The following is a 57,671-nucleotide window of genomic DNA, read 5'->3' as shown; positions in this document are numbered from 1 at the left end:
GGCGACGAAGGCACGCAAACCATCTCTGGCGTCGTCTACAACTTCATCCTGCCGCTCGGGCTAGCGGCGATCTTCGTCTACGGCCTTGTCGCCTATCTGGGCTGGTGGAAGCCGGTCATGCGCGACGACCGGCCGGTGCAACGCGGAATGATCGTGGTGCCCATCGTCCTTCTCGTCGGCATCCTGCTGGCGATCGACTACGGCGCACTCGCCGAGAAGGGACTGGGCTTCACGCTGCTCCTGCTCCTGGCCACCCAACTGGTCGGCTGGGGCGAGGAAGGCATGTTCCGAGGCATCGGCATCACCGTTCTCCGGAAGCGAGGCCTGACCGAAGGCCGGGTAGCGCTCTGGTCCAGCCTCATCTTCGGTGCGGTACACCTGTCCAACGCCGTCGGACAGGGACTGCAGGCGGTGCCGCAGGCCGTTGTGGTCGCCTTCGCCGGGTACTTCTTCTATCTCGTCCGGCGACGCACCGGCAGCAACGCGGTCAACTCGGTACTGCACGGACTCTTTGACTTCTCGCTGCTCACGGCCACCGCGCTGGACGACACCCCCTACCTGGGCATGACGGCCGGCATTCTCGTCTATCTCGTGCTCGCCGTTTTCCTTCTGGCCCGCAGGCGACACATCGAGCCGAAGCCGATCGCCGCAGCATGAGACAAGCCTAGGGCCGCGGTGCGGCCGGCCGCGGTTGCGCCGGGACGGTCCGCAGGCCTTCGGACGCGCGGCGCGACGCCGTACTGAGCCGGCAGACCACCGGCCCATCTCAGCGGCAGGAGGGCAGACTTTCGAAGGTGTAACCACGGTCGGTGAGGGTGCGAAGGACGGTGCCGAGCGCCTGCACCGTCTGTGTGCGATTACCGCCACCGTCGTGCATCAGCGACACCGCGCCCGGGTGAGCGTTCTCGAGCACGTTCCGGACGATCGCGTCCACACCGGGGCGGCTCCAGTCCTGCGGATCGATGTCCCACAGCTGGGTTCGCATGCCGTGCTCGGCGATGGCGGCGCGGACCGTCGCGTTCACCGCGCCGTAGGGCGGCCGCAGGCAGCGGACGTCATGGCCGAGGGCGTCGCGCAGAGCGTCCGAGGTACGCGTGATCTCGGCGTTGAGGCTGCTGGCGCTGAGCGTGCGCATGTCCGGGTGGTCCCAGGTGTGGTTGCCGACGGCGTGCCCCCGGTTCGCGATCTCCCGCGTCAGTTCGGGGTGCGCCGCCACGTTCTCACCGATCTCGAAGAACGTCGCTTTCGCCTGGTATTGGTCGAGCAGGTCGAGGATCTGCTTCGTGTACGTCGCAGACGGTCCATCGTCGAAGGTGAGGTAAAAGACTTTGCGGCCGGAGCTCGTAGAGCCCGGCGGGTCGTCGGTGCCGTCGTCGCCGGGCTGCACCGGCTGCGGGTCCGTCTCGGTTCCATCCGGATCGCGGAGCGCCTGCTGCGTGCTCGGCCCCACCACCCCGTCGGGACGCAAGCCGTGGGTGGACTGAAACTCCCGCACCGCCTCGCGGGTGTCGTCGTCGTAAGTACCGCCCGCCTGCAGCGGGTAGCCGAGTCCGCGGAGTGCCACCTGGAGGTCACGTACCTCGGGGCCGGTGCTACCGAGCCGCAGCTGGGCGTCGACGGCGCGAACCTGAACGGCCAGCTCGGGCTCGCCGCCCGGCGCGCCGCGCGGTGCCCCGCCAGTACGGGGAAGGCCTTTGTCGGCGAGGTCGCTCAGGGCGCGTAACCCGCGGCGCTCGGCGATCTCTTCGGTGGTGACGAAAACGTTCTGACTGGTGGCGGGCGCCGCGGCGGCGGGGCTGACGCCGATCAGGCGCAGGTACTCGGTGAGCCGACGGACGGTGGGTTCCAGGGCCGTGGACGCTTCCTTGGCACCTCCGTTGAGGTACTCCAGCAGTGCGCCCACGTACTCCGGGGCCAGGTCCACGTCGCCGTTGGCGAGGGCGTCCACCAGGACGTCACGCTGGCCGTCCAGGTCGTGGACCTCGACGCGGTACCCGCGATCGGACAGGTAACCGGCCAGCACGCGGCCGAGAACGCGGCTCTCGAGGAAGTCGACCGTCCCGATCTTCAGTGCGGGTCCGTCGACGGCGGTGACGTCACGCGGAGCCGGCGCGGTACGGGCGAGCCACGCCTGCGCGGCGTCTTCCGGGTTGTCTCCGTCGGTCATCGCCTGGTCCAGCGACCGCAGGGCCGCGGGGGTAATCAGCCCGCTCAGCGTGTTCAACTCCGTGCGCAGCGAGGCGCCGAACACCTCCAGCAGGCTGGTACGGAAGACCGGCACGATGTTCTGGACCGCGTTCATGCCCCGGTCGTCCTCGAGCACGACCAGCTTCTGATCGTGGGCGTAGGGGCTGCTCGAGAACACCACGGCGGCATCGACCTCGCCGTCGCGGAGCGCGGCGACCGAATCGGCGAGCCGATCCTTCGGCACCAGCGCCCCGCTGACGTCGACGCCGTAGACGTCGGCCAGGCCCTGTCCGCAGTAGGCGTTCGTCGCGCAGTCCGGCGGCGCGGCCAGGCGGAAACGCGGGTCGTCCTGTTCGCCGGGGGTGCATGCCGCGGCGAGCAGCACGGCGAGGAGGGCACCGACCATCCGGTGCAGCGGGCGTCTGGCCCGGGCCACGGGGATGCGTAATTCGCGGCTCGGACGCGCGCGACGGCTCATGATTCGTCCTTCAGCGGACGCCGGGGTCACACCGGCGTGGTGGTTCTCTGCCTGTCACGGCAGCAGACGAGGGGCAGCGATGGCCTCGCCGGTTGAGCACGGCCAGACGTTAACTGTGATCGATTCAGTTCGCATATCTAGCGGCGTGCATCACACAGCCGATAACCACAAATCGCCCAAGACCGTCAACCTGTCGCGGACGGCCCCGCACCTCCGTTGAAACGAGCGGGCGAGGGTGCTGGTCACCCCGTGTGACGGGGGTCGCTTGAACATGCGAGCTGAATCGATCGGGGTTAGCGTCTGAGCTGCGCCGAACCAGCGGGGCGCGTGCCGCTGCGACTTGTCTTCAATTCGGGCGGGCCGCAGGCCGGGTCGCCCTGTGGCGTAGGAGGGGCCTCGCGTGAGTGCGAGTGTGCAGGAGTCACCCCAAGGGTGGGTGCCGGTCGAGCACCGGTTCTTAGGACTGGATCGACGGCAGTTCAAGCCGGCGTTGTTCGTGCTGGTCGTCGGTCTGGTGCTCATTTATGGGTTCCAGGGTCTCAACGCGTTGATTCCGTGGGACAACGCGACGAAGGCCGGCGACGTGCTCGACCTCGGTCGAGGGGCAACGGCCGTTCCGCCGGTCGGCTGGCAGTTGGAGGACGGTGCGCGGGTCGGCGAGAGCAAGTCGGGGGTGAGCGCGACCAGCGTGCGCACGGTGCTGGCCAACGGTGGCGCGGTCATTCAGCTGGAGGGAGCGAAATTCACCGGGACCGCGAACGCGTTCCTCGATCAGGTCCTGAGCGTGCGGGACGACGACGCGGACATTGCCGGTGCGCGGGCCTCGTTCACGACCGACGCAGGGCTGGTCGGTGTCGTGCAGAGCGAGAGCGGACCCGGCGGGGAGGACCTGCTGGCCGCGTTCAAGATGGCCACCGGCGACGCCGCGACGGTCGAAGCCGCTCCGGCGTTGATCGTCGAGGTGACCGCGGCTCCGGGCGAGTTCGAGCGGTACCAGCACCAGATCGACGCGTTCCTGCGCAGCATCACCCCGGAGACCACGAAATGACCAGCGTGAGCACGCCGATTTCCAAGGATGCCCAGCTCGCCGCGATCGAGCAGTCCGGCTGGGGGACCCCGTACAAGTTCTTCCAGCCGCACAACCCGGTGTTCTGGGTATACCTGTTCGCGATGGGCGCGGGCGCGGTGTCGATGGTCAAGTACTTCGCCACCGCCATTGGCCCCTACACCGTCGCTTTCACCAGCGGCGTCGTGCTGTTCGCCCTGTATCTCGTGCCGTGGCTGTTGTTCCTGCGCCGGCAGAACCGCTACACCGCCCAGCCGGCCGGACTGCTGGCCACCGGATTCCTCTGGGGCGGCATCGCGGCCACGTTCTGGATCGCGATCTGGGCCAACGGGTCGCTGCTGACCATCTGGTCGAAGGTCCTTGGCCCCGTGGCGGGCAACGACTGGGGCGCCGGGCTCGCCGCGCCGCTCAACGAGGAATGGGGCAAAGCCCTCGGTCTGATCGTGCTGATCGGACTCGCCCCGCGGCTGGTCCGCAGCGCCTACGACGGGTTCATCATCGGCGCGTTCATCGGCCTGGGCTTCCAGGTCTTCGAGGACGTGCTCTACGCCTACAACAACGCGCTCGCCTCGTTCGGCGCCGGCCAGGTGGGATCGACGCTGTTCGTCTTCGCGGTCCGCAGCTTCACCGGCCTCACCTCGCACGCGTTGTTCAGCGCGATCTTCTGCGCCGGCGTGATGTGGATCCTGGGGCGCACCCCGGGTGAGCGCAACGTCGTGCGGGGCCTGCTCGCGTGCTTGTTCGCGATGGGCATGCACTTCGCGTGGGACGACGTCGCCGGGATCAGCGGCGGCAACACGGCCCTGGAGTTCGTGATCCCCTACGTCATCCTGATGCCGCTGGCGGTAGCCGGGCTGTTCTACGTCCGGCGGCTCGCGGCCAGGACCGAACAGGCCTGGACCCGGGACCTGCTCGGCCCCGAGGTCGAGGCAGGCGTCGTGGACCCCGAGTTGCTCACCGCGGTCAGCGGTCGGCGCAAGGACCGGAAGCACTACCGCGAACAGCTGCACAGCCGCGCGAAGGCCCGGCACCTGATCGAGGCCACCGGCGACCTCGCCCACGCGATCGCCGACGCCCGCGGCACCGACACTCCTCGCGTCGAGCACGCCCGCGCCGAGCTCGTACGCCTGCGCAGCACCACCTGACCAAATCTCCGGGGCGGCCAGATCTTCGGGCCGCCCCGGAGAACCGTGTCGTTCTCAGACGCGGGATCGCCGCCGCGGCTGCACGCGCTTGACGCCATGCGCCTCTCTCCAGATCGGACGCAAGATTTACGCAAGACCGACCCAGCAGGCTCAGGCCGCCGCGCGACTGACCCACAGTTCTCGGGCGAGCCACAGTTCAAGGAGTCGGAATGACCATGCGCAAGCGCGTCGCCGTGGCGGCGGCCGTCCTCGCACTGGGAGGCGGCCTCGCCGTGCTTCCCTCGAGCCCGGCGGCCGCGGCCTACACGTGCCGCTACTCGGAGCGGGGCATCTACGCCTACGCCGGCTACTACTCGGGTAACACCGTGCAGCCGTCGTCGACCGGCGTATCCAACGCCGGCATCGAGGCGCAGTGCCTGCTCAAGGCGTACGGATACCCGCCCGGCACGATCGACGGCGTCTTCGGCACCAACTCGCGGTCCGCGGCGAAGGCGTTCCAGAGGCATATGAACCTAGCGTTCGACGCCGGCCTCGTCGAGGACGGCAAGGTCGGCCCGGCGACCTGGCCGTGGCTGCGCGAGATGGTTGCCATCACCACCTCACCCTGACCCCGGGGGCATCCGCTGCCATCCGCGAAGTAGCTTCCTCGCTGACGGTGTCCTCAGTTGGCTCGTCGGGGCAGCGTGCGCCACTCGATGCCGGTCATCGTCACCGCCGCCTCGGCTATCCGGATGGCCGAGGCGGGCCTCGGCGCCGCCTTGCTGCTCTCGATCCACCCTCGCTACAGATCCGGACTGGTCACTGCTGCGGGAAGCGCGCGAGATCACCCAGTCCCCTGGCTGAGACGTCCGCTCACACGGCCCGCGATCGCCTTCGGTGCTCCCACGGCGCGTATCCGCTGATAGATCTAGCCCGCTTTCGCCAGTCCGGTCCGGTCCGGTACGCGACGACGATGGCGCTGACCCGGTCGCGCAGGTCTAGTTTGGCCAGGATCCGACCAACATGGCGATGAGGAGCGCGGCCCGACCAGTACCCACCGGCTCCCCCTTCGGCGCAGCTTCCCGGACGCCGTCTGGACACGTTGGCATCCCCTCACTGCGCCGGTCCCGGGTGCCCTGCGTTCGTCGGTCGCACCGTGCGGGCCAGGTCGATTTCGTCGCGGATCGGAATTCCGAAGTTGCCGGTCGCGGGAATGCTCGGCTTGAGCGCGCGCCGCGCCTCGTCGACAGCGCCCGGGCGGATCCCCACCAGCCGGAATTCCCGCCGCTGATAAAACCGCAGGGCTTCGACGTTGTCGTTCGTCGTCACCAACTCCAGGCGGGTGCAGCCCAGCGCGGCCGCACGCTGCACCACACCCTCGATCAACGCGGTCCCGACCCCACGCAGACGATCGTCGGTGTGCACGGTCAGCAGTTCACATACCGCGCCGTCGACAACGTACGTCACCACGCCGATCAGCCGCCCGGCGTCCACCGCGATCACCGCCGGATGCTCCAGCGGCCGCATTAGCTCGCTCTTCCGCGCCACCACCTCGGCGTGGTAGCGGGCCAGGAATGCGGCGACGGCCTCGACGTCGTCCGGTCGGCGGTGGCGGAGGCGCAGCCCGGAGGTCACTCCGCCACGATAGAGACACTTAGCACGAGCCCGCGCCAGCCGCTACCGGAGCTTCATCCGGCGGGAACATCCTCCCGCGATAGCAGGCCAGCCATGGACGACGCGCCGGCAGCCACGTTACGAAGGCCTTCAACCAAGCGCCAGATCCCCATCAGCGGTCACGAACGTCCTGCGGTCCCGGCCACACCATCTTCTGAGGTCATCAACGACAGGAGCCATGAGTCATACTGGACGGCGGGATCAACAAAGGGTCAAGATCATTCGCTGGATCCGATCGGTTCGCCACGCCAATCGATACCGATATACAGGGAACGATGGCCGTAAAGGGCATAGAAGTCTGGCGGGCTCTCGACCTCAGGGGTCGGTTTGACGACGATGTAGGGCTGCCAACTAGGCCTGCCCGCGGTTGCGGCTGTGGGCAGCCCGATTGCGTCGATTCGCACGCACGGGAAGGGCTCGTCAGGCGTCTTCACGACGACCTCGAATCCCTCGCGGAGATTACGGGACAGGACGCCTGCCAGAATCCGGCGCAACTTGGCCGTGTTTCCGGTAAGGATGCCCTCTACACCCCACGCAAGCTCAACCTGGTTGTAGTGATCCGAAATATCGTCGCTGGAGACGGGCGGCAGCGCCCCCACAGCGGTCACGATCTCGTCGAGAATCGCCGTCAATGCGCTGTGCTCTGCGGACGGGACCTCAGTCTGGGCCGGGACTGCTCGGTCAGCGCCCCGAGGTGCTGGATCCTGGTCTTTCCGGCTGGTCACGGCCTGAACGCTCGCGACCACGCCATTCCTGATGACGATCTGAGTGTCGTGTCCCGGCGGGACGTCCACATAGAGCCAGTACTCCTCCTGGGCAGCGTCCCGGAGGACGTCTGGGTCGACGAAGCTGACGGAATTCGCGTCGGCGTCGGCCTCAGCGAGCACCTCCGGGAGTGTCGTCGACCGAGTGGGCGCGCCAAGTCGCTCGATAACGGCGCCCGCAGCCATTCCAACGACGATGCCCTGGTCGTCAGAAGACCGTTTACGGCCCGATAACCGCCTGAACCAGCCCATTGGCTCAACTCCGTCATCGCCTCAGCCCCGGCGCCAACCCGGGCAATCGATCATCAATCGCATGGGGCCGCACCCCTCTACCTACAGTTCCGGCGCATAGTAGACGGCCTGCGCAAACCGCACCGAAACAGGCGGTGACATCACCCGCAAGTCCCGAGCCGAACGCCGATGGCGTGCACAGCCCGCATTGCGCTCCGCGCGGCGCCACCGGTCGTGAATGACCAGGACGTCGTCGACGTTCTCGAGCAGCCCTTCCGACCCGTAGTCACAGGCGTCGCACCGCAGTCCGGCAGCATGTCGAGGACGGCTCGGCCCATAACCGGGATCGGGTGAACACGATCGTGTACCGCTCCGGATCGTGACCCGCTCGTACTCCTCCTGGAGCGGCTCGTCCCGGTCCGGGGCCGGCCACGACGGCAGGCCGAGCGCGTCGGATCGCTCGGCGACGTCTGTCCGCAGACTCCTCACCCGCTGGGCCTCGCACGCCGCCTAAACCGTTCACCGGCGCTGGCAGGCGACACGCGCGCTCGATCGCTGTCTCGCAGCCTTCGTTCTCGTAAACGCGGCACTCGGCGGCTGGTTAGTGTGTCGCGTGGGTTGTCGAGACCGCCCGATGCGGCGCCGTCATCGGACGAAGTCGATCTGCCTTGCGACCAACTACAGCTGATTGGTCGGGCCGGGGCCAGCCGCGGGAACCTCGCGATGAGCGTGGGCCATCGAGTCAGCCGCGTAGCGCTTGGCTGCCCGCAATTGCCGGTAAGCCACCGTGCCGAGCACCGCCGCCGCGGCCAGGACGATGAGCGCGAGCACGCGGCTCCATGCCGAATCGGCGCTGAGCAGCAGCGGAAGCTGCCCGGCGGCGACGAGTGCTGGCGCGAGCAGAATCATCCATCCCAGCGCGATTGTCCGTCGAGCCTCCCCTAGGGTCAGCTCGCGCAGCCGCGGGTCCTGAGGAGGCTCGTTGCGGCGAAGCGCACGAGCGACCGCTTTCCGGGTGGACGGGTCGGCGCCCCAGAGCGGCGAGAGGTATTCGACCCCGCGCCGCCGGGTCAGCCAGCGGGCAATCCGGAACGCGGCCAACGCGAAAACCCCGACAGCCACGAGTATTCCCACCAGCACTAGGACAAGGACGAGCCAGTCGGGGCCGGTCGGCGACTCCCCGGATGCGAGCAGGCCGGCCACACCACCGCCGACGACTGCGAGCGCCGTCGCCCCGGCCAGCCAAAGCAACAGCCGATACCGCCGATCCATCGTCACTCCCGTCGCCGCCCCCGCCGAACCGCTACCCATGAACAAAGCTGCTCGAACGGTCCACCGCCCGATTATCGCCATCGCCCTGCGGCGGAGCTCGCAGCGGCGCGAGCCTGACCCACGGTGCGGGCGTCAGAAAGAGGCGTCCTACCAAGCTCGGCGGCATTTGCTGGAGCGTTGGTGTCGAGAGGCGCTGGCGCACGCGGAGGAGCTTCGGATACCGCTGACCCGGGAGATGACGGCCACTGGTTGGATCGGCCATCCCCCGGCCGCCGGGTCCGTGCTGGACGGTGCCGAACGGCGGTTGGGGCGGGTGTTGCCGCGGTCCCTGCGTGAATTCGCTTCGGTCACCAATGGATGGCCGGTGCTGTCTATGGACTTCGGCGCCCTACGCCCGGCCGAGGAGCTGGGGTGGGTCGTCGACCTTGAGCCATCGTTCGTCCAGATCTGGAACGAGACGGCCGGTGAGGACTGGGATCCGGACACCGACGACGGGCCGCCGCTGTGGAAGCGGTCTCTGCTGCTGAGTACCGGCACGGATCATTTCCTGCTGGACCCGCGCCGAATCGACAGCAGCGGGGAGTGGGTGTCGTGCGAGTTCACCAGCTCCGGAGCGGGAGCGGGCGGAGCGGCATCGTCGTTCCGCACCGGTATGGAAGGCCACTACGCATCCTTCGTGTGCTTCACCGCGCCGGAGAGCCCAACACGCGCTGAGGTCGCTGAACAGGTGGAGCAGGCCTACCGATCGAGTCTGACCGGAGACACCGGCCGGGAATGGGTCATCCCTGCCGCTCGCTCCTTCGGCGACCTGCGCGCGGACGTGCTCAACGTCCAGTTACGTACCCTGCGCGGCGCATATCGGGCGTACCTAGACGTGGACGCCCTGGACTGGGGGTACCTCGCCGGGGAGCCGACCGCGATCGAGGACCTGCTTCCGCTGTTCGTCACTGCCTGTCTGGACCGGCACGACCCGCAGACCTGGGCGTTGGACCTGCTCCTGCAAGGAGCGTCCCCACCAGTCGCCCAGCGAGTGCGACAACTCGCCGACCGATGCCTCAGCGAAGGCGGGCTCGTTGCCGATTGGTCCTCGTCGCCCGGGTTCGCCGCGGCCGTCGACCGGGCACGTGCGCTCGTGCGCGCCGACCGGGACACCGAGGCATTCGAGGCATTGGTGGCGGGCCTGCCGAACTGGCAGCCCCTGTCCCCGCTGCACCTGGCGCCGATGGGCCGGATCTGGGACCGAGAACTGAACAGGGTAATGACCCCCGATCGACGCCGCCGCCGCCTACTCAGCCAACCCCGAAGCACGGCCGTCCGCCAAGCAGATCAGCCCGGCCAGTCCAAAAATCCCTGAGCCACCGCCGGGGCCGACGCGCTACCTACCGACAGAATGACTCGGTGATCCAGTAGGGACTGAGCCCTCCAGTCGGGTTGCGCCAACGATTAGGACGGTCGGGATCGCATCACTTGGTGCCGACGGTGGGGCATCGGCATCACGAGTCGGACCGGCCGCGGAAGTCGGTGCCGCTCTCCGCGCGCCGGGCACTCTGGTGGAGTGAGTCAGACGGCGGTCCGGCGTCGTCGGCTCACGATCGAGGGGGCGGTCATGAGGAGCGTCAGGAGCGTCACGGCCAGCAGGGGCCAGCGGAACCGCAGCCACCAGGGGCCGCGGTCCGGATCGGTGGTCTCGTCGAAGACGAGGTCGGGGATCAGTGCCCCGGCAGCGTCGGTGATGCCGGTGCGCTCTGGCATCCGCATGACCTGCGCGGCGGTGCCGTCGGTGCCGATCGTGCGGAGACGACCGCCGTAGTCGTAGACCAGGATGGTGGTGGCGTCGCGCCAGCCGAGGAACGTGCCGACGTCGGTCAGCGTAGTGGGCTCGGAGGCGCCGTCGACCGGCGCGAGCTCGACGGTGGGCTCTCCGAAGGTCTGGTAGGCGAGCAGTCGTCCGTCGGGTGACCAGGCGTCGTCCCCGGCGATCAGGCCGCGGGGACGGCCCGGGGTCCGGGTGTCGGTGGCCGGGTCGATCACGACGTTGTCGCTGCGGTCGCCGGTCGTTACGACGATGCGTGTGCCGTCGGGTGAGAACGCCGCTGCCGACGCCCGAACGCCGAGGTTCCGGGACTCGCCGGTGCGAAGGTCGAGCAGGTGCAGGGCGTCGATCTGGACCGGCGCCGTGTGACGGTCGGGAGTCGGGCCGACGAGGGCCGTGTTCCCGTCGGGGGCGATCGCCATCGCCACGGTGTAGCCGTCGGTTCCGATGTCGTACCGGCGGGTACTCCGGTCCGCGAGGTTCAGCCTGGTGAGCGCCCCGTCCTCACCGGCCAGCAGCAGATACCGGCCACGCGGATCGAGCCGGCTGTCGCTCGGCACGGTGCGGTAGGAGTTGTCCGCGCCGACGACGACGTTCTGTCCGCCGCTCATGTCGCCGACGACGGGGAGATCAGGGTAGCCGGCGATTAGTGCGGCCGGGCCGGTGGTGTCGGTGGTCACCGACACGGTGGTGAGCGCCGGCCCGGCGAGTTCGCGAGGTAGCTGCGCAGGGATGCGCCCGGCCCGGTCCGGCCCGGGGGCGAGCAGAAGGACTCCCGCTGCGAGGAGAGCGATGACCGCGCCGATCCGTCGGGTGTGCACGGTAGGGCTCCTTCGGATGGATGCCGTTCGCACGGTACTCGGGGCAGAAATCCGATGATCACCGACATCGCCGTAGGCAGGTGGATCGAGGCGGGCGAGACGCGGGTCAGTGCTGATGAACGGCGGCGGTCTTGGGAAGTGCGAGCATCACGGCTGCGGCCAGGAGGTAGGCGGCGACCTGCCAGGGCAGAACCTGCGCGAGGGCGTGCCCGAACACCACGGCGGTGTCCCCCGCCGTCGAGCTGTCGGTGGGGACGAGGGCGTTGAAGAAGACGGTTCCCAAGACGGCGACGCCGACGGCTCCGCCGATCTGGTTGACGGTGGACAGCACCCCGCCTGCGGCGCCGGCGTGCCGACCGGGGACGCCGGCGAGGACGACGTTGACCAGGATCGGGGCGCCCAGCCCCAGCCCGAGTCCGCCGAGGAACATGACCCCGGCCAGGGACCAGTAGCCTGGTGTGCCGCCGTCGCGGACGAGGAGCCACAGCAGGCCCTGCGATGCGGCCAGTGTGAGGGACCCGGTGACGAGCAGGGCGCGCCCGGCCTTGCCCGCGAGGGCGACTCCGGCCCCGGAGGTGATCATCGACCCGAGCGCATACGGCAGGAGCACCAGGCCGGTGTCCCAGGCCGAACGTCCGGTACCGGCTTGCAGGTAGATCGACAGGACCAGGAAGAACGCGGCCAGTGCCCCGAAGAACAGCACCGACGCCGCGAGGCCGGCGGTGAACGGGCGCACGGCCAGCAGCGCGGGCTCCAGGACCGGTTCCCCGCCGCGCGACGTGACGCGCCGCTCATAGGCCACGAAGACGGCGAGCAGGACCACCCCGGCCGCGAGGAGGGCCCACCCCCACCACGGCCAACCCCAGTCCCGGCCCTGCACCAGCGGCAGCAGGACCAGCACGACCGCGGCTGCGGCGAGGACCGCACCGGTGAAGTCCAGGCGTGCCCGCACCGGTGCGGTGGACTCCGGCAGCACCCGTGCTCCCAGCAGCAGAGCGACGGCGGCGACGGGGACGTTGATCCAGAAGATCGTGCGCCAGCCCAGGCCCCACAGGTCGGCGTCGACGAGCGCGCCGCCGAGCAGTGGCCCGGCGACCGCGGCCAGGCCTTGCACGGCGCCGAACGCGCCGAACGCCTTGGCCATCGCGGCCGGCTCGAACGAGGACCGAATGATCCCGAACACCTGCGGGACCATGAACCCGCCCGCCAGGCCCTGCACCACCCGGACCGCGATCAACGCCTCGGCCGACGGGGCGAGAGCGCACGCCGCGGACGCGACCGCGAAGCACGCCAGGGAGACGAGGAACACCTTGCGGCGGCCGTAGTCGTCCCCGATCCGTCCGCCGGTGATCAGGCCCGATCCCAGGGCCAGGGTGTAGGCGGCGAGCGTCCACTGCAACTGCGCTTGCGTGGCGTGCAGATCGGTGGCGATGTCGGGGGCGGCGACGGTGACGATCGTGACGTCGAGAAGGTCCATGAACGAGGCGAACAGCACAACGAGCAGCGCCAGCGACGCGCGTCGGCCCGCGACCGGCGCGGACTGATCAGACGGAGCTGGAGGTGAGGGATTCTGCGTCATGACCGCACCGTGACATCGATAGCGGCCACGGAATGGCCGCCATTTCTGCGACGGTGGATCTCGTGGCCGACACCTCCGCACGGATCTTGCGTCTGCTGTCCCTACTCGAGGCGCGGGTGGAGTGGCCCGGGGCCGAGCTCGCCGAGCGGCTCGACGTGTCGGCTCGCACCTTGCGGCGCGACGTCGACACGCTGCGGGAGCTCGGCTACCCCGTCGACGCCGTCAAGGGTCCCGGCGGCGGGTACCGGCTCGGGCGTGGAGGAAAGCTCCCCCCGCTCGTCCTCGACGATGACCAGGCCATCGCCATCGCCCTGGCTCTGCAGACCGCGCCGGCGACCGTCACCGGAATCGACGACGCCGTCACCCGCGCGCTGACCACGCTGCGTCAGGTCATGCCCACCCGGCTGCGAGCCGCGAGCGAAGCCTTCGAGGTGACCAGCCTGCGCAACTACTGGGAGTTCTCGGCCCCACCCATCGACATCGCCACCCTGCAGACCGTCGGCGCCGCGATCCGTACCAGCCGCGTCCTACGCTTCGACTACCGCGACCCGACCGGCGCGACCCCCGCGCCCGGTCAGCCCGGCTTCCGCCCACCCCGAGAGGTCGAGCCCCACCACCTGGTCGTCTGGGCCGGCCGTTGGTACCTCATCGCCCGCGACCACCGGCACCGGACCTGGCACACCTACCGCGTCGACCGGATCCACCACCGCTCCCCCGCCGGGGTGGCCTTCACGCCTCACCCCCTCACCGACGACGACCTCACCCGACTCGTCGTGCAGAACCCCGACCGCGGGGACACTCCCGGCCCCTGGCAGTGCGTCGGGTCAGCCACCCTCGAGCTACCCGCCGGCGTCGTCGCCCGCTGGGCACCCGGCGGCTCCGTCGTTCAACCGCTCGACCCCCACCACAGTCGGCTCACCATCTGCGGTTGGTCCTGGACCGGGGTCGCCGGCCTCTTCATCACGTTCGACACGGGCCTGAGCGATGTCGAGCCACCGGAACTCGTGGCCGCGTTGGGGCGGATCGGTCAGCGACTGCGAGCCATAGCCTCCCAGCCGACCAACCCCTCCGGCTGACGAGTGGGAGGACCGGGCGCTTTCCTACCCGTCAGGGATTGTCCGTGTCCATTCGTCGGCTGATCGCCGGCCGGAGCGCCCGCCCGGCCTCGACGCTCGACGCAGGCGGTGCGTCAGCGCCAGCGCACGGACGGGCCGCCGGAGGGAACCGTGGTGACCTCACCGGAAGGACCCACGGCGAACGCCTCGACCCGGGGCGCTGCGCTGCTCAGCCAGCCGCCGTCGGCGTATCTGCAGACGAGGAACGTGCCGTTGCTCGTGCGCGCCGAAGCGACGGTGTTTTGGGGCTCGCAGCCGCGGCAGCCCTCTATCCATCCGGCGACTTGTCGTCCCCGCACTCCTAGAAGATGTCAGTAAGGTGTTCCTGCGTGGCCGCAACGGACCACTCAGGACCGACTGTTCTCGCAGTTCAGCGGGTGGGCCGCCTGGGGATCGAACCCAGAACCCGCGGATTAAAGTCCGTTTTGGACAGTTATTGAATTCCCTAAAGTATTTGTACCACCGTGACACACCTCGCGCTACCACGAATCACCTGGTGACACCGGCTACGCAGCGCTCCTCGCGGGTCGGAGCGGCCGTTTGCCGGCCCTCACGCCACCTCGCATCACCCCGGACCATGCCGCTCCATGACATCGGAGCAACCACCCAGCAACCAGCCAACCGGCAGCGGCGCCATCGCGGGCCGCCGGCTCCGTAGGAACATGCGGTATGCGGCGAAGTCGGCGTCGGTGAGGCCGAGGAGGCCGTCGACGCGGTGCAGTAAGGCCGGCTCATGATGGTGGGTGCGGACCCATCGCCGGTCGGCGATCTCGTCGTCGAGCCAGATGAACGGGCGGCCGCCTGCTTCCGGGGTGAGGACTTCGCCTTCCAATGAAGTCCTCTCGCGGGGCCTTCCTCGTCCGGGAAGTCGACGATAGGTAGCTCCGGCAGTCCGAGCCTGGACGCGACGATTTCGTTCGCGTCAGCCATCCACGTCGTAGCCCAGATCAACTGGCATCCCCAACCCAGCAGTCGGCGCCCGTCCGCTGGGTCGAGGCGGTCCACCAGCGGATTACCCGAAACCTCCGCTGGGTTAATGGCGGCGTTCAAGGCGCGCACGTGCCCGGCAGGTCGGGCAGGTAACGGGATCAACGGTCCATCCACTAGAACATATTCGGGCGGCACACTGCGGCGGTGCCGAGCACCCCGACGGCGGCAAGAGCGAGCGTTGGCCAAGCACTGCCGTGCTGGATCGTCTGAGCGCCCGTAGGTTGCCCGATCTGCCAGTTCAACCTCGGCAGCCTGCTCGCGGCAGGTGCGTGCGTTGCTCGGCGGGCACAGCTACGGAGGCCAACCACCCCGGTTTCAAGGCCCCCACCGGCGGGGCGCAACGAACTCGCGCACCCCGACGCTGTCGGAGGCGGTCAACGAAGGCGTCCACAGCCTCGCCGGCCACACGATCAACCTCTGAGTTCTTCGCCGTCCCCACGGCCCCGTCCAGCAGGGTCCAAGCCCTGGTGTTTTCGCAACAGCGTGGCTCGGAGAACGATCAGCGCGCCGCCAAGCCCACTCAACGTGATGCACGCCAGGCCGACCCGACGCCACCCCGGCGCGTCGAAGTCGATCACGAGCCAGGCGGCGCTCGCGACGACGAGAGCGCCCAGCGCATACGCCGCCAGTCGTTCAATGCGCGGGCTTGATGGCTTCTCCGAAAGTCCTGACCTCTTCCGGAGCCACGGGACGACCATCAGCGCGAGCCCCAATAGCGGAAACCGGACGGCGGCATACACGGCGTCCCCGGTGTTGTGGATGTCGTGCTGAACGCTGTCGGCGACAATCCCAAGCCCAGCACCGAACAGAAGGTAGGACGCCACCCAGATAGGCAGCGTCACTAACTCGCGCCGCGTCAGCGCCATCGCCCGTCCTCTCCAGAGTGTCGTCGGCGAGGTACCCCGGTCGACGCTGTTGTAAGCAGCGGCGCATCGGCCGGTGACCGTTGCTACCCCACCCACGGACCGACGCCACCAGATCACCGGAGTCGCCTCTGTGGGTGGAGCCGGTGGGCTGCAACCTGCAATCCGACGGATCCTTCTGGCGGTCAGTTTTCCTACCCGCACGATTCCGCAGATCAGCGGGGTGGCCGAGTAGCCGACAGCGGTGACACACCGACGGGGTCCATGACGCGATATCCGCGGCAGAAGCGAGTGTTCGGAGGAGAACGTTCCGGCGGTTGTGCGGCCGATCGAGCCGGCCGACGATCTCCGGCCAACAGGGGGGATGCGAGGGGCGACGCTGCTTAGAAGAACGTCCCGTTCGATCACCGTCAACAGCGTCCTGTTCCGCTGGGTGGTAGATGCTGACCGGCCGGGAGGAAACGCCGGCCACGGCCGGGCGGTTGAGGCAGCCGAAGGCATTGCCATTACGTCCAATGTTGACAGTGATCGTCGACATCGAACCGATTCGGAGCGCTACTCAGATCCATACCGTGGGACCAATGAACCGGAAGCCCGCGCACCTGAAACTGGCCGTTCTTCTCGGGTTTCTAGGCCTGGCACGTCCGACTCTCAGCATCGTCGGCGCATACGACTCGGGGTTCCTGGCCAAGCCGGTCGGGCCGCTGCTGCTCACTGCACTGATCTCGGCGGTTTGGATCGCCGCTGCGGTATGGCGACGGGTGCATAGCCCGGTGTTAACGCTGACAGCGGCGGGTGTCGCATACGCACTTTTCGCGATCCTGCTGAATCTGTCGCTGCAACCCTTCCTGGCGTCAGCCGAGCCGATCCCGCCGCCTGGGTACATCGCGATACTGATTTTCAACGCGCTGCAGGGCGCTGTCCTCGGTCTAATTGCTTGGGCAATTCTGCAGGTACGCACTTCCTCACGGGCAAGACAGCAGTGACTCGCCGATCCGTCGGGGGGCCTTTCCCGGTCAGCCGCCGAACGCACTCTCCTCGGCACGGTCGAGCGTCGGCGTTAGCTTCCGGACGCCATGTAGGCGGCGAGGATGAAGTTGGGGCGGCGATCGAGGTTCTTCCGGGCTCGGTCGTAGCGCATCGTCGTCCGTGGGTGGGCGTGCCGGGCGGCGATCTGGGTGTCGTGGAGGCTGACGCCGGCGTCCAGCATCGTGGTCACGAAGGTGTGCCTGAGCATGTGCGGGTGCATGCGGGGCATCCGGATTCCCGCGGTCGCCGCGAGGTGCTTGAGCCGGCGGGTCGCGGCGTGCCGATCCATCCGGGCGCCGCGGCTGTTGCGGAGGATCGGCCCGCCGGTCCGTTCGTCGACAGCCCGGTCGAGCGCACGCCCGACGGGCGGGCGGCAGCGGGACGAGGACCACCTTGCCGCCCTTTCCGCGGACGCGCAGCACGCGGTGGCCGTGTTCCTCGCCGAGGTCCGCGATGTTAGCGCCGGTGGCTTCGAAGATCCGTAACTCGAGCAGGCCGAGCATCACGATGAGCGCGAAGTCGTTGATGTTCGCCGAGAGCCGCGCGGTGGTCAGCAGCGTCCCGAACTGCAGATGCCCGAGTCCGAGGATCGGCGACTCAGGAGGAACGAGTGGACGGCGGACATGCTCGGCCGGGGACCGCGGCCAGCCCGGACGTATAAACGTCCGAGCCGGCCATTCGCGATCGCATATCGCCGATCGGCGCGGCCTGCGCTACGGCGTAGGCGGCAACGCAGCGACCTCGGCGGACAGCCGCGCGGACACCTCGCGCACCGTGGTGGCGAGCCCCTGCAACGCCGTGGCGACGCTGACATCCACCTCCGCATCCGGCCCATCGGTGAGGGCCCAGAATTCGTCGAGCGTGTCGGCCAGCTCGCCGGCTGCGGCCGCCAGCGCCTCCATCTGCAGCCGGGCGGCGATGCCGTGCGCGTGGTCGAGGTGCACCATGGTCAGCAGGTACTGGGTGGTCACCCACTCTGCGGCCTGCATCCGCTCGAACGGGCGGAGCCGGGGCAGCCAGGCACGCAGGAAGCGCGAGGCGTCCTCGGCGTGGTTCTCCAGGAAGTCGTAGTCGAGCTGCTGCTCGACCGCCGAGACGGACATCGTGCTGGCGAGGTCGAGAGCGTCGTGCAGGGCCGAATCACCGGCGGCCACGAGGGCGCGCAGGTCGGTCACCTCGGTACTCGTCCAGTCGATTGGGGCGACGGCACTACCCGATCGAAAGAGTGCTTTGAGCCGATTGCTGACCGTCACCGAGGACGCCACCCACCTCAAACCTGGACCGGTAGAACAGTTTCATTCATCGTCGTTGATCATTTCCCGTTATGGGCAATGCCCTCATTTGACGAAGCCCGGGAGCCGCTCACCGCCGCTTGTCGCCATGAAGACGCCGACGCTTGCACGGTAGCTGCACGAGCCTCGGCGCGGCGTTCGAGGCGGATGCTATCGGCCACCACGCCGCGCGAATCCGAGCGGGCTATCGCACTGAGCGAAGAGGTGAAGGTGCCGTACGCGCCACGCTGACGGCCCACTCGCATGACCAAGCCCTCACGAACCCGGGCCCTACCTCCGCCGCTAGGCCGAGGTAGGTGTTTCGAGGGCGGTGCTCCCATCCGACCGGTCGGGCGTCTCAAGGACGGTGGCTGCGACCTGGACGAGCCGTGCGGCGGGGTTGTTGCGGCGGGCGGCTTTGAGGTACCGCGCCGCGCGGGATCGGTCGCCGTTGGCCGCGGCCGCCAGTGCGGCGATCGCGTAGGCCTCGGCGCGGTGGCCGGGCGGCTGCCTACGGGCGGCGCGACGGCTGTGGGCGATCGCGCGTGGCCAGTCGCCGTCGAGGTAGGCGGTCTGCACGGCCAGTACTTCGGCTAACTCCATCGACCGGGCGAAGTCCGCGTTCCTCGCGGCGCGCTCTCGGATCTCGGCGACGACCGAGGCGTGGTGCTCTGACGCGATCTCGCCGCGCAGCACCGCCCGGAACAGCGCGATCGCCAGGCAGGTGCGCACCAGCGGCGTCATCGCGTCTTCCGGTCCGGTCAGCGCGGTCCGGAGCGTGTGCACGGCGTCGGTGGCGGTGGCCGTCTCCTCGAGCGCGCCGGCGCGTAGGGCCAGGAGATAGCTGTCGGTCCAGTGCCCCGGCACGGCCGGGACGTCCGCAGTCATCCGGACCACCTCCGCGTCCTCCCGACGCTGCACGGCAAGCACGACCGACGTCAGCCGAGCGCGGGACCGGGCTTCGAACTCGGAAAGAGCCGCGGGCAGGGGCGCGACCGGCCTGCGATCGGCGAAGAAGCTCGTGACGCAGATCAACGCGGCAGCGCCCAGGCCGAACAACCATCCCGAGGTCGTAAGCGCGACCGTAGCGAGACCGGCAGCACCGATGGCAGCAGCGAATGCGAGCATGACGCGGAACGGCGTCTGCGGGCGCCGACCGTCTGCGGCTCCGAAACCGCCCAGGTACACCGCGAACGGCAGAGCACGCACCTGGACGAACCGACCGCTCGCGAACTGGTGGTACCACAACCGCAGGCCCACGCCGACCCCTGCTGCATAGACCGAGCCACCCCCTGCCGCCCACACGACAGTGGTCAGCGGTGGAAGAGCCAGAAGCCCGACCAGCAAACCGAGCACAGCCCCGACGCCGTCCAGATCACCGTCGGTGGCCGCAAGCAGGCGAACGAACGCAGCCAGTACCAGGAGAAACGCGACTGTCATCGGCCACGAGCGCAGGTTCACGGCGGCAACTCCCATCGCGGTGTCCGTCTTGTGCGTTTAGAGCAGAGGCGCCGCCGTGCATGGCAGCAAGACGAGCATGACCGGCCGGCCGGTCCTCGAGGCGCACCCACTGGCGAGCCCGCGCCGACGACTCGCCGGGGGTCGTCCTCGACGATGCCGACTACGAGCGGGAAGAACCGCAGCCAATCCCGGCGAGCCGGCTCCACCATCGGACGCGGACAAACTCACCCGGCGGCCAAGCCGGACGAGTCCCGGCCACACCGGGCGAATGTGTACTCGGCGGCAGTCGAGTTAGTCTTCCGGGTCTCAGTTGGCCTCGCGCCGTCGGAGCGCAGAACTGCAGACTCGTGTAGCGCTGATCGTCGAACTCATACGACGTCGGCATCGGTGAGTCGGTGAAGGAGATAGCCGGTTGCAGACCGGTTCGTGATGTCGACGCTCAACCCATCGGGAGCAAGCACCGCGACCGGCCAGGAGTCGGGATCAGCAGCATGAGGGAGCCAGCAGCACACCTCCTCGCGCTCGGTGCGCGCCCACGGAATCAGTCCGCCTGGGGCGGGCCACAGGAGGAAGGCGTGACCGCCGTTGTCTCGTCGCATCCGGGCGACGTCCTGCAAGAGTGCCATCTGAGCGTGCCAGTCATGTTCGGTGGCTTGGTCGCCGGGTACAAGCAATGCCACGTCGGCGATTCGGAGCGTAGGCACCCGGTCGATGAGTCGTCGATAGTCGGCCGGGAAGATCGAGGGCTCGAGGGCGGTCGGGCGGGGCAAGTTTCGGTGTGGCTTCAGACCAGACGCCGCGGCGCCAGATACTTCGAGGAGCGCGTCGACCGCATCGACGGGTTCACGCAATGGCCGGCCGTCGTATGAGACCGGCATGGCCTCGCCAGGAACGTCCGAAACGGGTCCTTTCTCGAAGGGTTCGAAGGCGACGGGGGTTCGTTTGAGCGCGTCATAGTCGGCCAAGACGCTTAGCCGTTCAGCGCCGAAGAGCACCTCGGTCAGAACTTCGGTCATAGGGCGGTCAACCTGCTGCCATCGCGATCCGTCATCCTCGATGATCAACGTCGGCCACTCGTCGGGGTTCTCACTGTTTGCGATCCAGCAGAAATAAGGGCTCACGTTCGCGATTCCCCAGGCGATCAGCCCGCCTGCGCCGACCGTGAGTGGAAACGGCGGATCGTCGAAATCGGCGAACTCCTCGATCATCTCCACGAGCGCACCTGTGTACCGCAGCACGTCCTCACCGGTGTTTTGCGCTGGGTGATAGATGGTGAGGTAGTCCTGGAACAAACCCGGAGGGAAGTGCTCGCAGTACCCCTCGTAGTCTTTCGGCACCCGCACGCCGAGGGCGGACTGGAATGCGGCCCAATCAATCGGTACCGTGGAGTGAGGACCGGAATAGAGATCCTTCAGTCTATTCAACATCTCGCCTCCATGCTTGCGCCGGCACATCGAAGCGCTGATTGATAATTTCCGCTGAATGATAGTACCCAGTGGAGGAGCTGATAGTCATCGAGACAGCGTACGGGATCTTACTCTCTCCGCGATACAGGGGAACAACCCGGTAGAATACGGTCTCTTCATTCGCCACCCGCCGGGCCACATCCTTTTCCCAGCGGTGGAACATTTTCCGGACGTTGGTGTCAGCCTGATAGATCGGAATCAGGTTGTCGTATCGCGTTCCGTCCCCGCCCAACTTGTTGCCGATAAGGTGGCCTCGCGCCAGACCGAAGTGCTTCTTGTAGCCAGCGATGGGTAGCTCAGCCGCTGGGGTTCCCCCGCCAGGCAATGCTCCTTGATAGCAGGCCTCGGCACCCATCGCGCGGTCAACGCCTTCTTTGCCGGAACCGTCCAGGCCCCAGTAGCGGATCGGATCGCCTTCCCACTCGCCCGATAGGCAGCCGCGCTCCTCCTTACGTAGCGGGGAAGTCGCCAGTGATCCCTTCTCCCACGGTCGTTCTTGCGCTGTCGGCTTGTCGTCGAGGACGAGCCCACCCGAACCTATCGACGAAGCCTGCTGCGCGGCCACCACGGTGACATCGGCTTCCGTCGCCCTGACCTGCCGGTCCAGGGTGGCCTGGTCGATTACGGGCCGGTAGGCCGGTCGGGCCGCAGGGGTGCGGGCGACGTTCAGCATGAGTTGCTTGCGGCTGGGTGGCGGCGGCGGTGACGGCGGGCCGTAGCCCCCGCCGATGCGGGTGTAGCCGCCGCTGGAGTAGCGCGGCCCTCCGCCGGAGTAGTGCGGTCCTCCGCCGGCGTTGCGCGATCCTCCACTGGTGCCGGTGGGTGGTTTAGGGAGCTTCGAAAAGTCCAGGTAGCTGCTACAGGAGTTTCCGCAGCGGCTTGTCGTCGCGGTGCCGGGCGCCTGGTTTCCGGAGAAGGCGGGCCGGACCCAACGCGTGCCGATGTACTGACCGGCCTTGTAGGCGAGTTTGGCGGCGTCGTAGACGTTGATGACCAGATTGACGCCCGGGACGGCGCGGCCGATCGTCCGGATCGCGGGTACAGCGGGTTTGACGAAGCGGACGATCGGCGCGGCAGCGCGTGTGATTTCTTTGACCGAGAGATGACCGGTGGGGTCCGTGTGGTTGAGGGGGTCGGCGTTGCCGTAGGTGTAGCGGTTGCCCTGGACCGAGGGGTCGGCCGGCACCGTCATGGTGTCGCGGCTGTTGAACCCGCCGGTCGCTGGCGTGTACCAGCGGGCGTGCATGTTGACCCGTCCGGTGGTGGGGTCGGTGTACTCGCCCTGGTAGCCGAGGCTCGAGCCCGTGCCGGTGGTGCCGGTGACCGCCCCGAAGGGGTCGTAGGCAGCGGCACCGGTCAGAGCCGTGCCAGCGGTGTTGAGCGCGGCGGTCCGATCGCCGTGGGGGTCGGTGACCGTCCAGGACGAGGTGCCGTTCTCGGTGGTAGCGAGGAGATTGCCGGCGGGGTCGCGGCCGTAGCGAGCAGTGGCGGTGCCGTCGCTGTTGAGAACGGCCACGGGGTCGTTGGCGTCGCTTGAGTAGGCCAGCGTGGTGGTCTGCCCGCCGCTGGTGCGTTGGGACAGGCGGCCCAGGCCGTCGTAGGCGTAGGAGACAGGCCCGTCAGCGACCAGCCGATCGAACGCGTCGAACTGGGCCGTGGTGGTGGTTCCACCGCTGCTGGTCGAGGCGAGGGTGCCGCGGGGGCGGTAGGTGTAGGTGTTGCCTGCGCCGCTGGTCAGCCGGTTGCGTTCGTCGTAGGTGTAGGTCGTGGAGCCGACCTTGGTGCGGTTGCCGGCGTCGTCCCAGCCGTAGTCGACGCTGGTGCCGTCGGGCTTGGTCCAGCCGGTCAGCCGCCCGGACCTGTCGTAGGAGTACTGGTGGGTTCCGGCCTGCGGAACGCCTGCGGTGATCTCCTTGGTGCGCTGGTCGTCCTTGTTGTACTCGTAGGTCGCCGACGTCAGGACGGCGTCGGTCGCGGACTTGGTCTGGTCGGTGGTGAGCCGGTCGAGGTCGTCGTAACCGAGGACGCGTTTCGCGCCGGTGGTGCCGTAGGTGATGCCGGTCAGGCGGCCGGCGTCGTCGTAGGCGCGGATGTAGGTCTGGCCGGTGGCCGGGTCGGTGCCGCTGGTGAGCTGGTCGGCGCCGTCCCAGCCGTAGACCGCGGTGCCGGCCTTATCGACCCGCCGGGTCAGGCGGTTGTTGCCGTCGTAGGTGGAGGTGGAGGTGACTCCGCCCGGCGCGGTGGTGGTGATCGGGTTGCCGCGGTCGTCGTAGCCGACCGTGAGGGTGCCGCCGGGTGCGCTGATCGCGGTGGTGCGCCCGGCCAGGTCGTAGCCGTACTCGGTGCCGGTGGTGGCGGTCTCGGCGCCGGTGCCGGTTCGGGCGGTGAGCCGGCCGAGGGCGTCGTAGGTGTAGGCCAGGCGGACGCCGCCGGGCTGCAGCACGCTGGTGGTGTTGCCGGCGGCGTCGTAGCTGGTGGTCCAGGTGCGGTCGGTCAGGTCGGGGTGGGCGGTGGTGGGTGATTCGGTGACGGCCTGGATCAGGCCGAGGGTGTTGTAGCTGGTGACGGTGATATTGCCGCGGCCGTCGACCAGCCGGGTCAGCGCGCCGTTGGCGTCGTAGCCGAACGTGGTGGTGATGGTCTTGCTGTCGGTGACCGGTTCGGTGAGCGAGGTCATCCGCCCGCCGTTGTCGTAAGCCCGGGTGGTGGTGTGGCCTTCGCCGGAGACGGTGGTGACCGGGTTGCTGTCCGCGTCGTAGGTGGTGCGGCGGGTGCGGAGGACCTGTTCGGTCTTGTCGAGATCCTTGACCGCGGTGTTACGACCGGCGAGGTCGTACTCGGCTTCGACAGCCAGGCCGAGCGGGTCGATGACGCGCTGGAGACGCCCGGCCAGGTCGTAGCGGTAGGTCGTGTGCCGGCCCAGATCGTCGACCTCGCCGGAGAGGTCACCTTCAGGGTTGTAGGTGTACTGGCGGACAGCCCCGCTGGGCGCGGTTGTGCGGGTCAGACGACCGGACAGGTCGTAGGTGTGGCGGGTGGTGTAGGCAGCGCCGGTGGGACGGCGTTCGACGAGAGTCTCGGTGACCTGGCGGCCGAGGTCGTCGTAGGTGGCCTCGATCCGGGCGCCGGTGGGGTCGACGATCGCGGTGAGCTCACCGGCCAGGTCGTAGGTCATCGTGGTGACCCCGGACGGGGCGCCGCTGGTCGCGGGCGGATCCGTGATCTTGACCGGGCGGCCGAGCTGGTCGTAGACGGTGGTGCGGGTGGCGCCGCGCGGGTCGGTGACGGAGGTCGGCCGACCGGCGTCGTCGTAGGCGGTGGTGGCGCGCGGGGTGACCGCGGTGGCGGCGCCGGGCGCGGTGTAGGTAGGGAGAGTCACCGAGGTGGCGCGGCTGTCGCGGTCGTAGACCGTGACCGTGGTGCGGCCCTCGGGGTCGGTGACGTGGGTGGTGTCACCGGCGGTGTTGTAGCCGTAGCGGGTGCCCGGACGGTGGTCGTTGATCGCGGCGATGCCGGTGCGGTGCACGGTGATCGGCGGCTGCTTGATCTCGAGCGGGCGGCCGAGCGCGTCGAAGCGGTAGGTGGTGCGGTGGGCGTCGGGGTTGCCGCCGGAGACGTTGCCGCGCGGGGACACCTCGTCGGTGACCAGGCCCCGGTCGTCGCGGGCATACGTGGTGACCAGATCGGTGTCACCGTTCTCGACGGTCTCGCGGGTGACCCGGCTCATCGGGTCGTAGGTGAACTCGACCCGCTCGATGCGGTCGCCGCTACCCGCGGTGCGCTCGGCGGAGAGCACGTTGTCGTCGGCGTCGTAGGTGTAGGCGACGCGGCGGTTACGCCCGAGCGGGTCGAGGGACTCGCGGATCAGCCGGGAGGCGTTGTCGTAGGAGTAGTCGGTGCGGACGGCCCCGCCGCCGGTGATCCGGAAGGTGAGGTTGCCTGCCGGGTCGTAGCCGCGCTGGTCGACGATCTCGTTGACCGGGGTGGTCGAGTCGTTGAGCCGGGCGTTGTTGACGATGGTCATCCCGAGCAGGTCGTCGTCGTAGTAGACGTAGGACTCGGTGCGGCCCATCGCGTCGACGTGGACGGCCAGCCGCCCGGCCGGGTCGTAGGCGTAGGAGTCCAGGGTGACGTCCCGCGCGGACTCGGGCGCCAGTGGGCTGCCGGTGTAGTCGCGGACCACCCGGAGCGCGAGTTCCCCGCGGGGGGTGTAGATGTACCCGTACTGTGTGCCGGTCGCATCCATCAGCAAGGTGCGCGCGCCGGTGGTGTCATAGGCGTACCGCTCGACGCCGCCCTCGGGGCTGGTCTGCGTGGCGAGGTTGCCGTAGTCGTCGTAGGTGGAGGTAACCGTCCGGGTCGGGTCACCGCCGGTGGTGTCCGACAGCGCCTCGGTCAGCGGGTTGGAGTCCGGGTCGTAGGTGTAGGTGACCCGCGCGGTGTGGGTGGTGCTCGTGACGGTGTTGGTCGCGGCCGGGGCGGTGGTGGTGACCGGCCGGGACAGCCCGTCGTAGGTCGTGGTGGTGACCGCGGGGGTTTCCAGGGAGTCGGCGGTGACCTGGGTGCGGACCGGCCGGCCGATCTCGTCGTAGGCGTAGTCGGTGACCAGACCGGCCGCGTCCGTGACGCGAGCCAGGTCCCCGGCGGCGGTGTAGGCGTAGCGGGTCTCGTTGCCGCGGGCGTCCGCGGAGGTCTCCAGCAGACCGGCCGGGGTGCTGCCGCCGCCGACCGCGCCCTCGCTGCCGTCGGTGTAGGTGTACCGCGGGCCGCGGAGAGTGGGCTGGCTGGACGGGGTGGGGAGGCTCTGCTCGGTCTGCTCGCCGTGTGCGTTGTAGAACCAGCGGGTCTGGAAGGTGCCGTCGAGGAAGTGCGCCGACCGGCCGTCGAGGTAGGCCTCGAGCTGGTCGTTGCGGGGGTCGAACGGGTTGTTGGTCTCCAGGTGATAGCTGAAGTACTCGGTGTGGCAGGTGTTGGCGTCCCGGCAGCGGACCCGGCCGATCATGTTGCCGCGGACGTCGCGGTAGAAGGTGGTGCCGTGCCCGTTGGCGTCGGTGACCTTGGTCAGGTAGCCGGTCAGGTCATAGGTGTAGTGCGTGGTTTTGTTCAGCTGGTCGGTCTGGCGGGTCAGCTGCCACCCGCGCAGCGGGTCGTAGGTGGACGTCGTCGTGCCGTTGCGCGGGTCGGTGACCGTGACCGCGCCGACCGGGTTCTCGACGGTGCCGGTGACGCTGATCGGGCCGATCTTCCAGGTGCCGCCGTGCCGGTCGGTGTGCTGGCTGACCCGGTCCTGACCGACGTCGTAGGTGATCGACGCGTGGGTGCGTCCGCTCGGCAGAGTCACGGTCTTGACCTGCTGGGCAGCAGCGCGGGCCCGGTAGTGCTCCTGAACCGCGGTCAGGCCGAGAGGCTTGGCGTAGACGGCGACCTCGTCGAGGTCGCCGGTGAGCGCGAAGTACCCGGCGTTGCCCGGGGTGGCAGGCCAGGACGGGGAGGTGTAGCCGTTGCCGAGGTAGGTGTAGGGCGCGACTGGGTGGTCGATGGTGCCGGCCAGGGTCCCGACGAGTTTCCCGTCGAGGTAGAGGCTCTGGGTGTTGCCGCCGCCGGAGAGTACGACGTGGTGCCACTGGTTGTCGGTGACCGTCCCGGACGAGGTGATCGGCGAGGTGCTGCCAGTGGCGAACTGGCCGCGGAGCTTGCCGTCGGTGCCGACATACAGCGCCGGAACCGCGTTGGCACCGGTCGCCGGTAGCCGCCCGCCGCCTTGGTGGCCGACGAGGACACCGCCGCTGGCGGTGCGGAACCACAGCTCGACGGCCAGGTAGGCGCCGTGGCGGGTCAGGGCGCGGTCGGGAAGCCGCACGTGGGATTGGCCGCCGGTGACCCTTACCGCGGTGTCACCGGTGCCGGTCAGCGCGCCGGGCACTCCGAGGGTCACGCCGGAGTAGTGGCCGTTGTCGGTGTTCAGGCGGGTCGAGAGGGTGCTGACGGCCGGGTCTCCGCTGCTCTCCCCCAGCCGCCAGTAGGACTGCGGGGGCGCATCCAGGACGACGGTGCGGTAGTGCGATCCGGTGCCGTAGCCGTAGGTGGTGCAGTTGGGTGCGGTGACCGGCGCGCACACGCTGGTGAGGGTGTCGCCGGTGTAGGTGTAGGTCCAGGCCAGGGCGGTGCCGTTGACCGGGTCGGTGGCGACCCGGGTGACGTGGCCGCCGGTCCAGGTGAAGGTGAGTTTGCGGCCGCCGACGCCGGTGACCGTGGCGAGTTTGCCGTCGCCGCCATAGGCGAGGGTCTGGGTCCGGCCGCGGTGGTCGCTGACCTTGACCAGCCGGCCGGCGCTGTCGAATTCGTAGCTGGTGGACTGTTTGTCCATCAGCCGCCAGCCCCCGCCGTCGCGGGTGGCGAACGTGGCGAACTGGCCCGGCGGTGGGGTGAAGGACCCGTCGGCGTTGCGGCCGAACCGCACCTGCTGCCCGTCGGGGTAGGTGACCACGACGTTGCCGGTGCCGTCATTGTCCGGTTCGACCTTCATGTCGAAGCGGGTGCTCCAGCCGGCGCCGAACGCGCTAGTGGTGCGAGGGTCGAGGCTGTTGTAGGTGCGGACCACCGACAGCGGCGGACCGGCGCTGGCCACCGAGGCGTCGGTGACGGTGGTGGTGTAGTTACCGATCAGCGCGTTGACCTCGGTGCCGGCGGTGCCGCCGGAGGCCAGGTGCGAAGTGATCGCCGGTTGCTGCACGGCAGTTTTGAGCAGGTACAGCGGCCCGACGACGGTCTGGGAGCCGTCGTTGACCCACACCGTCCAGTGGTAGTTCTTGCCCCACTGGAGCTTTCCGGCCGGCACCTGCCACGTCCGGGAGGTCTGCCACGGCGTTTGCTCGCACCAGTCCCAGTTCGGGGCCTGCCCGGCGCAGATCTGGAACCAGTACTGCACCCCGCTGGAAGGCCACCCGTCGAGGTTGTCCGCGTCCGCGGACAGCTGCGGGCGGAGCGTCCCGACTTCGTAGTTGTGGTCCGGGGACATGTCGTTCAGCCGCGGCGGATGGTCGGGAATGGTCACCGTCAGCTGCGCGGTGCGCGGTACACCCCACTGGTGGAACTCGTTGACGCTGTGGAGCATGTCGAACATGACCGTCCACGTGCCGGGCGGCAGCGGGTTGATCCTGGCGTTGAACGTGTGCGAGTACCCGTGCACCACGTTGGAGGTCGGCGCGGTCTTGGCCGACTCGTGGTAGACGCGGTTACCGGCCTGGTCGTACACCTGGTAGGTGAGGTAGTAGTCGTTGGACGGACCCCAGGTGTCCTGGCCCTCGTTGGCGACCGTCACCGGCACGTACCCGGCCTGAGTCGGCGTCACCGCCGGGTTGATCACCGGCGGGTTCTGCGGGAACGAGTAGACCGCCTCGTACGGGCTGTAGGTCACCGCCATGTACGGGCCGTTGATCGTGTCGCGGCTGGCGAATTTCTTCCACGCGTTGGAGTCGCTCGTCGACGCGCGGACGGTGATGCCGTTGTTGGTGCCGCCATCCGCCCACCGCTGCACCAGGTTCTTCCCGGCCGTACCGAGCGGGACACCCGCCCACGAGGACGGGCACGCGCTGCTGGACGCCCCGGGCGCGATGTAGCCGCGGGCGAACGGCGAGGACGTCGCGATCGGCGTCGCGTTGAAACTCGGCCCCGGGTAGGCGGCGATGGAGGTCTGCGACCAGCTCTGGGTGACGTCGTGCACAGTCACCGAGCGAGCCGCCGAGCACGAGTACGACCAGATCGGATACAGGTAGAGCTGCGCCCCGTAGATCGTCGCGTTGTGCAGATCGGTGGCCAGGTTCCCGAACGACATGTAGGTCGCGGCGACGTGCGCGCCGGCGTCGTAGGTGCCAGCCCGCAGCTCGTGTTCGGTGTAGGTCGTGGTCGTGTAGCCGGTCTGCACGTAGGTGTCGGCCGGCGCGGTGAAGTTCCAGTACGTCGTCGGGTCGACCGTCACCGGGTAGACCCGCGCCGGGTCGGCCAGCCACGCCTTATCGGCGGTGACCTCCAGGACCGTCTTTCCGCCCTCGGTCAACAACCGGTAGGTAACGCCCTCCGACCGCACGCCGTCGCCGGAGCGCGGATCGCGTTTGGAGTCCTCCATGTAGCCCTTGGGAATCCGGCCAGCGATCGTGCCATCGGTCGCCACCAGCTCCACCGCGCCGGTGTCGTCCAACCGCGCGGTGACGCCGGAGAGGGTCAGCGGAAACTTCCACACGTTGGTGGCCGGGACCGACTGCAGAACCAACGCTTCCTTGACGCCGCCACCCGGGATCGGCTGGAGCACCAGATCGGTGCCGGGGAGCACCTCGGAGTACGTCGCGGTGTCCCCGTCCACCGAGGCAGTCACCGGGGCGGCCCCAGCCAGGCTGAAAGCCGCCGTTCGCCGCTCGTCACCGAGCTCGAAGGACGCCAGGCTCGCCGCATCCGACCGGCTGGCCAGCGAGATGTCGCTCGCGTCGGCGCGGACCCGCCACCGGCCGCCGTCGCCCACCAGCGTGGTGTCGATCTTCGCCCACGACTTGTCGGCCTTCTGGAAATTCCGCGGCGTGGTGCCGTACTCCGCGGTCAGCGTGCCGTCCTGATTCTGGAAGACGGTCTTGAACCGGCTCCGCTTCCCCGGCACCTCTTTGCTCGTCGTGCGGTCGAAGCCACGCACGGTAGCTTTCGGCGTCTCCTCGACCACCCGCGGCTTGGCTCCCGGCAACGCCGGCGGCGTCGGTGCCTTGAACATCGAGGACTTCGGCGCCTTCTCCCGAACCGGCTCCGGCGCTATCGCCTTGTCAGGTGCCGGTGTTTTCCGGGTGATCGCGTCGGGCTTGGCCTCCGTGGTCTCCGCGTCGACCAGATGCGGTTTTCCGGCGGCCGAGCCGGTCCGCTGATCCGGTGTGTCCGGGGGCGCCGCCGGTACACCCGACGGGACGCCGGCGACTACCGCCGCCCGCACGAGCTCAGCCGGCACCAATCCCAGCACGACGACCAGGCTGGTCACGGCCGCCACCAGAGCCGTCCGCCGACGCGTCCACATGCGACGGCGGACACGACCGAACAGGCGCCGACGAGTAGCTGCCGAGCGGAACACCACGCACCCCCAAGGGCACCGAAGACACGAGCCGCGTCAGATTGCCGACAGGGAAATACGCCGGGCTATTGATTGCGGGAAAGCCGCAATAGGTCTGTGGTTGACCCGAAATGACTTTGCGGGTTTCCCGCATTTCTCGGCGGGTTCCGGTGAATTCCACCCGAGGCGCTCTGTGACGTCGCCTCGGCGGGGCGGTTCATTGGCAGTACCGGATGACAGAGGCGGACGCTGGACGATTCGGGCTAGAGTGCGCGCATGACCGACCCCGCGGGCCTCGCTCCACCGGGTGGGGTGACCGTGGCGGTGGTCGATGACCACCCCACCACGCGCGCGGGCACCCGGCTGCTGCTCACCGAAGCCGGCTATCCCGTGGTCGCCGAAGCCGGCGACCTGGCCGGCGCACGGAACATTCTCACCGCCCGGACGACGCCGAGCGTTCTGGTGCTGGATCTGAATCTGCCCGACGGGCACGCGCTGCAGCACCTGCCGGCGCTCCGCACCCTCGCGCCCGCCGTTCCGATCCTGGTGCTCTCCGCGCAGGACGACACCCCGGTCATCCGGGCGGCGCTGGCCGCCGGCGCCGCCGGGTTCATTCTCAAAGACGCCCCAGCCCCCGAGCTGGCCGCAGCCGTCGCCGAGGTCGCCGCCGGCGGCCACTACGTGCAGCCCCATCTGGCCACCCGCCTGGCCCGCAGTCCGTACCCCGCGGGCGTGCCGCTCACCGAGCGGGAACAGACTGCCATCCGGCTCTGGGCAGAGGGCTATACCAACACCCAAGTCGCCCAAACGCTCATGGTCAGCGTCCGCACCGTCGAGTCCATCCGCGCCAGCCTGCGAAATCGTCTCGGCCTCACCGACCGAGCGCAGATCGCGGCCTACGCCCGCACCCACCTCCGGTAGAGCCGATCACGTCCCCGATCCCTATCTGCGCCTTAAATCCGCCCGGCAAGTCGGGGCACATCGGTCGATGATTTTCACAGCGATCTACTAACAAGCCGGTTCGTACGGTTTCATGTCGCCGTGTTCCACTCCGTTCGGGCGAGCGACGCGACGACGGTCCAGACGCTCCGGCAGCGGCTGACCAGCGCCTGCGTGATCCTGCTCGTCGCCGGTGTCAGCCTCGATCACCGACCTCTCCCGTACCTGGTCAACACCTTCGTCGCGCTGGCCGGTGCTCTCATCGCCGGCGGGCTCGCGATCCACGCCGGGCCGCGCACGCGAGTTCTCTATCTCTCCGCCGCTTTGTTCGGCTCCGCGGTCGCGCTCTCCGGTCTGCCGATCTCCGAACAGCTTCCCCTGGTCGGAACGGTCCGCGCGGTCTACCTGCCGGCCCTGGTCCTCGTCGTCGTCGCGGCGGTCCTAGCCTGGCCCGAAATGCGCGCGACGCTCAGTCAAGAACGGGACAAAATCCGCACCGCGGCGATCGAGAACCACCGTGCCTACATCAGCCGGGAATTGCACGACGAAACCCTCCAGGCGCTCATCCACCTGCGCCGCAGCCTCGAGCACGCCGCCGCCGGCCCAGACGCCACTGTCCTGCGCCACGCCGCAAAGGACGGCGCGGAGCTGGCCGCCGAGCAGATCACCGCGCTGCGGGACATCATCGCCGACCTGCACCCGCCGCTGCTGACCGAACTCGGGCTCGCCGCTGCACTGGAGACCCTCGTCGACCGCACCGCCCGACGGCACCCGCAGCTGACCCTCGGCTTTCAGGTCACCGCGGACGGGCCGACCGACGGGACTACGCCGATCGACAGTGCCACCGCTCTGAGCGCCTACCGCATCGCGCAAGAAGCGCTCAGCAACGCCCTCAAACACAGCGGCGCCACCCACATCACCGTCACCCTCGTGCACCAGGCCGACGGGCTCACGCTTCGAGTGTCGGACAACGGCACCGGCATCCATCACACGGACGGCGTCAACGCATCACACGAGGAATGCGGCGGAATCGGCATCCCCGCGATGCACGCCCGCGCCGCTCTGCATCAGGGTCAACTGACGATCAGCGTCGGCACCGCGTCGTCTGACCCGTGCGACTTGACCGGCACCACCGTCAGCGCGGCACTCCGCGCTTCTGCCGAAGACCGTCCCTAGGCACCATGCGCCGCGCGGGCGGTTGCGGCCATTCCGCAATCGGATTGCGGGTTTTCCACAGACTTCCTGCGGGCTGTCCGCAAAGACCTCGCCGTGGCCGTGAGCAGCACAGAGGCTGACGATCGTTCGGTCTCCTGCGCCACTGAGGTGACACATGCCCGCCCCGCTCGTCCCGTCTGGGGACGCCGCCGTCGCGTCTCACGAGTCCGACGGGTGCCCATCCGCCGGCCTGGCCGCTTGCGGCTGACCGCCCGTGTCGCGTTACCTCACCCGCGGCCGGCACCGCGCTGCCGAGCCCGCGCCGTGCTGCTGCGGAAAGCGCCGCTGCCGCCGCCACTCTCCCAAACTCAAAGGACTCGCAGCCGTTCTCCCCTTGCTGCTGTTCGCCGCCGGACTGCTCATCACCCTTGATAGCGGTCCGTCCAGCATCGACATCGAGGCGCGGCCTGCGCTACCGACACTGCCGCCACCGAACGGCACGCAGTCGCCTGACTCCGCCCTCACGCCGCCCGATCCGGCCGCCCCTCCCAGCGCCGGAGCGACGCCGCCGCCCGCGACCGCAACGTCGATTCCTGCGCGGGTTCGCCAACAGGAGATCGCCGCGGAAGCCGTCGCCGAACACCTCGAGGAAGCCCGCACCGACCTACAAGCCATGTCCAACGAGCACACCGCCGCAGCCGACCAACTCGGCGAAGCCGCGCGTGCCCTCGTGACCGCCCGCGCGGACGTGGACCGCTGGACCCGCAACTCCTACATCGACGCGGCCCGCCGGCCAGCCGGGCTGGCCACCGACCCGCGCAACCGCATGTTCGGCCAGCAAGCACCGGCCGCCGGCGCCCCGCTCGCCAACCTCCGCGCCGCCGAAGCCACCCACCGCGCCGCAACCGACGAACTGACCCGTGCCGCGACGGCCGCCCTCCGACAGCAACAGCGCGTCCTCGAGCTCGCCACCGATCTCGACCAGCGCGGCAAGGCCCTTCAACAGCTCCGCAAGGCTCACCAACCCACCCTCGTCGCCGCCCGACGTCAACAAGAAGTCACCGACGCCGCTTCGGCCGCCCGCTACCTCCGCGACGCCGACGGCCGCGCCGGAAAAGCCGCCGTCAAGGCCGTCGAATTCGCCCTCGCACAGCGCGGCAAACCCTACGAGTGGGGCGCCGAAGGACCCGACCGGTACGACTGCTCCGGCCTCGTCCAAACCGCCTACGCCCACGCCGGCATCCGCCTGCCCCGCACCGCACGCCCCCAGTACCGGGCCACCCCGCGCGTGTCGATCACCGCGCTGCTCCCCGGCGACCTCCTGTTCTTCGCCACCGACAAGTCCGACTGGAACACCATCCACCACGTCGCCCTCTACCTCGGCCAAGGACGGATGCTGCACGCTCCGACGACCGGCGACGTCGTGCGCATCGCTCCGGTCTGGTGGGCCGAGTTCTACGCCGCCACCCGCGTCGTCCCCGCCGCCACCCCACCGGCAACGACTCCGCGAGCGACCCCGCGAGCCACGCCGAAGGCCACACCGACGCGCACGCCTACACCCACGCCCACTCGTACGCCGTCGGCTAGCCCCGTCCCGACAACGCCGCCGCCGTCCACGCCGACGCCGAGCGCCACCTCCCCGGGGCCCACAACGCCGCCAGCGGCAACGCCGCCGCCCTCCCCGACGCCCACCAGCGCCGCTCCCGATCCCACCCCCTCGGCAACGCCACCTCCTGTCATCCCCACCAACCAACCGTCAGCCACCCCATGAGGAATTCACCGAGCGAGCGACAGCGTGCCCGTGATGCTCGGCCAAGATGACGACGCCTTCACCCAATGCAGACCAGCGGCCATCCATTGCCACTCGCGAGCAGAACGCGACATCCGCGGCATGAGCGGATGATGCTCAGGCGGTCTGCTTGGCCGAGATCGTATGGCCCTATCGTCGATTCGTGTCGCTCAACGAGCCGCCTTCTCAGACCGTGTTGCACGCGTTCGGCGTTCGGGAGCCGCCCACCCCGCTGACCGGCGGTCAAGGCGCGTCGTGGCGCGCAGGCGACCTCGTACTGAAGCCGGACGCCGGTCCGCTCCAGGAATGGCTAGCCGCCGCGTTGCCGCACCTCACGGCCGAGGGGTTTCGTGTGGCGATGCCGGTCGCGTCACGCGACGGCGCCTGGCAGTACCAGGGGTGGTCTGCTAGCCAGTGGATCGACGGCGTGGAGCCGGACTACTCGGCCGTCTCGGCCTGGCAGGCGATCCTCACCGCCGGCCGGGCCTTCCATCGGGCCACCGCTGATCTGCCTCGGCCGCGCTTTCTAGGTGACCGGCAGGACTGGTGGGCCCGGGCCGATCGAGCGGTATGGGGCGAGCGCACGATCCGGTTCCGGCGGGAGTTCGCCGACCTCGCACGACGACTTCAGGACGCGCTCCGACCGCTCGGCCGGTCGCAGATCGTGCATGCGGATCTGACCCAGAACGTTCTGTTTGCCGAAGGTCGCGCGCCGGCCATCATCGACATCTCGCCCTACTGGCGGCCACCCGCGTTCGCCGAGGGAATCGTCGTGGCCGACGCGCTGTGCTGGCATGACGCCGACCCGTCACTGCCCAGCGAGGTCAACGTCTCCGCGGCCGCCGTCGCCCGCGGCCTGCTCTTCCGCATGGCCACGACCAACGAGCGCCTCGAGACTGAACTCGGCAACGGGGACCTGGATGAGGAAGCCAACAGGTACGCAGTCGCAGCCACCGCGATCGGCGTGTGACCCCCACCCGCGTCGAAAATCTCGGCACGTGAGTGCATCGACTTGGTAGTCGCTCGTGATGGTCAGGTCGCACAGAATCGGAGCCATGGACTCGGACGTCGAGCAGCCTTTGGACGGTCACGCCACCGAAGGAGTGGTTCGGGTAGGTGACACCGTTCGCCGTCCATCCGGGCCATGGACTGATGCAGTTGATGCGCTGCTTGCGCATCTGGAGACGGTCGGATTTGCTGGTGCGCCGCGCCCGCTAGGCCGGGACGACCGGAACCGGCAGGTGCTGGAGTATGTGCCGGGCGAGGTCGGGGATCACACCGGAACGTACACGGTGCCGGAGCTGCGGGAGATCGGCGCGTTCCTCGCCGACTTCCACCGCGCGGTGGAAGGCTTCCAGCCGCCTCGATCGTCGGTGTGGAATCGGGTGATCGAGCCTGATCGTGAAGACTTGATCTGTCATCACGATGCTGCGCCGTGGAATCTGGTGCGGTCGCCGCGGGGTTGGGTGCTGATCGACTGGGACGTCGCCGCGCCGGGTTCCCGGCTGTGGGAAGTGGCGTACGCGGCGCAGAGCATGGCGGGTCTGCGGCCGGATCGGCCGCCGGCGGTGGCCGCAGAGCGGCTGGCTGCGTTCGTCGACGGCTACGGCTTGGACGCCGGAAACCGGGAGCTGCTCGTACCGATGCTGGGACGCCGCGCCCGGGCGATGTATGAACCTACTGCGCCGCGCCGCGGAACGCGGCGTACGTCCTTGGGCGCAGATCTGGGACGAAGACGGACAGTACTGGGGCGCCACCACCGATTACCTTGACCGGCATACCGACCTCTGGACGCAGGCCCTGCTGTGAGTCCCGTCGGGCGACGAGCGCACGTCGCGCGCTCGGCGGCATGTGCGGATGACTCGTGGGGTGGTAGTCGGGCCCATATCAGCAGCTCGTTCGGTTAGGACTCGCGAATCCGCCGGTCGGCTTTAAGCGCGGTCAGTCCGCGAACTCACCGTAGGCGAACGGGGCAAGTTGCTCCCGATTCCGTGCCAAGTAACGCCGAAATAGGCGTTGCACTCTTCGGCGAGAAACGAACGGATGCTCGGCCAGTCCAAGGATTCGATGACCAGGCGAGCCGTCTCCTATTGGCCTTCCGGGGGTTGTTTGAACTTTTCGGCTTTCGCGCGTTTCAGCGCCTTATGAAGCCACACACCGCCCGCGCCGAACGTAGCAAGCAATGTAGCGATCAGTTCACCGCGTTCCAGTAAGGAGCGCAGCCCGCCGGCACCGAAGGCGAAAGCTGCCATCACTCCGGCAGCGGTGAGCACCACCTTGCAAACCCTGAGCTCGGTGGCTACAAGCCAGCTCAGCGTCCTATCTATCCTAAGGTTGGCGACCGCGCCTGCCCATCTCACGGCCCGACCGGTCACCTCGAGATACAGCGGGAGCGCGCGGACGAGTACCCGCACAACGTGCAGTACCTGCTCTCTGCGGGAGGCTCCTTCCTCGGCGAGAATGTGGAGCTCAGACTGATACTCCTCTGCGTACCAGGACCGTTCTGATGGGGGTAGCAATCGCGCTGCGAAGCCGGCGAGTTCGCCAGCGATGCGGCTGTTGCCCGTAGGCATTGGTGTCGCTGGCCTTGCGCGCTCCTGCACCCGAAGCCGTGCCATTGGCGAGCGGGCCGACAGTGGCGCCTGGTCAGCGGTCGAGACCTCAATCCAGCAGCGGCGAAGTCCCACTGCGAGCAGCGCTAGCGGGACGGCCAAACCAAGCGAGCCTTGCAGTAAGTAGGTGTCCAGTTGGCTGTCGAGTCCGGTGATCGCTCCTGTCTGGACGAATGCTGATAGAAGCCCGACCACCGCGACTGTTGCGAGCACCGGAAGCGTTAACGCCCGCTCGAGGCCGCGTAGCCGTCGCTGCCGTCGCCAAATTACCGCCGCCAACCCGGCCGCGGCCACGACCGTCGCCGCGGTAACACCAACGAGCACAGCATTCTCAACTCGGTCCGACCGCCATACGCGAGGCCAAACGACGTCGTCCGCGAAGCCATAAAGCGACGGCGGCGTCACCAGGCAAAGTAGGACCTGCCCTCCGAACAGGGAGGCTGCGGCAACGACCATCCACCAGCGTTCCGCGCGTCCATGCAGTCGGCCGTCCGGGTAGTACAGGATGCCAAGGCTGCCGCTGAAGAAGAACAACGACTGCGCGAATACCGCGATCAGCGGTCCAGGCCCGGCGTTCCAAGAAGCCAGCCAAGTCAGCGCCCAGCAGGCCGCCGTCACTAGAAGGAGCATCCCGGTCGGGCGCGTGCCCCGTCCTGTCGCCAGCAGCACTCCAGCAGCCGCAGTCGTGCCGCACTCCAGCAGCGTCATGGTGGCGGCCAGCGAATGAACTTGCCAGTGCGGCCAGCCGCAGACCAGAGCCAGCCCCATTGCAGCTAACGCAGCAAGGCCAGCCAAAGCGACGAACCGACGTCGGCGGAGCGACCTTCCGGAAGCCCTCGCTCGAGAGGCCGTGGCCGCCGTCATTGAGCGGTCCGGGGATGCAAAGGCGCAGCAGGCTGTATCCGAGTCAAGGCGGCGCGGGCTTCCTGGACCCCATCGGGTGTCAGCCGGTAGTAGTGACGGGCGGGTCGACCTACCACGCTGGGATCGACATCCTCCCTGCGCGCCTCAACAAGACCGAGCTTCTTCAGCCGCGCGAGCATCGGATGGATCGTTCCAGAGGGTAGGCCGGCCTCAGCGCAGATTCGCAGTCCATACAGCTCGTCATCGTCGAGGTGGTCCAGCAGAACGCGAAGAACCATCTGAACCGCCTGGGTTCTCCGCAGCTTCGGACGCTGCATACCGAACAAGGTACCCTACCTAGTCGAAAGGGTAGGGGCTCGGCCCACGAGCGCCGGAGGACGTCCGACTGGGCAGCTGTCCTAGGAGGCGTTGACGCCGACCGCCTGGACCGAGCACCGCCTCCTGTGGTCAGCGCGAGCCGCGGCATGAGCGTGCCTTGTTGATCGTCTGGCACTGAGCAGAGTCGGCGATGGTCATGCCATGCCAACATGACGTGTGGAAATCGACCTCGACCCTCCATACGGCATCGGGCCACTGCGGCTGGGCATGACCCTGGAAGAGACCCGTACCGTGCTGCCCACGCACGGCGACCCCAGCGGTTCGATACAGACGGGCCTGTGGGTCCATCGGCCCGGCGGACTGGGAAGGCTCTGTTGCGTTGGCCAGTCGCCGCCGCGATCAGGGACGATGGAGCATGCGCCGCCGCTCGACCGCTCGCCTTCTGGTCCCAGCTTCCGCGTTCGCCGGGTTCCGGTTTCCGCGTGAGGTGATCCTCCTCGCAGTGCGCTGGTATCTGCGGTACAACCTGTCCTACCGCGACCTGGAAGAGCTGCTGGCCGAACGCGGCATCGTGGTCGACCACGTCACGCTCTACCGCTGGGTCACCCGGTTCACGCCGTTGGTCATCGACGCAGCCCAGTTCACCCGACACGCGCCCGGCGACCGGTGGTTCGCCGACGAGACCTACGTCAAAGTCGCCGGGAAATGGACCTACCTCTACCGAGCGATTGACCAGTTCGGGCAGGTCATCGACGTGATGGCCTCCCAGAAGCGGGACCTGGCGGCTGCTCGCAGGTTCTTCGTCCGGGCACTGCGGCAGGGCCGGCCGGCACAGGTGACCACCGACCGCGCCGCCTCCTACCCGCGGGTCCTGGACGAACTTTTGCGCGAGGTCCAGCACGTGGATGCCCGGTATGAGAACAATCGGGTCGAGGCAGACCACGGCCGGTTCAAAGCGCGGCTCCGGCCGATGCGCGGCCTCAAGCGGTTCCGATCTGCCCAGATCATTGGGTCTGGGCACGCCTTCGTGCAGAACATCCGCCGCGGACACTACGAACTCGCCACCGAAACGAACGGGCATCTGCGGCTCGCCGCGGCGTTCGACGAGCTGGCCGACGCCGTCTGACTCGGCGAGACCGAACCTTCACGCGTCTACCTTCGCTCTACGCAACAGCGCCCCACGGCTCAACGCTAGGGCCTACCGGGCCACGTACCCAGATGGCTGCGGCCGTGCTCCGAAGCTCTATCACGGCAGCGGCTACCGGCGGCTGGTACACGTCCGGCAGTGCGCCCGCATCGATGCGCGGGCGCCGGGCGATCGCCCGCGAACAGCGGCACGCCGCGGTGCGCGCGCTGTTCGACAAGGGCGTGACATCCAGACCATCGTCGAGACGCTGAAACTCGACCGCCAGACCGCCAGACCGCCCGCCGCTGACGCCCACGCCGCCACGCCCGAGGACCTGCAACCAGCCGACCGCAGAGCCCGCGGGACCAGCCGCATCCACCCCTACCTGGCCTACCTCTACCGGCGGTGGAACGAAGGCTGCACCGACACTGCCGTGTTCCAACGCCGAGATCCGGGACCGCCGCTATCGCGGCAGCCAGCTGCACCATCCGGCGACACCTGGCTGCTGACCAGCCGCCCCGACAACACCGGTGTGCCTGGCACACGCCGTTCGAGGCCAACTACCGGCCCCATTCAACTTCCACACGACCGACGTGTCGGGCGGGCTGGAGCTGGACGGGGTGGAGATCCTGATGCCGGGTGACACCCTCGACTCGGTCGTGGTGAACCTGAGCAAGCCGGGTCGCGCTCGCGCCAGAGCGCGGCCACCCACGTGATGTGAGACCCTCACGCCCTCGGTGCGAGTAATGCAGGGCGGCCACCTCCCGCGCCGACAATGCGACAAGCCGGTAGTCCCGATCAGGGTCCCCGTTGCCACCGAGCCGACTGACCGGCGTGGCATGCGGCTGGCGCTATGTTCCTCACGGCGAAGCGGGTGTGGCTACTAGGGGGACGGCAAGAAGGGGCGAGCTACGCGAGGGCGGAGAGGATCTCGGCGGCTTGTCCTCGGATGTCACCGAGTTTTGGTGGTCACCTCGTACGGGTCGTGCCGGTCGCCGTAGAGCAGCTGGTTGACGCCCTGCTGCACGCGCCTGTGCAGCGGGGCGTAGGCAAGGGCGATGAAACCGGTGGTCACCAGGGAGACCGTATCGGCGGAGAGATTGCGCATGACCAGCTCGCGTAGCGCGATGACGATCCCGACGAAGCCGATCACGACCAGCGTGGTCATGGTCAACCAGACGAGGGTCCGGTTGAGGACTTTATCGAGGTCGTAGAGCCCGTGCCGAATGATCGCGACGCTCATTCCGAGCGGCAGTGCGATCAGTGCAAGGAGGTACCCGCCGTCGAGGTTGAAGATCTCGAGCATCCAGCCGAGCAGGAGCAGGATGACGGTCGGTAGCAGGCAGGCCAGCTGCTGCCGGGTGTCACTATCGCCACGCCGCCAGCGTCTCCATAGCGCGGCGAGGGTGGCGGCTAGGCCGAGCACAGTGGCCAGGACGATCACGGCGAAGGCTCGCAGGAGCAGCCTGGTCGACTCCCCGACAGGCTGCGTGTCTTGGAGCAGCGTGCGGGGATAGTCGAGTGCCGCGACGGCCAGCACCACCGCGCCGGCGGCGGTAGTCACCACGAGCAGCGCGGCGAGCCATCGCCACCGCCGGGACGGCAACCGGCCGTTCGGGAACACCAGCAGCCCGAGAAGGATCAGCCCGCACATCGGCCACCATGCCCACTGGCTCAGCCACGCCAGCACGATCCACTGTGGCCAGCTCGTCGCAACCGCCGCCACCGATCCGCTGATCCCGGCCGCCAGCAGAAGTCGCCCCACCGGGTGCCGCTGCACGGCAATCAGAATCAGTACACCCATCCCCGCGCACGTCACCGTGATCGCGGCGGAGAACGGGTCGATCCCGTCGCCGAACTGGCCAGCGAGTACCACTGTGGTTACCAGCACGACGAGAAATGTGGTGAGGCTGTGCACGCGGATCCGTTTGAAGACTGCGGCGAGACGGCGACGCCTGGCGCGGCCCAGCTCCCTGGCCACCTTCGGCGCCCCACGCAGTAGGCCCGAGGTGTAGGTGAGGCCGAGCGCTAGGCGGGACAGAGGTCCGGCCGCCGATCCCTCGAGAATCGCGGACAGCTCAGCATCCCACTCGTCGATGTGGTCCGCGCGGATCTCCTGGGGCAGCCGCCGAGCCGCCAGTCGGATCAGAACAGGCGGCAGTCGGTCCAGCCAGCCTTGAATCTCGACGCTGATCAGGTTAGCGACAACGGGCGCCACCACCAGCGCCGCGAAGAGGGCGCAGACGCTCCACACTGTCTCGTTCACGTCGGGTCGGCCAATGGTTGTGGCGGGCCCCCCACAGGCCACTGCCGGTCAGCCGACGGTCGCAGTCGACCGGTTGCTGGTTGCGGAGGAGCCAGATCGCGCGATAGCTCATCGAGCGCGTGCCAGGCGGCCTGTGTGCCTTCGTCGCTGAGGCGGTAGAGCCGCCGGGCGGGTCGTCCTACGGCGGCGGGATCGACAGACTCCCGTTCGCGCGTCAACCAGCCGGCGGTCTGCAGCTTGGCCAGAAGCGGATAGATTTTGCCGCTGGCGAATCCGGTCGACCGCATCAGGTCGTATCCGTGCCGCGGCCGCAGGGGATCCTCCAGGAACGCCTTCAGGAGCCTGGCGATCGCCAACGTCATCTCCACGTCGCGCATAGATAAAGATTCTACATAGGGTGTCGACCGTCGTCGCCCGAAGATCGGCAATGCGGCGTCTCATCCCCGATGCGTCGGCCGTGATCGCGGAAGAGCTTTTGCGCCAGGGGTCGGGGTCGCCGTGGTGCTCTGTCGCCATTGGCCGCAGCCGTGGTGGTTCCGCGGCGGCCGGTGAGCGCGCCGACGCCCGTAGGGCATGCTCAGGAGGTGAGCAGGCATCGGCGTGGAGGCGCACGTCGGGTGGAATGTGTCAACGCCGCTTGAACCGTGACCTGGCTGTTCCGGGGACAGAGGGTCAGCATTCACGCGGAGGCGACAGAATACCCGGCCTCCGCCCATCCGTGGTCGGACCATGAGTTGCCGGATCCGTGTTTCGAATTCGTGTACGAGGGTGATCATGGTGAGCGGCCACGCACCGCTGAATTGTGCTGGGAGGTTCCACCGGCCACCGGCCGCCGACACAAGCAGCACGGCGAATCCAACGCGAAGGCAGTACCGACCGCTAGACGCCCCCCGCACACGAGTCTCAGGTGGCCGCCGTCGAGGTGCAGGATTCGACCGCCCGTCGGGAACGCAACCATCGCAACTCGTGATCACCGACCGTGAAATCGCGAAGCGTTCCCGAACGCCGCACCAGGACCCCTGCCGCTTTACACTGTTCACAGTGGCGCGGCAGGGGCCACATACGGTTACCTAGGACTGGTGACTACGTAGCAGCGTGGTCACCTCCTCTAGGGCGTCCGCGGAGGCTGCGCCGGCTCCCTCGAGGACGATCCTCGTCAAAATGGCTGCAACCACTAAGACGAGGCAGAAGCGGACGGCCCGGCCTGAGCTGTCGAGGCAATGCCGGGTCGTCCGCCAGAATTCGTCTGCGTTACGGCCCCAGAACGATGCCGGTGGGCCCGGCGACGTGGCCTTCCTTTTTCTGACCTTCTTACGCTCTGTCATCTCACACTCCCTATTTTGGGCACGCAAAAGGGCGCTCGGCATGCGAACCGTCGAGACTGGTGCACGAGGCGATCGCCCGCGACAAGCGAACCCGTCGCGGTTGAGAGTTACCTCGAACGCAGTTCCCTGGGGTGGTCAGAGAACCATTCAGTCTGGAAGGCTCAGGCCGAACGCCCGAATTACCAGAGACTCACATTCCACTCAGCGCTGGCGTGCCACGCCAGCGTGCACTACAGCTAACGGTTTCGTCGCGCGACAGCATCCCTTGTCGCTGCGCTTTCCCCTTTCATTCCAGGATCCGGCGAGCGCGCACACACCCACGCGCCTTACCCTCGCCCATCGGACGAGGAACCCGAGGAGCCAGCTGGCTCCCATAGCGGGAACACCGCGCCGATCTCCTGCAGTCGCATCCCCCCGGGCCGCAATCGACCCGAAGATCCGTATGGACGCGAACAACCGGATGCCGGACACTGCCTACCGCCGCTTCGTGACATCTCTCGATGCCAAAGCACAGTGAACATTGTGACACAGGGGCGCGTCGCGTGTACACCAGACACTGACGGAGAGCTAGCGCCACAGGCAGCCCGATAGGTCCACTTTAGAAAAAAATAAACAGGGCCACTCACGCGTCCGTGCCCAGCCAGTCAGCACCAGGACTAAGTGGTCGCCGGACCACCGGATGGACGGCGAGATGACCAGGTGCCCACCCGCCATCAACATCATCGCAACCGATCGGTCCGAGGGGTCGGCGGCCCGAAACGTGATCGCGGCGCGCCCGCCGGGCTGACCCAGGCAGCCCCGCGGTTCTTGCACGGAGGGCGGAAGCAGCCCTGACAGTCATGGGCCGGGTCGAGCTTGTCCGCCTCCAGTCAAGCCGCTCGACAGTGGATCACCCAGGATCCGATGCGGTAGTCCGCCAGGACCTCGCCGATCTGCACGGTGGCCGCCCGCGGCAGCTCGGGATCAACCAGCACCGTTGACCGGGGCACCCGATCTGGATGTTTAGTCTGCTCCGTGTTCAGCGAGCACCACGTGAATCAGTTCGGCCCGTGATCGAATACCCAGCTTGCGGTATACATGGGTAAGATGCGCTTCGACCGTTTTTCGAGAGATGTAGAGAGATGCAGCAGTCTGGACGTTGTTCTTGCCGGTCGCGACGAGGCGTGCGATCTGTAGTTCTTGGGGCGTGAGAAGGTCGAGTTTCGGCCGGCGCGTGGGATCAGATCGGGTGTGACCTCCGGCGGCAGCCAGTTCGTGGCGGGCGCGGTCGGCCCACGGGATCGCGCCGAGGCTTTCGAAGGTCCGCTGTGCCTCTCGCAGTGCCGTTCGGGCTGCCGTCGGCTGGCGCGCTCGCCGGCGGTTCTCACCCAGGCTCAGCAGCGTTCGAGCCCGCTCGAAGGGCATCGGGCTCTGGGCGTGCATCGCCAGAGCAGCGACGAAATGCTCCTCCGCGTTCTCGGCGTGGCCGGCGAGGATGCCCCGGCAGCGGTGGGCTAGTGCGGCAGGGTGACGGAGTCCGGTGGTGGCGGCCCGTTCATCCAGCCAGCTCGCCAGTTCCTTGGCTCGCTGTTCGGATCCGCATCTCGCCAAGGCCTCCAACAAGTCACCGGCGAAGGCGATCGGGTACGGGTTGGTCGCTCCGAGACGAGTGTCCTGGCGCCAGGCGTCCTCGAGGTGTTCTGCTGCGGTCTCTGGGTCTCCGTGGGCGAGTGCGGCCAGTCCGAGTACTGCTGACTCTAGGCCGAGCAGAGCGTCCAGCTGATAGGGACCGAATTCACGCCGGTAGCGGTCGATCGCGGCTTCGGATTTATCTCGGTGGCCACGGACAGCGTCGAGGCGGGCGAGCAATACCAAGGCGTAGCCGGCGGTGCTTACCTGGTGGAGTTCCTCGGCCCATTGCAGTGCCTCGTCGGCGTCCGCGTACGCGGCAGGCCAGTGCCCTGTGCGGTACCAGATTTCAGAGCGGACGGTCAGGGCGAAGGGTAGAGCTGCGGGCGCGCCCTGTGTCCGAATCAGTTCGACGGCCTGGTTGGCCAGCCGCAGGGCCGTGTCGAATTCCTCCATCCAGAGGCAGCTGAAGGCGACTGTTGCCGATTCCTGATGTGCCTGAAGGAGATCGACGGCGGGCAGCCTGCGCTGCACTGCCGCGAGTTGGTCGTAGAACCGATGTCGTTCGCCTTGGAGGGCGGCAGCGCAGAGGATGGTGACGTCTGCGGCGAAGGAGCGGCGACCCGGCGGGAGCAGGCTCTCTCCGCGGCGAGTGAGGAAGGCGCAGCGGCGAACATCGCCGATCATGGAACTGGGATACATCGCGTCGCACAGCAACTCACCGGCCAGTGCTGGAATGCCCGTTGCGAGCGCGTCGGCGAGGGCGACCAACTCCGCGGCGGCGCGGTGCGGCTGGCCGAGCCAGGTCAAGGCACGCCCGCGTAGTCGAGTAGCGGATGCCAGGAAAGCGGGATCGGATCCTGGAGTCATCGCCTCCTGGGACCACGCGGCGGCGTTGGTCGCGTCTCCGGCCAGCTGTGCTTCGGTGGCCGCCGCGAAGAGACGCTCGGCCCGCCGCGTGGGATCACTGGTCAGGTCGGCGGCACGTCGCAGGGCGGTGGATGCCGATCCATGACCTCCGCGGCTCGTGGCCTGGTCGGCGACGGTGACCAATGCTGACGCCAGCTCCTCGTCCGGACCGGCGGCGGCCAGGGAGAGATACCAGACTGCCTGTTCGGGGCCGGCCAGCTGCGCGATCGCACGGTAGGCGGGGAGTTGGACCGCGAGCGGCGTGGAGTCGATGAGGACCTGACGTAGCAGGGGATGACGCAAGGTCACACCGTCGTGGCCGTAGCTAATCAGTCCCTCGCGTTCGGCTGGTGTCAGATCCGCGATCGAAAGCCCGACGGCCGCCAACAAGTCAGCGAGGACCGATGTAGCTAGAGGCCTGCCGACCGCGAGGACGAACAGCGCGCGACGTGTCGCGTCTGGCAATCGCTCCAGCACCGGGCGCCAGGCCTGCTCCAGTGATCGACCGACAGTGATGCCCATGGTCGCTGCGCGTTGCACGCCGGATGCTAGGCCCAGCGCTGTCGGCTGCCGGCCGTGCGTCAGTGTCTCCAGTACCGCCAGTGGGTTGCCGCCGGTCGCGCGCGCGACCTCGCGCACGATCGGGGGCGGGATGTCGTGGCCGCGCCGCCGAACGAGTTCGCGACACTCGGCCAGGCTCAGCCCGGTGAGGCGGATGACCGGGAGGTCAGGAATCGGTGCGGCGTGGCCGGGCTGTTCCCGTACGGCGAAGACCATGCTCAGGCGTTCGGCCGCAAGTCGCCGGGCAACGAAAAGAAGCAGCCGCTGGGACTCCGCGTCGACCCACTGGAGGTCGTCTACGAGCACCACCAGTGGTTCGTGATCGCTGGCGGCGGCGAGGACGCCGAGCGCGCCCGCGCAAATGGCCAGGTCTGTTGGGGTCGTGCCCTCGGTGAGGGCAAGGGCCCTCTCCAACGATTGCCGTTGAACGGGCGGCAGGCTGTCGAAATGCTGGCGTAGTGGGGTCAACAGGTCAGCGGCGCACGCAAATGGCAGCGCTGTCTCCGACTCCACCCCTCGCACCCAGATTGTGCGTACCTGAGCTTCCTGCGCGGCCCGGTGCAGGAGCGCGGTTTTGCCGATCCCGGCCTCTCCGACAATGACGCAGCTCGAACCGCCGTCGGCGGCCGCGGACACCACGCTGCGGAGTCGTCGGCACGCGTCCGCTCGGCCGACGAATACGTCGCGAAATTCCGAGGCCACCGCCCGGCCACCAGAGGACCCGGCCGGAGGTTGTGTATCGCTCATAGCGATCACCCCCGACGGTCCTGATGGCCTACCAGGATCCCGACAGTCGCGGCCCCGCACCAGAGAACTGACGGGTAAAAGATAGGGATCCCCCGGATGCGCCAGCCACTCAAGTCGCCCTAACAGGTGACGGGCGGGCGCGACGCTGACCGTGGCCTCGTGGGCCGACAGGGATCGCTCGCGTGTTATCGCCGACGACCAGCGGCGCACCGCTGATGTGGGCCACTGCTGCCACCCGGGATGTCTCGGCGCCGCAAGGGGCATTGCGCCCGCCAATCCGGTCAATCGAAAACCCGATGAACTCCATGCTCATCGAGCCGGCGTCAACAGGGAGGGATCGCCTGAGGGAGCCCTCCGATGCCCAGGGTCATCGCCGAGACCCACGCTGATGCTCCCCATTCGTTCAGATACCTGGAGGAGACCCCAATGGGACAGTGGGATGCCAGCGTCAAGCTGGTCTACGCCGCGGAGCCGACCACGAACTTCGCCATCGATGACATCAAGAGCGGAGACCCGTTCGACATCAGGGCCGACATCGAGGTCGGGAGCGGCCTGCGGTCGTTCGGCGGGAACTACACCCTCTACCTGACCGTTCGCAACCGAACCACGGGCCTGTCAGTCGGCCCGACACTCAGCAAAGCCGGCACCGTGGCCGGCGTGACCGGAACCGTGCCCTACACCTACACCGAGGTCGAGCGAATCTCAGCGTGGACCGCGGCCGACGGCGATGCTCTGGATGTACTGGCCGTCCTGAGGTTCACGGCCGGCGGCAACAACGACTACTCGCAGGTCAGCAGCCCCGCTTTCATCGCGGTCACCTGACATCGGTCCGGAGCGGAGACGGAGCTCTTCCGCCACCGCTCCGGACACCAATTCCTGGAATGGACAGACGGCGAACGGCCCAATTCGCTAGACGGCTGCGACGCCGCCACACATGCCCGACAGCCAAGGCTGCGACGCTCGCCGGCTCCACGAGCCACGGGACGCTGACCGGCAGACGCGTTTACCGCCGAGCCGCGGCCGGTCGCCAGGCAAGTAGGGCCCGGCGAAGCGCGTCGACGCAAGAGAGGTCGGCAGTCACCGGTCGTCGACGGAGAGGTGCCCCACGACAGAGAGCCTGCTGCGTTTCCCGTCGATACGCGCTGCGGCCTGCGACGAGTCCCCACGGCCGGAGGTCCCGAGAAATCGTCCGTGAGAAAGGAGTAGCTTATGGATCCGGTCACGATGCTGGTCGCGACGCTGGGAACGCAGGCGGTGCGCACCGTCCTCGTTCAAGGTGTCTACACCGACGACGGATGGGACGCGGCAGGCGCGACGCTCCTGACCGACGTTCTCGGGGCGCTTCTCGGTACCGAACAGGAGACCGAAGCAACCCTGCAACGGGTAGAAGAGAAGCTCGACGCCCTGAAGGTCGGTAGGTTCCAGCTTCCGTTGCAGGCAGCGATTCGGCATTTGCGGGAAGCCCGCCAGGAATGGCGGTCGACACAGGACCGTGGGCGCCTGCTCGAACAAGCACGGTTTCTACTCACCGAGGCGTGTGTCGCGGCGCCCGACGGCGCCAGTCGCGCGACTGCCGAGTGGCACCTGGCGCTGACCTGGCTGTTATCCGGGTCCCCACGCGACTGTTGGGAGGCGCTGACCCGAGCACGCGACGAGTCCTTCGGCGCCATCACTACAGCTCTCGACGAGTGGGCTGCGGCTCCGCTGGAGGCGAGGCGGTGGGGCAAAGACACCGATAGCCCGGCCGAGTGGACGCGACGGGTCGTGAACTCAGCCAGGACGGTCATGAATACGACTGCGGGCCATCGCGAAGCACGCACGACCATCGCGACCCGCATTGAGGCCGCTGTTCAGGTCGCACAGACCGTCCAGAGCATACGCGCGGCTCTGGGCGCCCAACCTGCCTCCTGCCAACGTCCCCGCCTGTCCCTGGACCCGCTCCCCGACGCGGGCATCGCGCCGGAATTCGCTCCCCGCCCCGCACTCGTCCTCGACCTACTTCCCGGCGTCAACAACGTCTGGGGCACCAGCATCCACGTGCACGCCATCGACTCACCGAAACAGCTGTCGCGATGCTGGTGGACAGTAGACGCGCAGGTGACGATCAACCCCGCCGCGCCCGACACACGGACACAAATTCTCTCGATCGCCGATATCGAGGATTTGCACAGGCCCGGGGAGGACCTCAGGGACGCGCCGATCCGCCACTACCTTCCCCGCCAACTCTTACAGCCTGAATCCCCCGCGCGAGCCCTCACCGCCGGATCCCAACAACCCGCCGCCTCTGATCGGTGGATCACCAGCCTGAGCCGAGGAGCTCCGACCCATCTGGCGATCCGGACCCAATTCGACCTCGTCGAAACCCCGCTTGGATGCGAGCCACGAGGAGGCATATTCGCGCTAATGCCCATCCCTCCCTCACAGGGCACTACCAGGGCCGACGCATAGTTTGAACGTCCGCCTCAATCGATCTACCTTCGAGTGAGCTACAACAACTGCCGGGAACTCTGCAACTTGTGCTGCCCTGCTGCGTCGCCGATAACAGCCATGCCGATGACCGACGCGAACGACCACGGCTACGGATGGGGACCTGCGCCGGATCTAACTTGAGCGCCGGCGAAACTGTTTCTATCCTTCTGGGAGTCCCCGGCACCGCCTCTGCGCCACGTGCGGACGCGCCCGGGGTTTGCGTGCCCGCCCGTCCTCTCGCCGAAAGCCGGGTCCGGCCGTCCATCCGCCGCGCGTTCCCGGGAAACGCAGCGAGGGGGAGAGCGTCCGGGCCCGCGCGACCGCCTCGGACGGTCAAGCAGGTACAGCCAATCGACCGCAGAGCGCGGGCCAGCGAGGCGAACGGCACCGCTGGCACGTGCGGTGTCGTCTGCTAGGACACCGATCCGGACTTCTATTGCACCGAGTCGATCGGTCTTTACGCAGTCCACAGCGCTCCGTGTGGTACTCCGACGAGTCGAACGTCAGCCGCCGACAACGTGCATCGGGACCCTCCCTAGACCTACCGCCGAAAGCAGGTGGCGCCCTCCCTGGTAAGGGAGGCATTCTGGGAGGGACGGCCAGGTCACCCGGGGGTGATGGCCTATGCGCGGTGGCAAGCCAGCGAACGCGAACCACAGCGGACGGATTGCATCCGTCGAGCCGGATGGTCCGTTTGTCGGCCGTGAAGAGGCATGCCGGCTACTAGGCGGCATGGTGGCCTCGGTGGCGGCCGGTGGGTCGGCAGGATTCATCGTCGGTGAGGCGGGCGTCGGCAAGACGGCACTGCTGAGGTGGGTGGCTCAGCACGGGGATAGCCGAGTGGTCTGGATCCGTGGGGCAGAGTACGAGTCAGTCCTCCCATTCGCCTGCGCGGCCGACCTACTCACACCGCTGCGCCCCCACTTCGCCGGCCTGCCCGCCGTACAGCGGCGGGCGCTGGAGACCGCGCTGGCGTTGACCGATGGTCCGATGCCCACCAGCCTCGCCATCTGCGCAGCCGCTCTCGGCGCGCTGGCGGCGGCCTGCGACCAGGAGCCACTCGTGGTACTCGTCGACGATCTACAATGGATCGATCCCGAGTCGCGCCAACTCATGCTGTTCGTGGCGCGTCGCATCGTGACCGAACGCATTTGCATTATCTTCGCGCTGCGGGACCAGCCGGGCATCGCGCCTCCGCCGCACGACCTACCGCTCCTGCACCTGACCGGGCTCACGTTGGCCGAATGCACCGATTTGGCCCGTCGACGCGGGCTCGCCGTGCCCGAGCGCATCATGCGCGAGGTCGTGGAGTCCACGGGCGGCAATCCGCTCGCCGTCCTAGAGACGCTCACCCATCGGCCAGAAGCAGCCACCGCCAGCGGTACGCGCCCCATCACGGTGGGGACCTCGGTCGAACAGGCATGGCGACCGGTCCTGGACCGATTGCCCGAGGAAACCCGCCGCGCCCTGTTCGTCCTCGCGGTAGGTCGGCTCCCGGGCCTGCCCGGCGTGGCCGATCTGTTGACCGCAATGGGCCTCTCAATCCATGACCTCGAACCTGCTGAAAGCCAAGGCCTGGTCAGAGCCTCCGAGGAAGGTTTAGAGCTGCGTCACCCGTTGCTGCGCCAGGTCCTCATCGATGCGACCGCGGTCGGCGTCCGACTACGTACCTACCGAGCATTGGCCGACCTAGGGGGACCTGAACAGCGCGTGTGGTACCTGTCGTACACCGCCGCCGACCTGATCCTGCGCGCGCTCGACGTCCTCGGGGCGCACGGGAGCGAACGCAACCGGCAGGAGTCCGCCCAACTGGGCACCGGCTGGTTGGCGCCCTCTGGCACTACTACGGCGCCGCGCTGCTGACCGCGCCCGGCCAGCTCGACGAAACCGACGCCGGCATTGCCGTCGCCGAACAGCTGGGCTCCCGCCAGCTGGCCGTCCCGCTGCTCGGGACGCTGACCCAGCTAGCGCTTCTCCGCGACAAACTGACCGATGCCGAGGACTACCTCCGCCGGATGCGCGAGCTGATGGACACCGGCATCACCCGCGACCCTCGAGGACGTCGACTGGGCCGAAGGCCTATCTCGAACAGGCCACCGCCGGTCCGGAACCCGCGCTAGAGCGCCTGACCGGCATCTACGACGCGGTGCCGACCCGCCCGATGCTAGTCGGTCAGGATCCCGGGAACGCCGCGACGCTGCTCCGGATCGCCCTCGACGCCGGCGACTCCACGCGCGTCAAGCTCGTCGTCCGGGCTGCCGACGACCTCGACATAATCGCTCGCCAGCTGAACTCCTCTTCGGCCTCAGTCAGCAACTAGCAACCGGTTTTGGCAAGGACCAACTCAGACCGTCAAAGCCAATCACGCTGGTGCGGGACGTCCCCTGTGACTGGCCGCCATAGTCGGCCAGTCTGAGCACAGGTGGATTTCCGTCTCGATCGTTCCGGCGTGTGGATGGTGATCGGCGGCACGCCGGGAGGTGACACGACGGACGTCAGCGAGTCCGGCCGCGCCCAGCGCGGCACGAGCCGCACGAGTAGCACGCGCCGGCGTGAGCGGAGGCGACTGATCAGCCATGACGGCCCCCTGGGCACAGTGCGCCCGCGCGAATGAAACCGCGAGCAGTGGTGTCTACGTGCGTGCCGTGTTCGCGGCGGGCCCGATGGAGCCTCACCTCGGTGAGAGCTGTCAAGTCTGATGTTTCTCGGCAAGATTCATCCGACCACGGCGCGCCGGTCACCCCCCTGTTCCTGGGGCGCGACGACTCAGAATTCGGGGCCACGCGACCGATATAGCGAGGGTGATGCCGTCGCAGATGAGTGCATGTGAGCTCGCTCGGCCCGTGGTCTGGTGGCCACCGAGCACGGTCGCCACCACCGGCGCGGACACCTGTTGCACGAGCTGGCGCAGTGTGGCAATCCGCGCGGTGCGCTGCGGGAAGCCGATCGCGCGCAGCCGCGTGTAGAGGACGCCGCAAGACAGAGGTAGCCGACGTTCCGACCGGGCAGAAGCCATTGACCGCCAACAACCGATCGGTACTCGCGCGCCGCCTCAACCGCGGCGAACAGGAGATTGTCGAAGGGCGCCGGAACGGGGCTCGGCGGGTGCCCACAGGCAAGCAGATCGGCGCCGTAACGCGGCCAAGCGACAGTTGGCGGGCGGTCGGTGTCGTGATGCTCAGTGACGGCCCTCTGCGTCTTTCGCGTCGAGTTCGGCGAGCAGCGCGTCGAGGGGATCGATCTCCTCGGCCGGCGCACCGACCGCGGCGGGCGGGGCGGTCGGTGCCGGCTGGGCCGGGCGCACCGCCAGCCGCCAGTTCGTCGGACACCGGTAGATCGGATAGCCGTCGGGAGTGGTGACCGCGCTGGTCAGCTTGTAGTCCAGCACACCGCCGGTCACGATCACCTCGACCGTCGGCGGCAGCCGGTGGCCGTTGTCGCGGTAGACCGCGACGTTCGTGTAACCGGCGGGGCCACCTCGCAACTCCACCCAAGCCTCGATCAACTACCGCACCTCTTCAGGGCCCTCACTACGGCCCATCTCTATCCCGGGATTAGCTAGGTCGCCAGCGCACTCGAGCCGCGCCGCCGGTGCGCACCGAGAGCCAGCCGCAGACCAGCCAGCTGAGCTCCCCCGCGTCAGCGAAGCCTCATCCAGCGAACGGCCCCGGGTGATCGTGGAAAACGGCCACACGCGACACCGGCACAGCAGGCTCCGACCAGCCAGAGCAATTCACACTGCCCAGCATCATCACGTATGACGTCAGAGACGCACCCAGCCGGTATGAACCCCCGCTGGCCTGCGGGAACGACACGCCGCCGACATCCGAGCAACCAATGAGCAACCAACGGCCATTTCTAGACCATAATGGATAGTTGGTCCGCACATGATCGCTGGTCAGCGGGTGGGCCGCCTGGGGATCGAACCCAGAACCCGCGGATTAAAAGTCCGAAATGGAGGCTTATCAAGTCGACTAAGCTATGTGTACCACCCCGACTCGCCCAGCGCTACCACGAACTACCTGATGACATCTGCTACGAAGCCTGAGATCGGGACCCGAAGGCGTCAATCGGTGGCCGCCACGCCACCACGAACCATCCCCAACTACGGCGCTGCATTACATCCGAGCAACCACCGATCAACCCCACCAGCCCTATCCGCTCGCGACCGGCCCCGTAGCCCGCGGGTAGCGGCTCCGCCGCGCGGCAGGAATTGAGGGCTGGCGGCATAGTGGGTGGGTGTTCGTCGTCCATGCCACGAAGAAGCTCCTCGATCGGATCGGTCCGTCGACCCTGCAGCAGGGCGAGGAGTCCACGGCGGCGCTGGGTGCGTGGTATGCCACCGTGTTGTTCTGGCGACCGCAGGTCGTGTTGTGGGTCAACGAGCAGACGCTGCTGCCGGTGCTGATGCCGCTGGCGCCGGCAGCGACCCTGGCGACGAGGTTTCCTGCCCAGCTCGCGACGGTTCTGACCGCGCACGGCATCCCGGATTCGGTGATCGAGGCCGAGCTGGCGCGGATGGCCGACGTCCGGATCGCCAAGACCGCGAACCGGAGCGTCGTGGGCATCATGACGGAGTTCACCCACCTCGCCGAGGTCTACCGGGCCCACGATCCCGCGTCGGACCCGCTCGGCCTGGCGGTACGGCTGGCCGCGACGCCGTGCGGTCCGCTGTATTCCCGGCACGTCAGCCCCGACCGTGAACTGCGTGCCCGGCTCCAACCCACCGCGCCGCCGCCGAGCTGACAGGTCCTCTGTCGATCGCGGCTCGATTCCCGGTCCCCCATGACCCGCGGGCGGCACTGCGCTCAGGTCGGCCGGTAAGGTCCGGGGGCCGTGAGCGAATACCAGTGCTACGAGTTCCTCGCCCTGGACCGACCGCTCACCGACGCCCAGATGGCGGAGGTCCGGGCGTTATCGACACGAGCCGAGATCACTGCGACGAGATTCGTCAACAGCTACCACTGGGGTTCGTTCCGCGGGGACCCGCACCGCATGGTCGAGCGGTACTACGACGCGCACCTCTACGTCACCAACTGGGGCACCCGCCAGGTGATACTCCGGATCCCGAAGACCACGCTGGCCCTCGACGTCGTGGAACCGTACTGCCTGGACGATGAGTCGTTCGCGTGCTGGACGACCAAGACGCATCTGATCCTGAGCCTGTGCAGCGAGGACGACGAAGACGACTTCGACGGAACCGCCGAACACGCCCTCCACAGCCTGGCCGGCCTTCGCGCCGAACTGGCCGCAGGGGACCTCCGACCGCTGTATCTGGCCTGGCTGTCCGCGCTCGGCAAATGGGAACGCGAAGACGACAACGAAGACGCCTTCCGCAAAGTCACAGAACCGGCCGTCCCAGCCGGGCTGAACACCCTCACGGCGGCGCAGCGTGCGCTCGCGGACTTCCTCCGGGTCGACCGTGATCTGCTTGAGGCCGCCGCGCAGGCCAGTGGTGAACCGGTTGGCGTGTCGGTGACGCGCAAAGATCTGGAGCCGCTGGTCGCCGCACTACCCGAGCGAGAGAAGAACAGTTTCCTGGTCCGCTGTGCCCTCGGGCAGGAACCCGGGCTGCCGGCGGTGCTCCGAAACCGGCTGCTGCCCCATCCTGAGCCACCGGCGGCCGGGCGGCGCACCGCGGCCGAGCTTCTCGACGCCGCCTACCGGACGCGCGAGGCACGCCACCAAGAGGCCGTCCGGGCCGCCGAGGAGGACGAGCGGCGTCAGGCCGCGGCCCGAACCGCAGCCCGGGAACGACGCCTGTCCGTGGTGACCGGCCAAGGCGAATCCGCCTGGAAGCGGGTCGAGGACCACATCGCGGCAAAGAAGGCCAGCGACTACGACGCCGCGCTCGACCTGCTCACCGACCTCCACGAAATCAGCAACCGCACCAACGACCTCGACCACTTCCGCAACCGGCTCAACGACCTCCGCCACCGACACCACAACAAGCCGGCCCTGCTCAGACGCCTCACCAACAGCGAACTACCCTGACAACAATCTCGACAGAAACGATGCCCGCCTCACCGCACCATCCGCGTCATGTGCGGACGTTGCATTGCTCATCGCAAGCCAATGATTGCCTCCTGAGCGGGAGCCTGAAAGGTATTCGGCGAAGTGGGAACAACGTAACTGCCGCTGTGGGGGAGTCGGGCAGTGAATTTCGCACACGTTGTGACTTTTTGGGAATCCGCGACGTCTAGTGCTAAGCGCCTATTTGTCGCGAGGCGTGTCCGAGTCGACTATGCCCTCTCTGTGGTCGTGCACGTTCGCCCTGACCAACTAGCTCATCTACATTGCTCTAGGGCGCCGGCCCAAATCGAAAGTAAATATAGCACTCCACTCATCAGAACCAAGCCGAGCATCCACCACCACCAGCCTTTAGACCCGCTCATCTCTGTGACGGCCCAGTCCAGATGATTGGCCTCCTTGCTTTTAATTCTCGCTCGTGCATCTTGTAAATCCGGAACGTCGGGGTCTTCGACCTGCGAATTGCGCGGGTCCGACAATGCTAGGCGTCTGCTTGCGTGATGAAGGTGGGCCCATGTCTGGGCGATTGCGAATCCCGCCACTAAAACGCATGTGACGAAGATTGCCACCAGAATAGGAGGCGCCTTCTGCAGCAGATTGGAACTCAAATCGCCGAATCCGAGAGCCACAATGCCAGTACCGAACCCCGCAGCTGTGGCTTGCGTCAGAGACTCTCGATGTGAGACCGTAGCACGTAACTGGCTTACCTTCATTTCCGGACTCAATACTCAGGGTCCCAGCGTGGGCCGTCGATCCATTTCCAGACACTGTGCAGAGCGCTTGATGCCTTCCGTCCGAACGAGTTCTCGATGTTATAGAAATTCTGGCTCCCAGAAGTATCTCGGTGAGCATTGATGCGCGTAGCTACTGCGGTAGTAATGAGCTCTGCGGCAAGCTGCTGGAACCCTGGGTGAAGGTCCTCGGGGCCGAACTCGCTGAGCAACTGCCGTGTTGCAAACGCGGAATCGCTCATTAATCGACCGAGTATCTCGTCCTCGAGTCCGGGGAATTCATTCTCGGACGCCCTGGCGATCCCCCTGAGAACTCCGCTTCGCACCGCGATATCGTTCACATACGCCACGATTGCCTCCTCGCAGTTTCATCCCGAATCGATGCGGTGCACTCGCTTGAGCAATCGTTGCAGGATCTGCACGACCTAGCCCGCGCGGGCGCAATTGTTATCCAACCTAGCCGAGAAGTGATCGCTGCGGCAAGAAGATGTACCATCGATTGATGGCGGAAGTTTGTGTATCACCCGCAAAGATTCTTACGACCTCAGGCGAATCCGATTGTTTAAGCGTTTCGGGTGGCTGACTCTCATTTGGGGTGCTTCGTCTGAACTGCTATCCGGGCGCAGATTCGGACAGCGGAAGACGACACTCTCGTCGGCAGTTGCGTGCGTTGTCGCCCGCTATTCGCTCGCGGGCTGCGGGCGCGACCGGCTCTCGAGCTGATCTACCGGCTTGTTCGGGCCGATCCGGCTGCACCTTAGCGAGCGCATGCTGATGCGTATCGGCAGCTCACGGGGGTGGAGTGATGACGGGTCAGGGCGTGGTGTTCAAGTACTGCACCTGCGACGAGGGACGGGTCGGGCAGCGCCGGAGCCGGCGTTGTCCACGGCTGGCCGAGCGCGGGCATGGTCTCTGGGCGTTCGACACTCGGATGCCCGACCTCACGGGCCGACGCCGGCAGGTCCGCCGGAGTGGGTTCCGATCGAAGTCTGCGGCCTGCCGAGTTCGCGATGAGCTCCTGGCTCAAACACCGGAACTCCGTGCAGGCGCCGTCTGGACTCTCGAGCAGTGGCTCAAGCACTGGATCAGCACCCGGACCTCGATCCGGCCGACCACTGCACGCAGCTACCAGAGCCACATCACCCTGTATCTGCTGCCGCATCTCGGCCACTACCGGCTCGGGCAGGTCACCGCCCGGCAGCTCACCGAGGCCTTCGCCGTCCTCGCGCAGCAGCACAACCGGTACGGCGAACCGCTCGCCGGCTCCACCCTGCACCGGGTGAAGGCCACGCTCCGGGCGGCGTTCAACGCCGCGATCCGCGAAGGCCTCGTCACCGACAACCCCGCCCGACGTATCGAACTCGCCCCGGCCCGGCGTCCGCATGCGGTGGTCTGGACCGAACCCCGCGTCCAGACCTGGCGACGCACCGGAGAACGCGAACCGGTCACCGTCTGGACCGCCGAGCAACTCGCCACGTTCCTCCAGAACACCAACACCGACCGGTTGCACGCCCTCTGGCACCTGATCGCGCTCCGCGGGCTCCGCCGGGGTGAAGCCGCTGGCCTACGGTGGTGCGACGTCGACCTCGACACCCGCCAGCTGGTCATCTCGCAGCAGCGCGTCGAAGTAACCGGCGCGATCCTCGTCGGGCCACCCAAGAGCGCGGCCAGCCGCCGCACGGTCGCGCTCGATCCGCACACCGTCGCGGTTCTGCGCGCCCACGCCCAGCGGCAGCGCTTCGAACGCCGCGCCGCCGACGAGGATTGGACCGACACCGGGTACGTCTTCACCAAGATCGATGGCCTGCCGCTGCGGCCGAGCTACGTCACCAATCGGTTCCGGCTCCTGCGCAGGAACCTCGGGCTGCCGCCGGTCCGGCTGCACGATCTCCGTCACGGCGCCGCGAGCCTGGCCCACTGCGCCGGCGCGGACTTG

Annotated in this window: 39 protein-coding genes and 1 pseudogene (2 of these 40 cut by a window edge); 20 read left to right on the top strand and 20 right to left on the bottom strand. The window is 67.9% G+C overall.

Going from position 1 to position 57,671, the window contains the following annotated elements:
• Positions 1-657 carry the 3' portion of a CPBP family intramembrane glutamic endopeptidase gene (locus BUB75_RS30160; protein ID WP_245806328.1) on the top strand. The gene continues 39 nt to the left of window position 1, outside the view, so the window shows 657 of its 696 coding nt (coding positions 40-696); its start codon lies off the left edge, out of view; the stop codon is at positions 655-657.
• Positions 658-766: 109 nt separating this feature from the next.
• On the opposite strand, the gene BUB75_RS44490 is transcribed toward BUB75_RS30160, so the two are convergent.
• Positions 767-2,665: a polysaccharide deacetylase family protein gene (locus BUB75_RS44490; RefSeq protein WP_084741885.1), complete on the bottom strand. Its 1,899-nt coding sequence runs from the start codon at positions 2,663-2,665 to the stop codon at positions 767-769.
• A gap of 400 nt (positions 2,666-3,065) precedes the next feature.
• On the opposite strand from BUB75_RS44490, the gene BUB75_RS30135 reads away from it, so the two are divergent.
• From BUB75_RS30135 to BUB75_RS30125, 3 genes are all read left to right on the top strand, one after another.
• Positions 3,066-3,713 carry a hypothetical protein gene (locus BUB75_RS30135; RefSeq protein WP_073261553.1) on the top strand — a complete coding sequence of 216 codons (648 nt, stop codon included), beginning with the start codon at positions 3,066-3,068 and terminating at the stop codon, positions 3,711-3,713.
• A complete protein-coding gene (locus BUB75_RS30130; protein WP_073261552.1) occupies positions 3,710-4,876 on the top strand; it encodes a PrsW family intramembrane metalloprotease in 1,167 nt (388 codons plus the stop codon). The genes BUB75_RS30135 and BUB75_RS30130 overlap by 4 nt, the downstream gene beginning before the upstream one ends.
• A gap of 209 nt (positions 4,877-5,085) precedes the next feature.
• Positions 5,086-5,484: a peptidoglycan-binding domain-containing protein gene (locus tag BUB75_RS30125; RefSeq protein WP_073261550.1), complete on the top strand. Its 399-nt coding sequence runs from the start codon at positions 5,086-5,088 to the stop codon at positions 5,482-5,484.
• 484 nt (positions 5,485-5,968) lie between these two features.
• On the opposite strand, the gene BUB75_RS30120 is transcribed toward BUB75_RS30125, so the two are convergent.
• The 3 genes from BUB75_RS30120 to BUB75_RS30110 all read right to left on the bottom strand — a co-directional run bounded on the left by BUB75_RS30120 (position 5,969) and on the right by BUB75_RS30110 (position 8,796).
• Positions 5,969-6,490, bottom strand: a complete 522-nt coding sequence (locus tag BUB75_RS30120) for a GNAT family N-acetyltransferase (protein WP_178380013.1) — start codon at positions 6,488-6,490, stop codon at positions 5,969-5,971.
• Positions 6,491-6,747: 257 nt separating this feature from the next.
• The gene (locus BUB75_RS30115; protein ID WP_073261548.1) at positions 6,748-7,479 is read right to left on the bottom strand and encodes an acetate and sugar kinases/Hsc70/actin family protein; all 732 of its coding nucleotides are present in this window, start codon (positions 7,477-7,479) and stop codon (positions 6,748-6,750) included.
• 723 nt (positions 7,480-8,202) lie between these two features.
• Positions 8,203-8,796, bottom strand: a complete 594-nt coding sequence (locus BUB75_RS30110) for a hypothetical protein (protein WP_143175497.1) — start codon at positions 8,794-8,796, stop codon at positions 8,203-8,205.
• Between the two features lie 373 nt (positions 8,797-9,169).
• Between BUB75_RS30110 and BUB75_RS30105 the strand changes: the two genes are divergently transcribed.
• A complete protein-coding gene (locus BUB75_RS30105; RefSeq protein WP_143175496.1) occupies positions 9,170-10,150 on the top strand; it encodes a hypothetical protein in 981 nt (326 codons plus the stop codon).
• Between the two features lie 206 nt (positions 10,151-10,356).
• Here BUB75_RS30105 and BUB75_RS30100 read toward each other — a convergent pair whose 3' ends face one another.
• Together BUB75_RS30100 and BUB75_RS30095 are read right to left on the bottom strand one after the other, a co-directional pair.
• The gene (locus BUB75_RS30100; protein ID WP_073261542.1) at positions 10,357-11,430 is read right to left on the bottom strand and encodes a TolB family protein; all 1,074 of its coding nucleotides are present in this window, start codon (positions 11,428-11,430) and stop codon (positions 10,357-10,359) included.
• Positions 11,431-11,536: 106 nt separating this feature from the next.
• A complete protein-coding gene (locus BUB75_RS30095; protein ID WP_073261540.1) occupies positions 11,537-13,009 on the bottom strand; it encodes an MFS transporter in 1,473 nt (490 codons plus the stop codon).
• A 62-nt stretch (positions 13,010-13,071) separates the two neighbouring features.
• Between BUB75_RS30095 and BUB75_RS30090 the strand changes: the two genes are divergently transcribed.
• Positions 13,072-14,085, top strand: coding sequence for a helix-turn-helix transcriptional regulator (locus BUB75_RS30090; protein ID WP_084741893.1), 1,014 nt, complete (start codon positions 13,072-13,074; stop codon positions 14,083-14,085).
• 604 nt (positions 14,086-14,689) lie between these two features.
• On the opposite strand, the pseudogene BUB75_RS48585 reads toward BUB75_RS30090, so the two are convergent.
• Positions 14,690-15,249, bottom strand: a pseudogene (locus tag BUB75_RS48585) (HAD domain-containing protein).
• Positions 15,250-15,524: 275 nt separating this feature from the next.
• The gene (locus BUB75_RS30080; protein WP_073261534.1) at positions 15,525-15,980 is read right to left on the bottom strand and encodes a hypothetical protein; all 456 of its coding nucleotides are present in this window, start codon (positions 15,978-15,980) and stop codon (positions 15,525-15,527) included.
• A gap of 437 nt (positions 15,981-16,417) precedes the next feature.
• On the opposite strand from BUB75_RS30080, the gene BUB75_RS30075 reads away from it, so the two are divergent.
• Positions 16,418-16,963, top strand: coding sequence for a hypothetical protein (locus BUB75_RS30075; protein WP_218617841.1), 546 nt, complete (start codon positions 16,418-16,420; stop codon positions 16,961-16,963).
• A gap of 74 nt (positions 16,964-17,037) precedes the next feature.
• On the opposite strand, the gene BUB75_RS47250 is transcribed toward BUB75_RS30075, so the two are convergent.
• From BUB75_RS47250 to BUB75_RS48235, 5 genes are all read right to left on the bottom strand, one after another.
• Positions 17,038-17,295: a site-specific integrase gene (locus BUB75_RS47250; protein WP_218617840.1), complete on the bottom strand. Its 258-nt coding sequence runs from the start codon at positions 17,293-17,295 to the stop codon at positions 17,038-17,040.
• Positions 17,296-17,719: 424 nt separating this feature from the next.
• Positions 17,720-18,181, bottom strand: a complete 462-nt coding sequence (locus BUB75_RS30065; protein ID WP_073261532.1) for a hypothetical protein — start codon at positions 18,179-18,181, stop codon at positions 17,720-17,722.
• 399 nt (positions 18,182-18,580) lie between these two features.
• Positions 18,581-19,717, bottom strand: coding sequence for a hypothetical protein (locus BUB75_RS30060; protein WP_143175495.1), 1,137 nt, complete (start codon positions 19,715-19,717; stop codon positions 18,581-18,583).
• Between the two features lie 389 nt (positions 19,718-20,106).
• Positions 20,107-21,165, bottom strand: coding sequence for a hypothetical protein (locus BUB75_RS30055; protein ID WP_143175494.1), 1,059 nt, complete (start codon positions 21,163-21,165; stop codon positions 20,107-20,109).
• The gene (locus BUB75_RS48235; protein ID WP_178380012.1) at positions 21,155-30,217 is read right to left on the bottom strand and encodes a DNRLRE domain-containing protein; all 9,063 of its coding nucleotides are present in this window, start codon (positions 30,215-30,217) and stop codon (positions 21,155-21,157) included. The genes BUB75_RS30055 and BUB75_RS48235 overlap by 11 nt, the downstream gene beginning before the upstream one ends.
• A 345-nt stretch (positions 30,218-30,562) precedes the next feature.
• Here BUB75_RS48235 and BUB75_RS30045 point away from each other — a divergent pair, with 345 nt between their 5' ends.
• From BUB75_RS30045 to BUB75_RS30020, 5 genes are all read left to right on the top strand, one after another.
• A complete protein-coding gene (locus BUB75_RS30045) occupies positions 30,563-31,207 on the top strand; it encodes a response regulator transcription factor (protein ID WP_073261524.1) in 645 nt (214 codons plus the stop codon).
• Positions 31,208-31,399: 192 nt separating this feature from the next.
• On the top strand, positions 31,400-32,401 hold the full coding sequence (locus BUB75_RS30040; protein WP_143175493.1) for a sensor histidine kinase: 1,002 nt from the start codon (positions 31,400-31,402) through the stop codon (positions 32,399-32,401).
• 373 nt (positions 32,402-32,774) lie between these two features.
• Positions 32,775-34,151: an NlpC/P60 family protein gene (locus BUB75_RS48230; RefSeq protein WP_084741882.1), complete on the top strand. Its 1,377-nt coding sequence runs from the start codon at positions 32,775-32,777 to the stop codon at positions 34,149-34,151.
• 148 nt (positions 34,152-34,299) lie between these two features.
• Entirely contained in the window at positions 34,300-35,139 is an 840-nt protein-coding gene (locus BUB75_RS30025; protein ID WP_143175492.1) for a hypothetical protein, read from the top strand.
• An 85-nt stretch (positions 35,140-35,224) separates the two neighbouring features.
• Entirely contained in the window at positions 35,225-35,941 is a 717-nt protein-coding gene (locus tag BUB75_RS30020) for a phosphotransferase (RefSeq protein ID WP_218617839.1), read from the top strand.
• 315 nt (positions 35,942-36,256) lie between these two features.
• Here the strand turns inward: BUB75_RS30020 and BUB75_RS45595 are convergent, their stop codons facing one another.
• Both BUB75_RS45595 and BUB75_RS30015 read right to left on the bottom strand, forming a co-directional pair.
• Complete coding sequence (locus BUB75_RS45595) at positions 36,257-37,549, bottom strand: hypothetical protein (RefSeq protein WP_143175491.1); 1,293 nt, start codon at positions 37,547-37,549, stop codon at positions 36,257-36,259.
• 92 nt (positions 37,550-37,641) lie between these two features.
• Complete coding sequence (locus tag BUB75_RS30015) at positions 37,642-37,962, bottom strand: PadR family transcriptional regulator (RefSeq protein WP_073261518.1); 321 nt, start codon at positions 37,960-37,962, stop codon at positions 37,642-37,644.
• A gap of 416 nt (positions 37,963-38,378) precedes the next feature.
• On the opposite strand from BUB75_RS30015, the gene BUB75_RS30010 reads away from it, so the two are divergent.
• Together BUB75_RS30010 and BUB75_RS48910 are read left to right on the top strand one after the other, a co-directional pair.
• Positions 38,379-39,089 (top strand): IS6 family transposase, encoded by a 711-nt coding sequence (locus tag BUB75_RS30010; protein ID WP_073261516.1) that lies wholly within the window; start codon positions 38,379-38,381, stop codon positions 39,087-39,089.
• A gap of 593 nt (positions 39,090-39,682) precedes the next feature.
• Positions 39,683-39,805, top strand: a complete 123-nt coding sequence (locus BUB75_RS48910; RefSeq protein WP_425430904.1) for a hypothetical protein — start codon at positions 39,683-39,685, stop codon at positions 39,803-39,805.
• 236 nt (positions 39,806-40,041) lie between these two features.
• Here BUB75_RS48910 and BUB75_RS30005 read toward each other — a convergent pair whose 3' ends face one another.
• The 3 genes from BUB75_RS30005 to BUB75_RS29995 form a co-directional block, all read right to left on the bottom strand.
• Entirely contained in the window at positions 40,042-41,355 is a 1,314-nt protein-coding gene (locus BUB75_RS30005; RefSeq protein WP_073261514.1) for a hypothetical protein, read from the bottom strand.
• The gene (locus BUB75_RS30000; RefSeq protein ID WP_218617838.1) at positions 41,352-41,732 is read right to left on the bottom strand and encodes a PadR family transcriptional regulator; all 381 of its coding nucleotides are present in this window, start codon (positions 41,730-41,732) and stop codon (positions 41,352-41,354) included. Before BUB75_RS30000 ends, BUB75_RS30005 begins: the two co-directional genes overlap by 4 nt.
• Positions 41,733-43,682: 1,950 nt before the next feature.
• Positions 43,683-46,505, bottom strand: a complete 2,823-nt coding sequence (locus BUB75_RS29995; RefSeq protein WP_178380011.1) for an ATP-binding protein — start codon at positions 46,503-46,505, stop codon at positions 43,683-43,685.
• Positions 46,506-46,862: 357 nt separating this feature from the next.
• On the opposite strand from BUB75_RS29995, the gene BUB75_RS29990 reads away from it, so the two are divergent.
• From BUB75_RS29990 to BUB75_RS29980, 3 genes are all read left to right on the top strand, one after another.
• Entirely contained in the window at positions 46,863-47,327 is a 465-nt protein-coding gene (locus BUB75_RS29990; protein WP_143175489.1) for a hypothetical protein, read from the top strand.
• A 387-nt stretch (positions 47,328-47,714) separates the two neighbouring features.
• Positions 47,715-48,953, top strand: a complete 1,239-nt coding sequence (locus BUB75_RS29985) for a hypothetical protein (RefSeq protein WP_073261508.1) — start codon at positions 47,715-47,717, stop codon at positions 48,951-48,953.
• 645 nt (positions 48,954-49,598) lie between these two features.
• Positions 49,599-50,837 (top strand): AAA family ATPase, encoded by a 1,239-nt coding sequence (locus BUB75_RS29980; RefSeq protein WP_073261506.1) that lies wholly within the window; start codon positions 49,599-49,601, stop codon positions 50,835-50,837.
• Positions 50,838-52,152: 1,315 nt separating this feature from the next.
• Here the strand turns inward: BUB75_RS29980 and BUB75_RS29975 are convergent.
• The gene (locus BUB75_RS29975; protein ID WP_143175488.1) at positions 52,153-52,479 is read right to left on the bottom strand and encodes a hypothetical protein; all 327 of its coding nucleotides are present in this window, start codon (positions 52,477-52,479) and stop codon (positions 52,153-52,155) included.
• Positions 52,480-53,213: 734 nt separating this feature from the next.
• On the opposite strand from BUB75_RS29975, the gene BUB75_RS29970 reads away from it, so the two are divergent.
• Positions 53,214-53,720: a DUF6933 domain-containing protein gene (locus tag BUB75_RS29970; RefSeq protein WP_073261502.1), complete on the top strand. Its 507-nt coding sequence runs from the start codon at positions 53,214-53,216 to the stop codon at positions 53,718-53,720.
• Positions 53,721-53,810: 90 nt separating this feature from the next.
• On the top strand, positions 53,811-54,968 hold the full coding sequence (locus BUB75_RS29965; protein WP_073261500.1) for a hypothetical protein: 1,158 nt from the start codon (positions 53,811-53,813) through the stop codon (positions 54,966-54,968).
• Positions 54,969-55,725: 757 nt separating this feature from the next.
• On the opposite strand, the gene BUB75_RS45590 is transcribed toward BUB75_RS29965, so the two are convergent.
• Entirely contained in the window at positions 55,726-56,085 is a 360-nt protein-coding gene (locus tag BUB75_RS45590; protein WP_143175487.1) for a hypothetical protein, read from the bottom strand.
• A 455-nt stretch (positions 56,086-56,540) separates the two neighbouring features.
• Between BUB75_RS45590 and BUB75_RS29960 the strand changes: the two genes are divergently transcribed.
• Positions 56,541-57,671, top strand: the 5' portion of a protein-coding gene (locus BUB75_RS29960) for a tyrosine-type recombinase/integrase (RefSeq protein ID WP_073261497.1). Its footprint extends 315 nt past the window's final position; the window shows 1,131 of its 1,446 coding nt (coding positions 1-1,131); it begins with the start codon at positions 56,541-56,543; its stop codon lies off the right edge, out of view.

The sequence above is a fragment of the Cryptosporangium aurantiacum genome, assembly GCF_900143005.1.
Taxonomy (GTDB): Bacteria; Actinomycetota; Actinomycetes; order Mycobacteriales; family Cryptosporangiaceae; genus Cryptosporangium; species Cryptosporangium aurantiacum.
Note: the sequence above shows the minus strand (reverse complement) of the source record. Positions and strands in the feature narration are given on the sequence as shown.

Bases quoted from the DNA above. Each gene is read 5' to 3' on its own strand.
- BUB75_RS30115 (WP_073261548.1), bottom strand. From the start codon at position 7,479: ATGGCTGCGGGCGCCGTTATCGAGCGACTTGGCGCGCCCACTCGGTCG.
- BUB75_RS47250 (WP_218617840.1), bottom strand. From the start codon at position 17,295: ATGGATCGGCACGCCGCGACCCGCCGGCTCAAGCACCTCGCGGCGACC.
- BUB75_RS30095 (WP_073261540.1), bottom strand. From the start codon at position 13,009: ATGACGCAGAATCCCTCACCTCCAGCTCCGTCTGATCAGTCCGCGCCG.
- BUB75_RS30045 (WP_073261524.1), top strand. From the start codon at position 30,563: ATGACCGACCCCGCGGGCCTCGCTCCACCGGGTGGGGTGACCGTGGCG.
- BUB75_RS45595 (WP_143175491.1), bottom strand. From the start codon at position 37,549: ATGGGGCTGGCTCTGGTCTGCGGCTGGCCGCACTGGCAAGTTCATTCG.
- BUB75_RS30055 (WP_143175494.1), bottom strand. From the start codon at position 21,165: ATGTTGAATAGACTGAAGGATCTCTATTCCGGTCCTCACTCCACGGTA.
- BUB75_RS30105 (WP_143175496.1), top strand. From the start codon at position 9,170: ATGGACTTCGGCGCCCTACGCCCGGCCGAGGAGCTGGGGTGGGTCGTC.
- BUB75_RS30110 (WP_143175497.1), bottom strand. From the start codon at position 8,796: ATGGATCGGCGGTATCGGCTGTTGCTTTGGCTGGCCGGGGCGACGGCG.
- BUB75_RS30020 (WP_218617839.1), top strand. From the start codon at position 35,225: ATGGACTCGGACGTCGAGCAGCCTTTGGACGGTCACGCCACCGAAGGA.
- BUB75_RS29980 (WP_073261506.1), top strand. From the start codon at position 49,599: ATGCGCGGTGGCAAGCCAGCGAACGCGAACCACAGCGGACGGATTGCA.
- BUB75_RS29995 (WP_178380011.1), bottom strand. From the start codon at position 46,505: ATGAGCGATACACAACCTCCGGCCGGGTCCTCTGGTGGCCGGGCGGTG.
- BUB75_RS30000 (WP_218617838.1), bottom strand. From the start codon at position 41,732: ATGCGCGACGTGGAGATGACGTTGGCGATCGCCAGGCTCCTGAAGGCG.
- BUB75_RS30060 (WP_143175495.1), bottom strand. From the start codon at position 19,717: ATGACAGTCGCGTTTCTCCTGGTACTGGCTGCGTTCGTTCGCCTGCTT.
- BUB75_RS29990 (WP_143175489.1), top strand. From the start codon at position 46,863: ATGCCCAGGGTCATCGCCGAGACCCACGCTGATGCTCCCCATTCGTTC.
- BUB75_RS44490 (WP_084741885.1), bottom strand. From the start codon at position 2,665: ATGAGCCGTCGCGCGCGTCCGAGCCGCGAATTACGCATCCCCGTGGCC.
- BUB75_RS29985 (WP_073261508.1), top strand. From the start codon at position 47,715: ATGGATCCGGTCACGATGCTGGTCGCGACGCTGGGAACGCAGGCGGTG.
- BUB75_RS30010 (WP_073261516.1), top strand. From the start codon at position 38,379: ATGCGCCGCCGCTCGACCGCTCGCCTTCTGGTCCCAGCTTCCGCGTTC.
- BUB75_RS30075 (WP_218617841.1), top strand. From the start codon at position 16,418: ATGCTGACCGGCCGGGAGGAAACGCCGGCCACGGCCGGGCGGTTGAGG.
- BUB75_RS30130 (WP_073261552.1), top strand. From the start codon at position 3,710: ATGACCAGCGTGAGCACGCCGATTTCCAAGGATGCCCAGCTCGCCGCG.
- BUB75_RS30125 (WP_073261550.1), top strand. From the start codon at position 5,086: ATGACCATGCGCAAGCGCGTCGCCGTGGCGGCGGCCGTCCTCGCACTG.
- BUB75_RS30080 (WP_073261534.1), bottom strand. From the start codon at position 15,980: ATGGCGCTGACGCGGCGCGAGTTAGTGACGCTGCCTATCTGGGTGGCG.
- BUB75_RS30015 (WP_073261518.1), bottom strand. From the start codon at position 37,962: ATGCAGCGTCCGAAGCTGCGGAGAACCCAGGCGGTTCAGATGGTTCTT.